The sequence below is a fragment of the Cupriavidus sp. SS-3 genome, assembly GCF_035818815.1.
Lineage (GTDB): Bacteria > Pseudomonadota > Gammaproteobacteria > Burkholderiales > Burkholderiaceae > Cupriavidus > Cupriavidus taiwanensis_C.
In genome coordinates, this window is record NZ_JAYLVT010000025.1 from 56,778 (window position 1) to 97,679 (window position 40,902).

General features: G+C 69.8%; 44 protein-coding genes (1 of these 44 cut by a window edge). 18 read left to right on the plus strand and 26 right to left on the minus strand.

Annotated elements, in window-relative coordinates:
• From ccmI to U9J39_RS27265, 19 genes are all read right to left on the minus strand, one after another.
• A protein-coding gene (gene ccmI / locus U9J39_RS27175) for a c-type cytochrome biogenesis protein CcmI (RefSeq protein ID WP_326348573.1) crosses the window boundary here: on the minus strand, positions 1 to 66 show its start. It extends 1,134 nt beyond the left edge of the window; only the first 66 of its 1,200 coding nucleotides appear in the window; the start codon lies at positions 64 to 66; its stop codon lies beyond the left edge, outside the window.
• The gene (locus U9J39_RS27180; RefSeq protein WP_326348574.1) at positions 63 to 530 is read right to left on the minus strand and encodes a cytochrome c-type biogenesis protein; all 468 of its coding nucleotides are present in this window, start codon (positions 528 to 530) and stop codon (positions 63 to 65) included. Before U9J39_RS27180 ends, ccmI begins: the two co-directional genes overlap by 4 nt.
• On the minus strand, positions 523 to 1,065 hold the full coding sequence (locus U9J39_RS27185) for a DsbE family thiol:disulfide interchange protein (protein ID WP_116313644.1): 543 nt from the start codon (positions 1,063 to 1,065) through the stop codon (positions 523 to 525). Before U9J39_RS27185 ends, U9J39_RS27180 begins: the two co-directional genes overlap by 8 nt.
• Positions 1,062 to 3,098, minus strand: a complete 2,037-nt coding sequence (locus U9J39_RS27190; RefSeq protein ID WP_326348575.1) for a heme lyase CcmF/NrfE family subunit — start codon at positions 3,096 to 3,098, stop codon at positions 1,062 to 1,064. The genes U9J39_RS27185 and U9J39_RS27190 overlap by 4 nt, the downstream gene beginning before the upstream one ends.
• Positions 3,095 to 3,565, minus strand: a complete 471-nt coding sequence (gene ccmE, locus U9J39_RS27195) for a cytochrome c maturation protein CcmE (RefSeq protein ID WP_326348576.1) — start codon at positions 3,563 to 3,565, stop codon at positions 3,095 to 3,097. Before ccmE ends, U9J39_RS27190 begins: the two co-directional genes overlap by 4 nt.
• Positions 3,562 to 3,711 carry a heme exporter protein CcmD gene (gene ccmD / locus U9J39_RS27200; protein ID WP_115712754.1) on the minus strand — a complete coding sequence of 50 codons (150 nt, stop codon included), beginning with the start codon at positions 3,709 to 3,711 and terminating at the stop codon, positions 3,562 to 3,564. The genes ccmE and ccmD overlap by 4 nt, the downstream gene beginning before the upstream one ends.
• Positions 3,708 to 4,478: a heme ABC transporter permease gene (locus U9J39_RS27205; RefSeq protein ID WP_111521127.1), complete on the minus strand. Its 771-nt coding sequence runs from the start codon at positions 4,476 to 4,478 to the stop codon at positions 3,708 to 3,710. The genes ccmD and U9J39_RS27205 overlap by 4 nt, the downstream gene beginning before the upstream one ends.
• Complete coding sequence (ccmB, locus tag U9J39_RS27210; RefSeq protein ID WP_116313647.1) at positions 4,475 to 5,152, minus strand: heme exporter protein CcmB; 678 nt, start codon at positions 5,150 to 5,152, stop codon at positions 4,475 to 4,477. Before ccmB ends, U9J39_RS27205 begins: the two co-directional genes overlap by 4 nt.
• Positions 5,149 to 5,796 (minus strand): cytochrome c biogenesis heme-transporting ATPase CcmA, encoded by a 648-nt coding sequence (gene ccmA, locus U9J39_RS27215; RefSeq protein ID WP_442784928.1) that lies wholly within the window; start codon positions 5,794 to 5,796, stop codon positions 5,149 to 5,151. The genes ccmB and ccmA overlap by 4 nt, the downstream gene beginning before the upstream one ends.
• 3 nt (positions 5,797 to 5,799) lie before the next feature.
• Positions 5,800 to 6,387: a cytochrome c3 family protein gene (locus U9J39_RS27220; protein ID WP_111521201.1), complete on the minus strand. Its 588-nt coding sequence runs from the start codon at positions 6,385 to 6,387 to the stop codon at positions 5,800 to 5,802.
• A 58-nt stretch (positions 6,388 to 6,445) separates the two neighbouring features.
• Positions 6,446 to 6,982 (minus strand): nitrate reductase cytochrome c-type subunit, encoded by a 537-nt coding sequence (locus U9J39_RS27225; protein WP_326348578.1) that lies wholly within the window; start codon positions 6,980 to 6,982, stop codon positions 6,446 to 6,448.
• A gap of 25 nt (positions 6,983 to 7,007) precedes the next feature.
• Positions 7,008 to 9,503 carry a periplasmic nitrate reductase subunit alpha gene (napA, locus tag U9J39_RS27230; protein WP_326348579.1) on the minus strand — a complete coding sequence of 832 codons (2,496 nt, stop codon included), beginning with the start codon at positions 9,501 to 9,503 and terminating at the stop codon, positions 7,008 to 7,010.
• On the minus strand, positions 9,500 to 9,838 hold the full coding sequence (locus tag U9J39_RS27235) for a chaperone NapD (protein ID WP_115712759.1): 339 nt from the start codon (positions 9,836 to 9,838) through the stop codon (positions 9,500 to 9,502). The genes napA and U9J39_RS27235 overlap by 4 nt, the downstream gene beginning before the upstream one ends.
• Positions 9,839 to 9,942: 104 nt before the next feature.
• Positions 9,943 to 10,107 (minus strand): periplasmic nitrate reductase, NapE protein, encoded by a 165-nt coding sequence (gene napE / locus U9J39_RS27240; RefSeq protein ID WP_115682903.1) that lies wholly within the window; start codon positions 10,105 to 10,107, stop codon positions 9,943 to 9,945.
• 193 nt (positions 10,108 to 10,300) lie between these two features.
• Positions 10,301 to 10,645 (minus strand): hypothetical protein, encoded by a 345-nt coding sequence (locus U9J39_RS27245; RefSeq protein WP_115712760.1) that lies wholly within the window; start codon positions 10,643 to 10,645, stop codon positions 10,301 to 10,303.
• 207 nt (positions 10,646 to 10,852) lie between these two features.
• Positions 10,853 to 12,079, minus strand: coding sequence for a phosphoglycerate dehydrogenase (gene serA / locus U9J39_RS27250; RefSeq protein ID WP_326348581.1), 1,227 nt, complete (start codon positions 12,077 to 12,079; stop codon positions 10,853 to 10,855).
• 112 nt (positions 12,080 to 12,191) lie between these two features.
• The gene (locus U9J39_RS27255; RefSeq protein ID WP_326348582.1) at positions 12,192 to 12,719 is read right to left on the minus strand and encodes a hypothetical protein; all 528 of its coding nucleotides are present in this window, start codon (positions 12,717 to 12,719) and stop codon (positions 12,192 to 12,194) included.
• Between the two features lie 99 nt (positions 12,720 to 12,818).
• Positions 12,819 to 13,013, minus strand: a complete 195-nt coding sequence (locus U9J39_RS27260; protein WP_326348583.1) for a hypothetical protein — start codon at positions 13,011 to 13,013, stop codon at positions 12,819 to 12,821.
• A 92-nt stretch (positions 13,014 to 13,105) separates the two neighbouring features.
• Positions 13,106 to 15,547 carry a TonB-dependent receptor gene (locus U9J39_RS27265; protein ID WP_326348584.1) on the minus strand — a complete coding sequence of 814 codons (2,442 nt, stop codon included), beginning with the start codon at positions 15,545 to 15,547 and terminating at the stop codon, positions 13,106 to 13,108.
• A 326-nt stretch (positions 15,548 to 15,873) separates the two neighbouring features.
• Between U9J39_RS27265 and U9J39_RS27270 the strand changes: the two genes are divergently transcribed.
• The 9 genes from U9J39_RS27270 to U9J39_RS27310 all read left to right on the plus strand — a co-directional run bounded on the left by U9J39_RS27270 (position 15,874) and on the right by U9J39_RS27310 (position 24,792).
• Positions 15,874 to 16,857, plus strand: a complete 984-nt coding sequence (locus U9J39_RS27270) for a tripartite tricarboxylate transporter substrate binding protein (RefSeq protein WP_115712767.1) — start codon at positions 15,874 to 15,876, stop codon at positions 16,855 to 16,857.
• Positions 16,854 to 17,633: an ABC transporter ATP-binding protein gene (locus U9J39_RS27275; protein WP_198036064.1), complete on the plus strand. Its 780-nt coding sequence runs from the start codon at positions 16,854 to 16,856 to the stop codon at positions 17,631 to 17,633. The genes U9J39_RS27270 and U9J39_RS27275 overlap by 4 nt, the downstream gene beginning before the upstream one ends.
• Positions 17,630 to 18,658 carry a PQQ-dependent catabolism-associated beta-propeller protein gene (locus U9J39_RS27280; RefSeq protein WP_116313651.1) on the plus strand — a complete coding sequence of 343 codons (1,029 nt, stop codon included), beginning with the start codon at positions 17,630 to 17,632 and terminating at the stop codon, positions 18,656 to 18,658. The genes U9J39_RS27275 and U9J39_RS27280 overlap by 4 nt, the downstream gene beginning before the upstream one ends.
• Complete coding sequence (locus tag U9J39_RS27285; protein WP_326348585.1) at positions 18,651 to 19,829, plus strand: branched-chain amino acid ABC transporter substrate-binding protein; 1,179 nt, start codon at positions 18,651 to 18,653, stop codon at positions 19,827 to 19,829. The genes U9J39_RS27280 and U9J39_RS27285 overlap by 8 nt, the downstream gene beginning before the upstream one ends.
• Before the next feature lie 4 nt (positions 19,830 to 19,833).
• Entirely contained in the window at positions 19,834 to 20,664 is an 831-nt protein-coding gene (locus U9J39_RS27290; protein WP_326348586.1) for an ABC transporter permease, read from the plus strand.
• Complete coding sequence (locus tag U9J39_RS27295; protein ID WP_326348587.1) at positions 20,661 to 21,473, plus strand: quinoprotein dehydrogenase-associated SoxYZ-like carrier; 813 nt, start codon at positions 20,661 to 20,663, stop codon at positions 21,471 to 21,473. Before U9J39_RS27290 ends, U9J39_RS27295 begins: the two co-directional genes overlap by 4 nt.
• On the plus strand, positions 21,470 to 22,414 hold the full coding sequence (locus U9J39_RS27300) for a quinoprotein relay system zinc metallohydrolase 1 (protein WP_326348588.1): 945 nt from the start codon (positions 21,470 to 21,472) through the stop codon (positions 22,412 to 22,414). The genes U9J39_RS27295 and U9J39_RS27300 overlap by 4 nt, the downstream gene beginning before the upstream one ends.
• A 195-nt stretch (positions 22,415 to 22,609) precedes the next feature.
• Positions 22,610 to 24,373, plus strand: a complete 1,764-nt coding sequence (locus U9J39_RS27305; RefSeq protein WP_115712779.1) for a PQQ-dependent methanol/ethanol family dehydrogenase — start codon at positions 22,610 to 22,612, stop codon at positions 24,371 to 24,373.
• Between the two features lie 95 nt (positions 24,374 to 24,468).
• Positions 24,469 to 24,792 carry a c-type cytochrome gene (locus U9J39_RS27310; protein WP_326348589.1) on the plus strand — a complete coding sequence of 108 codons (324 nt, stop codon included), beginning with the start codon at positions 24,469 to 24,471 and terminating at the stop codon, positions 24,790 to 24,792.
• A 450-nt stretch (positions 24,793 to 25,242) separates the two neighbouring features.
• On the opposite strand, the gene pqqE is transcribed toward U9J39_RS27310, so the two are convergent.
• The 5 genes from pqqE to pqqA form a co-directional block, all read right to left on the minus strand.
• The gene (gene pqqE, locus U9J39_RS27315) at positions 25,243 to 26,472 is read right to left on the minus strand and encodes a pyrroloquinoline quinone biosynthesis protein PqqE (RefSeq protein ID WP_373429588.1); all 1,230 of its coding nucleotides are present in this window, start codon (positions 26,470 to 26,472) and stop codon (positions 25,243 to 25,245) included.
• On the minus strand, positions 26,444 to 26,716 hold the full coding sequence (gene pqqD, locus U9J39_RS27320) for a pyrroloquinoline quinone biosynthesis peptide chaperone PqqD (protein WP_012355511.1): 273 nt from the start codon (positions 26,714 to 26,716) through the stop codon (positions 26,444 to 26,446). The genes pqqE and pqqD overlap by 29 nt, the downstream gene beginning before the upstream one ends.
• Entirely contained in the window at positions 26,713 to 27,405 is a 693-nt protein-coding gene (gene pqqC / locus U9J39_RS27325) for a pyrroloquinoline-quinone synthase PqqC (protein WP_326348591.1), read from the minus strand. The genes pqqD and pqqC overlap by 4 nt, the downstream gene beginning before the upstream one ends.
• On the minus strand, positions 27,402 to 28,319 hold the full coding sequence (gene pqqB, locus U9J39_RS27330; protein WP_326348592.1) for a pyrroloquinoline quinone biosynthesis protein PqqB: 918 nt from the start codon (positions 28,317 to 28,319) through the stop codon (positions 27,402 to 27,404). The genes pqqC and pqqB overlap by 4 nt, the downstream gene beginning before the upstream one ends.
• Before the next feature lie 95 nt (positions 28,320 to 28,414).
• Positions 28,415 to 28,489, minus strand: a complete 75-nt coding sequence (pqqA, locus tag U9J39_RS27335) for a pyrroloquinoline quinone precursor peptide PqqA (protein ID WP_012355514.1) — start codon at positions 28,487 to 28,489, stop codon at positions 28,415 to 28,417.
• 84 nt (positions 28,490 to 28,573) lie between these two features.
• On the opposite strand from pqqA, the gene U9J39_RS27340 reads away from it, so the two are divergent.
• Together U9J39_RS27340 and U9J39_RS27345 are read left to right on the plus strand one after the other, a co-directional pair.
• Positions 28,574 to 29,509, plus strand: coding sequence for an alpha/beta fold hydrolase (locus U9J39_RS27340; protein WP_326348593.1), 936 nt, complete (start codon positions 28,574 to 28,576; stop codon positions 29,507 to 29,509).
• Positions 29,509 to 30,468 (plus strand): MBL fold metallo-hydrolase, encoded by a 960-nt coding sequence (locus tag U9J39_RS27345; RefSeq protein WP_326348594.1) that lies wholly within the window; start codon positions 29,509 to 29,511, stop codon positions 30,466 to 30,468. Before U9J39_RS27340 ends, U9J39_RS27345 begins: the two co-directional genes overlap by 1 nt.
• Positions 30,469 to 30,495: 27 nt before the next feature.
• Here U9J39_RS27345 and U9J39_RS27350 read toward each other — a convergent pair whose 3' ends face one another.
• A complete protein-coding gene (locus tag U9J39_RS27350; RefSeq protein WP_326348595.1) occupies positions 30,496 to 32,502 on the minus strand; it encodes a sigma-54-dependent Fis family transcriptional regulator in 2,007 nt (668 codons plus the stop codon).
• A gap of 250 nt (positions 32,503 to 32,752) precedes the next feature.
• Here U9J39_RS27350 and pedF point away from each other — a divergent pair, with 250 nt between their 5' ends.
• From pedF to U9J39_RS27365, 3 genes are all read left to right on the plus strand, one after another.
• Entirely contained in the window at positions 32,753 to 33,232 is a 480-nt protein-coding gene (gene pedF / locus U9J39_RS27355; protein ID WP_115712784.1) for a cytochrome c-550 PedF, read from the plus strand.
• A 57-nt stretch (positions 33,233 to 33,289) separates the two neighbouring features.
• Positions 33,290 to 34,198, plus strand: coding sequence for a substrate-binding periplasmic protein (locus tag U9J39_RS27360; RefSeq protein WP_116313660.1), 909 nt, complete (start codon positions 33,290 to 33,292; stop codon positions 34,196 to 34,198).
• A gap of 230 nt (positions 34,199 to 34,428) precedes the next feature.
• Positions 34,429 to 35,442 (plus strand): YihY/virulence factor BrkB family protein, encoded by a 1,014-nt coding sequence (locus U9J39_RS27365; protein WP_326348597.1) that lies wholly within the window; start codon positions 34,429 to 34,431, stop codon positions 35,440 to 35,442.
• Here the strand turns inward: U9J39_RS27365 and U9J39_RS27370 are convergent.
• A complete protein-coding gene (locus tag U9J39_RS27370; protein WP_115682881.1) occupies positions 35,361 to 36,233 on the minus strand; it encodes a LysR substrate-binding domain-containing protein in 873 nt (290 codons plus the stop codon). The two genes, U9J39_RS27365 and U9J39_RS27370, sit on opposite strands and share 82 nt — an antisense overlap.
• Positions 36,234 to 36,477: 244 nt before the next feature.
• Between U9J39_RS27370 and psrA the strand changes: the two genes are divergently transcribed.
• From psrA to U9J39_RS27390, 4 genes are all read left to right on the plus strand, one after another.
• Positions 36,478 to 37,569, plus strand: coding sequence for an iron-containing alcohol dehydrogenase PsrA (psrA, locus tag U9J39_RS27375; protein ID WP_326348598.1), 1,092 nt, complete (start codon positions 36,478 to 36,480; stop codon positions 37,567 to 37,569).
• Positions 37,570 to 37,643: 74 nt separating this feature from the next.
• A complete protein-coding gene (locus U9J39_RS27380) occupies positions 37,644 to 38,984 on the plus strand; it encodes an MFS transporter (protein ID WP_326348599.1) in 1,341 nt (446 codons plus the stop codon).
• A gap of 93 nt (positions 38,985 to 39,077) precedes the next feature.
• Complete coding sequence (gene phnY, locus U9J39_RS27385) at positions 39,078 to 40,523, plus strand: phosphonoacetaldehyde dehydrogenase (RefSeq protein WP_326348600.1); 1,446 nt, start codon at positions 39,078 to 39,080, stop codon at positions 40,521 to 40,523.
• Between the two features lie 183 nt (positions 40,524 to 40,706).
• A partial coding sequence (locus tag U9J39_RS27390; RefSeq protein WP_326348602.1) for an acetyl-coenzyme A synthetase N-terminal domain-containing protein occupies positions 40,707 to 40,902 on the plus strand: 196 nt, incomplete at its 3' end.

Below are 40,902 nucleotides of genomic sequence, written 5' to 3' on the forward strand. Positions count from 1 at the left end.
CGGCCACAACAGCCCGGCCATGGCGGCGGCGATCAGCGCGGCGGCGAGCAGCCAGAAGGTCGTCATGGTTGTCGGGGGCTGGCAGGATCGGCGGCGTCGTTGAGCAGGCTTTCAAGGTGGCGCCGGGCGCTGTCGTCGAGTGCAGCGCCCGTGCCGCGGTGACTTGCGCGAGCCCGCACGACTGCCCATGCGACGCCGGCAACCAGCAGCAGCGGGCCAAACCACAACAGCCACGTCAGCGGCCGCAGCGGCGGCTTGTACAGCACGAAGTCGCCATAGCGCTGTACCAGGTAGTCCTTGACCGACTGCTCGCTGGCGCCGCCGCGCAGCTGTTCGCGGATCTGGCGGCGCAGGTCGACGGCCAGGTCGGCGTTGGAGTCGGCCAGCGTCTGGTTCTGGCACACCAGGCAGCGCAGTTCATTGGACAGCGCATGCACGCGCGCATCGAGCTCGGCCTCGGTCGGCGCGGCAGCCGCCAGCACTGGCAGCCAGCATAGCCACAGGGCAAGCGCAGCGCGAAGCCTATGCATGGCCACCTCCCTGGCGTTGCAGGCGCTCGATCAGCGGGATCAGCTTCTGCTCCAGCACCTCGCGCGTGACGGGGCCGACCTGGCGGTAGCGCACCACGCCGTGCTGGTCGATGACAAAGGTCTCGGGCACCCCATAGACGCCGTAGTCGATCCCCACGCGCCCGTCGGCGTCGACCAGCGATGCGGTGTAGGGGTCGCCGAGCCGCTGCAGCCAGTCGCGCGCGGCGCCGGCCTCGTCCTTGTAATTCAGGCCGTACAGCGGCACCGGCGCGCGCGCGGCGAAGTCGACCAGTACCGGATGCTCGGTGCGGCAGGCCGCGCACCACGAGGCCCACACATTCAGCAGCCACACCTTGCCGCGCATGTCGGCGGACGCCAGCGTGCGGCCTTCCGGTTCCAGCAGCGGCAGCGTGAAGGCGGGCGCGGCCTTGCCTACCAGCGGCGAGGGCAGTTCGCGCGGATCGTGGCGTAGGCCCGCGGCCAGCGCGACAGCGAGCGCGAGGAAGGCGGCGAGCGGCAGCAGGAAACGCGTCATGCCGGCGTCTCCTCGCGCGTGGAGGCCAGTGCGGGCGCGGCAGGGGCACTCGTTGGCGCGGGAGCGGCTTCGGCCGCGGCGCGGCGGCGCAGCCGGTAGCGCTTGTCGCATGCGGCCAGCAGGCCGCCCAGCGCCATCAGCACGCAGCCCGCCCAGATCCAGTCGACGAAGGGCTTGACGTGGATGCGCACGGCCCAGGCGCTGCCGTCGGCGCCGTTGGACACGTTCTCGCCCAGCGCCACGTACAGGTCGCGCGTCAGGCCGCTGTCGATCGCGGCCTCGGTGGTCGGCATGTCCTGGCTGCGGTAGATGCGGCGCTCGGGATGGAGCACCGCCACGCGCTTGCCGTCGCGCGAGGCGGTCAGCGTGCCGCGCAGCGCGTCGTAATTGGGACCGGCGGCCTGCCTCACGCCGGCGAAGCGGAAGTCGTAGCCGCCGACACTGACGGTATCGCCCGCGCGCATCGGCAGTTCGCGCAGGCTTTCCTGTCCGGTGACCAGCGTCACGCCCGCGATGAAGATGCCGACGCCGGCGTGCGCCAGCAGCATGCCCCAGTAGCTGGGCGCGAGCTGGCGCAGCGCGCTGAACCTGCGCCCCTGCTGATGGCGCAGCCTGCCCGCCAGGCTCGCCACCGCGCTCAGCACGCACCATGCCGCCAGCAGCAGCCCCAGCCCGGTCATGGCGGAGGTGTTGCGCAGCACCAGCAGCAGTCCCAGGCCGATGGCCACGCTGGCGATGCCGGCCCAGCGCAGCCGCCGCGCCATGTCGGGCAGGCTGCCATGGCGCCAGCGCGCCAGCGGCGCCGCGCCCATCAGCAGCACCGCGGGAGCCATCAGCGGCACGAACACCTGCTCGAAGTAGGCAGGCCCGACCGAGATCTTGCCCAGTCCCAGCACATCGACCAGCAGCGGGTAGAGCGTGCCGAGCAGCACCGTTGCCGCCGCCACCGCCAGCAGCACGTTGTTGGCCAGCAGCAGCGACTCGCGCGAGACCGCGGCAAACTCGACCCGCCGCGACACGCCCGACAAGCGCGGCGCGCGCCATGCGTACAGCGCCAGCGCAATGCCGGTGACCAGGCCCAGCAGGGCCAGGATGAAGATGCCGCGCCTGGGATCGACCGCGAACGCATGCACCGAGGTCAGCACGCCGGAGCGGACCAGGAAGGTGCCGAGCAGGCTCAGCGAGAACGTGAAGATCGCCAGCAGCACGGTCCACGCGCGGAACGCCCCGCGCTTCTCCGTGACCGCCAGCGAATGCATCAGCGCGGTCCCCGCCAGCCACGGCATGAACGAGGCGTTCTCGACCGGATCCCAGAACCACCAGCCGCCCCAGCCCAGTTCGTAATACGCCCAGGCGCTGCCCAGCATGATGCCCAGCGTCAGGAAGGCCCACGCCACCGTGGTCCACGGCCGCGACCAGCGCGCCCAGGCGGCGTCGACGCGCCCGGCCAGCAGTGCCGCCACGGCGAAGGCGAAGGTCACCGAGAAGCCGACATAGCCCATGTAGAGCAGCGGGGGGTGGAAGACCATGCCGGGGTCCTGCAGCAACGGATTGAGGTCGCGCCCCGCCATCGCCGGCGGCAGCAGCCGCACGAAGGGGTTGGAGGCAAACAGCAGGAACAGCACGAAACCAGCGCTGATCGCTCCCATCACGCCCAGCACGCGCGCCACCGTGGCCAGCGGCAGCTGGCGGCTGTAGCGCGCCACCGCCAGCGACCACAGCGCCAGCATCAGCGTCCACAGCAGCATCGAACCTTCATGCCCGCCCCATACCGCCGCAATGCGGTAGGCAAGCGGCAGCGCGCTGTTGGAATTGGCGGCGACATAGCGCACGCTGAAGTCGTTGGCGACGAAGCCCCATGCCAGCGCCGCGAACGACAATGCCACCAGCGCGCATTGCACGCGCGCAGCCGGCCGCGCCACCGCCATCCACGCCAGCCTGCCGCGCGCCACGCCCGCCAGCGGCACTGCCGCCTGCACCAGCGCTACCAGCAGCGCGACGATCAGCGCGAAGTGCCCCAGTTCGGCGATCATTGGCGCGCTCCCTGCGCGGGGGCCCCGGCCATGCGGCGGTTCACCTGTTCAGCCTGCTTGAGCGCGTCGGCGGCTTCGGGCGGCATGTAGTTCTCGTCGTGCTTGGCCAGCACCTCGCTGGCAATGAATGTGCCGTCGGGTTCCAGCTTGCCGCGCGCGACCACGCCCTTGCCCTCGCGGAACAGGTCGGGCAGCAGGCCGCGGTAGAGCACCGGCACCTGCCGCGCGGTGTCGGTGACGACGAAGCGCACGGTCATGCCGTCGCCCTCGCGCCGGATCGAGCCGGGCTCGACCAGTCCGCCAAGCCGGAAGCTGCGCGCCACCGGCGCTTCCTGCGCCGCCACCTGGCTCGGGCTGAAGAAGAACACCAGGTTGGAGCGGAAGGCATTAAGTACCAGCGCCAGCGCGATGCCGCCGCAGGCCAGGGCCGCGGCGAGCATGCCGAAGCGGCGCTGGCGCGGCGTCATCGGCGCGTGCCGGCCTGTTTCGCACCGGCGCGGCAGCGGCGCGCCAGCAGCGCCAGTTCCAGCGCCAGCAGCAGCGCGCTCATGCCGAACGCGCCGGCGATGAAGATGCCATGGCCTCCATAGGGGAGCAGCGACGACAGGGTCATGATGTCTCTCCGGTGGGCGGCACCTCGCCGCGTTCGCGCAGGATGCAGCGCACGCGCACCAGCGCTACGGCGATGGTGTACATCCAGCATGCCAGCGTCATCAGCAGCATGCCGGCCAGCATCGTGGCCGCCATCGACGGCGCCGCCGTCAGGCTGACCGAAGCGCCCTGGTGCAGCGTGTTCCACCACTGCACCGAGAAGTAGATCACCGGGATATTGGCCACGCCCACCAGCGCCAGCACCGCGCAGGCACGCTCGGCGCGGCGCGGCTCGTCGATGGCGGATTCCAGCGCGATAAAGCCGAGGTACAGGAACAGCAGGATCAGCTCGGAGGTCAGCCGCGCATCCCAGACCCACCAAGTGCCCCACGTCGGCTGGCCCCACAGCGCACCGGTCCAGAGCGCCAGCGCCGTGAACAGCGCGCCGGTGGGCGCCAGCGCCGAGGCCATCATCGACGACAGCCGCGTGCGCAGCACCAGCGCCAGCGCGCAGTAGCAGGCCATGACCAGGTAGATGAACATCGACATCCATGCCGCCGGCACGTGGATGAAGATGATGCGGTAGACCTCGCCCTGCTGCGCATCGGTGGGCGCCACGGCAAAGCCGACATACAGGCCGGCGAGGGCAAGCACCGCCGCCGCGGCGAAGAACCACGGTGCCATGCGCCCGGCCAGCGGATAGAACCGCACCGGCGCCGCGTATGCCATCCAGGCAAAGCGCGCCCGCGGCGCTCCGGCGGTATGCAGCGAGGGCAGCGGCTGGCTCATGCCGGCGTCTCCATGGCGATGCGTAGCCCCGCGGCGGCGGCCAGCGGGCACAGGAACAGCGACAACGCCAGGCACGCGCCCAGCAACGAGAACTGCGGCACCACGTCGAGCCCGGCGTCGGCCGCCGCCGCGGCGCTGGCGCCGAACACCAGCACCGGCACGCACAGCGGCAGCACCAGGATGCACAGCAGCACCGCGCCGCCGCGCACGCCCAGCGTCAGCGCCGCGCCCACGGCGCCGATCAGGGAGAGCGTCGGCGTGCCGACCAGCAGCGAGGCCGACAGCAGCAGCGAGGCACCCCACGGCAGCCCGTACTGCTGCGCCAGCAACGGTGTCAGCAGCAACAGCGGCAGCCCGCTGGTCAGCCAGTGCGCCGCGATCTTGGCCAGCACCAGCAGCGCCAGCGGATGCGGTGACAGCAGCAACTGGTCGAGGCTGCCATCCGCGTGCTCCTGCGCGAACAGCCGCGACAGCGACAGCATCGACGCCAGCAGCGCCGTGACCCACAGGATCCCGGGCGCCAGCGCGCGCAACTGCTGCGGCTCGGGACCGATCGCCAGCGGGAACAGGCTCACGGCGATGACAAAGAACACCACGCTGCCGAGCAGGCTGCCACGCCGGCGCCAGGACAGCGACACGTCGTGCGCGACGATGGCGGCCAGGGTGCGGGTCATGCCGCCGCCTCCAGCCGCAGCACCGCGCCGCCGTTGCGCAGCAACTGGTGGGTGGCGATCACCGCCATGCCGCCCGCTGCCAGGTGCGCGTCGAGCTGTGCGTCGAAGCGCGCGCAGGCGTCGGCATCCAGCGCCGCCACCGGTTCGTCGAGCAGCCACAGCGCGCGCCGCGCCAGCGACAGGCGTGCCAGCGCCACGCGCCGCCGCTGCCCTTGCGACAGCGCGCGCACCGGCGTGTGCGCGAGACGCTCCAGTGCCTGCGCGGCCAGTGCATTCGCGACCGCGCCGGCCGCGTCGCTGCCGGCCATGCGCGCGGCAAAGCGCAGGTTTTCAGTCGGGCTCAAATCCGGGTCGATGCCATTGGCATGGCCGACATAGGCCAGCGCCTGCAGGTAGGCAGGATCGCCGGCGCGCAGTGGCCGGCCGTGCCAGTGCAGCGTGCCTTCGTCCGGCACGGCGAGGCCGCACAGCACGCGCAGCAGGCTGGTCTTGCCGCTACCGTTGGCCCCCAGTACCTGCAGCAGGCAGCCCGGCGACAGCGCCAGGTCGATGCCGCGCAGCACCGGGCGGGCGGCGCGCGACAGGCCGAGCCCTTCAACGCTCAGCGCGGGCGCATGATCTGGCCGGGCGGCGGGTAGCAGCACGCGTCATTTCTCCTCGGCCTTGGATACGTCCGGAAGATGATGGGCGATGCCCTTGTGGCAGTCGATGCAGGTCTTCTCCTTGTTGGCCAGGTAGGTCGAATGCATGGCCTGCGCGCGCGGGCTCTGCCGGGTGAAGTCCATCGACTGGTAATCGTGGCAGTTGCGGCATTCCAGCGAATCGTTGGCCTTGAAGCGGGCCCACTCGTGCTGCGCCAGCGTCAGCCGGTGCGCCTGGAATTTCTCGCGCGTGTCGACGGTGCCGAAGATCTTGGCCCAGACTTCCTTGGACGCCTGCATCTTGCGCGCCATCTTGTCGGTCCAGTTGTGCGGCACGTGGCAGTCCGAGCATTTGGCGCGCACGCCGCTGCGGTTGGTGAAGTGGATGGTGCCCTGCAGCTCCTGGTAGACGTTGTCGCGCATCTCGTGGCAGCCGGTGCAGAATTGCTCGGTGTTGGTCAGTTCCAGCGCGGTGTTGAACGCGCCCCAGAACACCACGCCGGCGATAAAGCCGCCCAGTGTCAGGAAGCCCAGGCTGAAGTAGGCGCTGGGCCGGTTGATGGTCCGCCAGTAGCGCTTGAGCAGGTCGAGCATGGCGCGCATCCGCAATGAGGTTGAGGTCGGGGCCGGGCGCTGCTATCTGGTCGCGCCCTTATTTGGCCGCTCCCTTGGTGTCGGCCGCTCCTTTGGCGCCGGGCTTGCGCTTGAGCATCTGCTCGACATCGATGAAGGTATTGCCCACCAGCGGCTTGGCGTCCGCCTGCGGCACGTGGCACTGCGTGCAGAAATAGCGGCGCGGCGACACCTCGGCCAGCACGTTGTTGTCGCGGTCCATGTAGTGCGTGATGCTGACCGGGATCGCCTGGGTCTCTTCGGTGCGGGTGCGCGCGTGGCAGAACATGCAGCGGTTGAAGTCCTTGTCGACCTGGTAGCCGTCGATCTTGTGCGGGATCGTCGGCGGCTGCATGGTGTAGTTGCGGTTGCGGCGGATGTCCTTGTTCTCGGTCGGGTATATGATCGGGGCCTTGGTCTCGTTGCCGATGGGCGTGCTGCCGCGCATGGCATCGACCAGGCCTTGCTGCTGCTGCTGCTGCTGCTGAGCACGCGCCGGCAGCGGCAATGCCGCCAGCACCGGCAGCAGCAGCGTGAGCACGGCCAGCAGTGGCGCCCAGGATCGACTCGGTTTCATGGCGTCTCCTGTTGTATCGGCCGCGCTAGACCTTGACGATCTTGACCGCGCACTTCTTGAAGTCGGTCTGCAGCGAGATCGGGCAGGTGGCGTCGAGCGTGACCTTGTTGATCAGCTGGCTGGCGTCGAACCACGGCACGAACACCAGCCCGCGCGGCGGCGCATCGCGCCCGCGGGTCTCAAGGCGCGAGCGCATGCTCCCGCGCCGCGACAACACTTCCACTTCCACGCCGCGGCGCAGTCCCATGGCCCTGGCATCTTCCGGATGCATGAACACCACGGCGTTGGGGAAGGCGCGGTACAGCTCGGGCACGCGGCGCGTCATCGAGCCGGAATGCCAGTGCTCCAGCACGCGGCCCGTGACCAGCCAGTACGGGTACTCCTTGTCGGGCGATTCGGCCGGCGGCTCGTAGGGCAGGGCGAAGATCACCGCCTTGCCGTCGGGGTTGCCGTAGAACTGGTAGCCGGTGCCGGCCTTCACGTAGGGATCGCTGCCTTCGCGGTAGCGCCAGCGGGTTTCCTTGCCGTTGACCACCGGCCAGCGCAGGCCGCGCGCCTCATGGTAGGCGTCGAACGGCGCCAGGTCGTGGCCATGGCCGCGGCCGAAGGTGGCGTATTCCTCGAACAGCCCCTTCTGCACGTAGAAGCCGAAGGCCTTGGCCTCGGCGTTGTGGTACTCGGTGCTGACTTCCTTGAGCGGGAACTTGTCGACCTGCCCGTTGCGGTAGAGCACGTCGAACAGGGTCTTGCCGCGGTATTCCGGCTTCTTCGCGATCAGGTCGGCGGGCCAGACGTCCTCGACCTTGAAGCGCTTGGAAAACTCCATCAGCTGCCACAGGTCGGAGCGCGCCTCGCCCGGCGCATCGACCAGCTGGTGCCAGAACTGCGTGCGGCGCTCGGCATTGCCGTAGGCGCCTTCCTTCTCGACCCACATCGCGCTCGGCAGGATCAGGTCGGCCGCCAGCGCGGTGACGGTGGGGTAGGCGTCAGACACCACGATGAAGTTGGCGGGATTGCGGTAGCCCGGCAAGCCCTCTTCCATCAGGTTGGCCGCCGCCTGCATGTTGTTGTTGACCTGCACCCAGTACGCATTGAGCTTGCCGTCCTTGAGCATGCGGTTCTGCAGCACGGCGTGGTAGCCCGGCTTGTCGGGAATGGTGCCCGCCGGCAGCTTCCAGATGCGCTCGGCTTCTTCGCGGTGCTTGGGATTGGTCACCACCATGTCCGCCGGCAGCCGGTGCGAGAAGGTGCCGACCTCGCGCGCGGTGCCGCAGGCGGACGGCTGCCCGGTCAGCGAAAACGGGCTGTTGCCCGGCGTGGCGATCTTGCCGGTCAGCAGGTGCAGGTTGTAGATCATGTTGTTGGCCCAGCTGCCGCGCGTATGCTGGTTGAAGCCCATGGTCCACAGCGACATCACCTTGATGTTGGGATCGGCATAGAGCTCGGCCAGCTGGTCGAGCTTGTCCTTGGGCACGCCCGACAGCTTGCTGACGGTATCGGCATCGTACTTGGCCACAAAGCGCGCGAAGTCGTCGAACGTGATCGGGCGCGAGGCGCCGGGATCGGCCGCGTTCTTGGCCGCCTTCTGCAGCGGATGCTCGGGACGCAGCCCATAGCCGATGTTGGTCACGCCTTCCTTGAACACCGTGTGCTTGTTGACGAAGTCCTTGTTGACCTTGTTGTTCTTGATGATGTAGTGGGCGATGTAGTTCATCATCGCCAGGTCGGTCTGCGGCTTGAAGATGACCGGGATGTCGGCCAGGTCGAACGAGCGGTGGGTGAAGGTCGACAGCACCGCCACGCGGGTCTTGGGATGGCTCAGGCGCCGGTCGGTGATGCGGGTCCACAGGATGGGATGCATCTCGGCCATGTTCGAGCCCCACAGCACGAAGGCATCGGCGGCCTCGAAATCGTCATAGCAGCCCATCGGCTCGTCCATGCCGAAGGTGCGCATGAAGCCCTGTACCGCGGACGCCATGCAGTGGCGTGCATTGGGATCGATATTGTTGGAGCGGAAGCCGGCCTTGTACAGCTTGGACGCGGCATAGCCTTCCCACACGGTCCACTGGCCCGAGCCGAACATGCCCACCGCGGTCGGGCCTTTCTCTTTCAGCACGCGCTTGAACTGGCGCTCCATCTCGTCGAAGGCGCGCTCCCACGTGACCGGCGCGAATTCGCCGTTCTTGTCGTACTGGCCGTTCTTCATGCGCAGCAGCGGCCTGGTCAACCGGTCCTGGCCGTACATGATCTTCGACAGGAAGTAGCCCTTGACGCAGTTCAGCCCCTTGTTGACCTCGGCCTGCGGGTCGCCGTTGGTGGCAACCACCTTGTTGTCCTTGACCGCCACCGTGACGCCGCAGCCGGTGCCGCAGAAGCGGCACGGCGCCTTGGACCATTTCAGCTTTGTCACCTCGCTGTCCGTGACAAAGTTGGCGGCTCCGGCGGGCAGCGTGACGCCGGCTACCGATGCCGTTGCGGCGACGGCGGTCTGCTTGATGAAATCGCGGCGGGAGAGGGTCATATGCCAGCCTCCTCGTTCATTGCGGGATTCACGGCCTCGTGCATGGCCTCGGCATCTTCGTTGTGCTGGTAGACCAGCGCGGCCGACAGCACGCCGTCGAGCTGGTGCAGAAAGGTCAGATGCGCGGCGATGGCGCGCGAGGTGGGCGCTTCGATGGTGACTACCAGCTTGCCACTGTCGCTGGCGGCATGGATCTCGGCGCCGGCGATGGCGTCGATCGCCGCGCGCACCTGCGGCAGCCTGGCGGGAAGTGCATGGACCACGATGCCGGCTATATGCCACTCTGCGCCCGTCGGCAGTGGCTGGATGGGGATGGCACGTCTTGCAGCGGGCATGCGCAAGCTCCGGTTCGATGCCGTTTCAGTCTGTGCTGCAGCTTGTTTTTATCAATTCAATGCCCCGGTGGCGCCGCTTGGCAACACCGGCCTGCGTGGGCCGCCTAGTGGGACGGCGGTCCGCTGATCAACTGGGTCATCCAGACAATGAACCCATAGCCCGCGACGATGATGACGGACAGCACCGGCACCATGACCGCGGTCAGGAAAAGGAAGCTGCGCAGTTCTTCTTGCTTGCGTTGGGGATCGTGGGTTTCACCGGTATCCATCGTCGTTGACGTCCTCGGCAAAAGGGATCAGGCGCGGCCCGATGCGTTACACCATTAAAGGAAGCGCAGGGCAAGGTGTCAAGACTGCACTTGCCCGCGCCAGCGCGAGATGCGGCATAGGCCGCGGCGCCGGCTGTGCGGTGACCCGATTGCGGTAGCGCGGGCCGGGCGCAATGCCGGCCGGATATGTCATCTAGTGATAGGTCACCACAACCAGGTAGGCGGGCGCCGCCCCGCGCCGGGCGGCGCGGGCGGGTTCCACGTTCAGCCTGGCGATGCCGATGCGCGCGGGTCCTGCCTGTCGCGGCGGAGTCACGGCGAATGGTGCCGAGAGCATCTGCCCGGACGGCTGCTGGCAACTGGCCTGCACCATGCCGGCGGAGGGGCGCAGTGCACAGGAGGGATTCGTGATCGCCCCCAGGAACGTAATGGTGCCGGTCTGCGCTGCGGCGCTGCCAATCCCGGCGCTCCCCAGCAGCGCGACCCCGGCCAGCCGGCCGACCAGGGCGGCGGCCTTCCTGCTCCGTTCAAGCGACATAGCTGAACCTCACGATTGTTGGTGCGGCGCCGACGCGGGCCGCCATTGACATCGCTAGCGTGCAGGCCCACTAATGCGCTTGTGGGCTGCATTCAGCATAGTCCCTGGTTCAGAGCAGTTTTGGAGTTTCAGACAGTTTGGTGGAGATTGAAGAGAGCGCAGCCGCGACCATGGCGGGGCGCCCATGATCCGCGATCCTGGCCAATGCTAAGCCGCCCCGCGCAGGATCAGCCGCGAGCGCGCGAAGCCGGCATGCGTCTGCAACGCCTGCATCAACTGCCCGGACGGCGCGCGGTCCAGGTCGGTCACCACATAGCCGGTGTGGCCACGCGTCTGCAGGTGCTGGCCGGTAATGTTCACGCCTTCCTGCGCCAGCAGCGTGTTCAGCGCGGCCAGCGCGCCGGGCGCGTTGCCGTGCACGTTGAGCAGGCGTGCCGGTGCATGCAGCGGACCGGGGTCGACCTCGGGGAAGTTGACCGCGCCGATGGTGCCGCCGGTGGCGAGGAAGTGCGCGAGCTTGGCCGCGACCTCGGTGCCGATGTTCTCCTGCGCTTCCTCGGTGCTGCCGCCGACGTGCGGGGTCAGCAGTACGTTGGGCAGGTTCTGCAGTTCGCTGGTGAAGGGGTCCTGGTTGGTCTTGGGCTCTTCGGGGAACACGTCGATGGCCGCGCCGCCCAGCCGCTTCTCGCGCAGCGCCGCGGCCAGCGCGGCGATGTCGACCACGCTGCCGCGCGAGGCATTGATCAGGATCGCGCCGGGCTTGAATGCGGCGAGGATGTTGGCATCGATCATGTTGCGCGTGCGCGGCGTGGCCGGCACGTGCAGAGTCACCACCTCTGCCTGCGACACCGCTTCTTCCAGCGACCCCGCGGCGCGGGCCGAACCGTGCGAGAGCCGCGCGAGCACATCGTAGTAGACCACGCGCATGCCCATCGATTCGGCCAGCACGCCTACCTGCGAGCCGATATTGCCGTAGCCGACGATGGCGATGGTCTTGCCGCGCGTCTCGAACGCGCCGGCTGCGCCCTTGGCCCATTTGCCGGCATGCGCGAGCGTGTTCTTCTCGGGGATCCGGCGCAGCAGCATCACCGCTTCGGCAACGACCAGCTCGGCCACCGAACGGGTGTTGGAAAAGGGCGCGTTGAAGACCGGGATGCCGGCGGCGGTGGCCGCGTCGAGGTCGACCTGCGAGGTGCCGATGCAGAAGCAGCCGATCGAAAGCAGCCCGGGCGCGCTGCGGATATCGTCCGCGCGCAGGTGGGTGGCGGAGCGGATGCCGATCACCTCATGGTCGGCCAGCACCTGGCGCAGTTCGGCACCGGCCAGCGCGCCGGTGCGGCGCTCGACCTGCAGGCCGGCTTCGGCCAGCCGGGCGTTGGCGCTCTGGTGGATGTTCTCGAGCAGGATGGCTGTGGTCACGTTGGTTTTCCGCATGGAGGGTTGGCGGGCATTGCCGCATCGTCTCCATTCTGCGCGCAAAACGGTGGCGGGGCCGGGGAGCCCCTGCTGCCGGCATTGGCACCGGACGCGGCTTCAGCGTCAGCCGTCAGCGCGCGCGGCGCGCGTCGCCGCCAAGCGGATCGACGATGATCATGGTCTGGCGCAGCACGCCGGCGTTGTCGAAATAGCAGCTGAAGTGCGCCGTCTGCAGGCCGTCCTTGTACATGCGCCAGGACCAGGCTTCGCGCTGCATCAGCGGGTAATACTGCACCGGCTCGCGCGGCAGGCCGAAGTGCTGCTGCACGTCCTGCTTGGTCCAGACCCCGACCTGGGCGCGATAGATTTCGGCCTCGGTCAGCATCTGGCGGTAGCGGGTCAGCTTGCCCGCGGCGTCGAAATCGGCGGCATAGACCTCATGGCCGAAAGGCTGCCGCGACCACAGCCAGCGGCTGGTGCCGTCGGCCAGGCGGTGGGTCTCGGTGGGAGGCCCGAAAGTCTGTCGCACCGCACTTTCGGGGCTGCCGATCATCTGCTGGCCAGTCTGCTCGGGCTGCAGCGTGGCACAGGCGCCGAGCAGGGCGGCGGCTATGCAAAAGAAGACGAGGTGACGGCGGGGCAGGGACCGGGTTGGCATGGCGCGCTCCTGCGAAAAGGATGTCCGCAGCCGCCATTGTCCGGCTGCCGGCCCGCCTGGCGCAAGCGGCCGGCGAGGCGGGCGCCGGCCCGTGCCGGTTTAGCAGCGGCCCTTCTTGGCCTGGCCCGGCGGGCAGAACGACTCGTTGCCGTACGCGTCGATGCGGCAGTTGCCCTTTTTGGCCTGGCCCGGCGGGCAGCCCTGCGGGCCTGCGCCGTAGGTGTCATAGGGGGCGACCACGCAGCCGCCGAGCAGCGCGCTGCACGCAACCAGAAGGGCCAGGACGGATTTCATTGCATTCTCCTTGTTGTGGGGGATTCCATTTGCGACAGGAGAATAGATTGTGCCGGCGCCGTTGTCTGTAAGGAATCGTGAAGATCGCGGCGCTACATCCGGAACACCACACCCAGCCAGAAACTGCGCGGCGCCCCCGGCGCCACAAACAGCGCGCTGGCGGCGTCGCCCGGCGCCACGTGCGGCCGCACCAGGCTGCCGCCGGGAAAGACGTCGTTGGCGATCTGGCCATAGGTCTCGTAGCGCCGGTCCAGCAGGTTGGCCACGCGCGCGTAGATCTCGAAGCGCTTGCTGACCTGATACGCCGCGCGCAGGTTGATGGTGGCGTAGCCGGGCGTGCTCCAGTCGGCCGCCTGCGGGGCTGCGCCCGCCTGCGGGTCGCTGCGCAGGCCGTCCTCGTTGCCGCTGGAAGCCGAGCCCGATACCGCCACCAGGTCGGCGCCCAGCACCAGGCCGGCCAGCGCCTGCCAGTCCGCACCCAGCTTGAGCGTATGGCGCGGCAGCCCGGCCATGCGCATGCCCGGGCGGATGTCGATGGTGCGTTCGCCGGCGGCCAGCGCGCCGGCGGACTGGTAGGTGGCCTGCAGGTAGCTGTAGGCCAGCCGCAGCGTGACCGGGCCGAGGCGGTGGCGCGCGCTCAGGTCGAGCCCCTGATTGCGGGTGCGGTCGAAGTTGGCGAAGTAGCCGAGCTGCGTGTTCGGCGCGCGCACGAACAGGATGTCGTCGTGGTTGTCGATGCGGTAGAGCGACGCCGTGAGCTCGGTGTGCGGGCGCGGGTGCCAGCGCACGCCGGCCTCGAACGAATGCGACACCACCTGCTTCAGGTAGGGATCGGCCTGCAGGCCGGCCGGCAGCCGGCACGGCCGTTCCGGATCGGCGCAGCCGAGTTCGAGCACGGTCGGCACGCGGTTGTTCTGCGCATAGCCGCCGAACACCGTGACGCCGCCGCCCAGCTTCTGCGCCAGCCCCAGCGCCGGGTTCAGGCGGCGATAGGTGAAGCTTTCGCGCGGCTGCTCGCTGCCGTCGCTGTTGCGCAGCGTATTGCTGACGGTGACATGGTTCCAGCGCGCCGACGCGGTCAGGAAGGTGGTGGGCGTCAGCGACCAGGTATCGGACAGGTACAGGCCCAGCGTGCGCGCGTTGCCGCTGACGCCGGAGAACAGGGCGTTGGCCGCGGCAGGGTCGGCGACCACGCCGCGGTCGTCGGTGAAGCTGCCGGGCTGGGCGTATTGCGAATAGGTGAGGCGGCTGCGGTCGAGCGTCAGGCCGGCATTGGTCACGTGGTGCTCGCTCTCCCGCGCCAGGCTCAGCGCCATGCCGACGGTCTGCTGCCGCATATGGCTGGTGTTGAGCACCGCCGGGTGCAGCGCCGCGCCTTCGGCGCGGGTCATGCCGCAGTCGTCGCCGAGCGGGCTGCCGTCGGCGTCGAAGCCGTCCTCGCAGTCTTCGGCGTAGGCCTCGTAGTCCGGGTTCACGTCGCCGTTGGCGGTGTCGCGGCGGCTGTTGCGCACATAGGCCAGCGCCGCGGCGCTGGTCTTGTCGTCGAACCAGTGGCGGCCGTTGAGCGCGGCCTGCGTGACCTGGTTGCGGGTCTGGTCGGGATAGGTGTAGACCGCGCGCCGGTTGGACTGGTACAGCTCGGGCAGCGTGCCGCCGTCAGCCGCGCGATAGCTGGGCACCAGGCCGTTGCCGGTCAGCGTGCTGCGCCCGTGCAGCACGGACACGTCCCAGCTGCTGCTGGCGCCGGCGTAGCCCGCCTTGGCAAAGACATTGCCGAGCCGGCCCTCGGAATGGTCGCGCCAGCCATGCTCGTGGAACAGCGTGCCGGCGGCGAACGCATGCCAGCCGCCGTCGCTGCGTATGCCGCCGGACAGGTCGGCGCGCTTGCGGGCATGGCTGCCGTAGGACAGGTCGGCGGTGAAGCCGGGCGAGTCCAGCCCGGATCGCGTGGTCATGGCGAGCGCGCCGCCGAGCGTGTTGAGACCGTAGGCGGGGTTGGCGCTGGACACCAGCGACGCGCTCGCCAGCGCCGCCTCCGGGATCATGTCCCAGCTGACCACGTCGCCAAAGGGCTCGTTGACGCGGATGCCGTCAAGGTAAACCGACAGTCCCTGCGGCACGCCTGGGATCGATGACGCGCGGAAACCGCGGTAGGTGATGTCGGTCTGGAACGGGCTGCCCTGGATGTCATTGACGTTGACGCCGGCGAGGTGGCGGTTCATGTAGTCGGCCAGGTTGCCGGCGCGCGCGCCGCCGAGCTCGCTGCCGCGCACGGTCTGCACGGTGTAGGGCACCAGGTCGCTGGCCACGCCGATGCCGGGCAGCGGCGCGGCGGCCACCACCAGCACTTCGGGCAGCAGCGTACTGTCCTGGTTTGGCGCAACAGTGTCCTGTTGCGCCACAGCGGCACGCTGGCACAGCAGCGTGATCAGCGCGGACAGCACCGCGGCGCGGCGGCACGGGCGGGCTGCGACGGCGCGCGGAAGTCGGGATGGCCGCTGGCCTGGCGGTGCAGGGCGCGGGATGGCTGGCATGGTCGGTCTCCTCGGGATAGCGGCGCATGCCTGCATCGGGCCGCGCCTGTGGGCAGGGCTTCAGCAGTTTTCGTACCGGGCGGCAGCATGGGCCTGCGCCCTGTCACAAAACAGGACAAGGGGGCGTTGCCATCAGCGGGACAGTGTTCCATCACGGCACAGTGCCGCGCGGCGCATCGCAGCACGCGTCGCTGCGAGCCGGCGGCCGGCAGCGGTGCAGCGCCGGCCAGGCAAGGTCCGCGGGGATGCGGCATGCCGTGTTGCATCGCACATGGTATCGGCCTTGCTCTGTCACACCGCATCCCAACCCGGTCCGGTGCTTCGCCATGTTCCGTTGCCTTGCCTGCCTGCTGTCGATGTGCCTCGGCCTGTTGCCGGCGGGCTTCGCGCGGGCCGAGGGCGCACACGCCTATCCGTCGCGTCCGGTCACGCTGGTGGTGCCGTGGCCAGCCGGCGGCGCCACCGATATCTCGATGCGCATCCTGGCCGAACTGGCCGGGCGTGAGCTGGGGCAGCCGATCGTGGTGGAGAACCGGCCCGGCGCCGGCGGCACGCTGGTGGGCGGCCTGCTTGCCGCCGCGCGGCCGGACGGCTACACCATCGGCCAGCTGCCGCTGACGGTGTACCGCTTCCCGCATCAGCAGAAGACCGCGTGGCAGCCGCTGCGCGACATCCAGCCGGTGCTGATGATCTCGGGCTATACCTTCGGCGTCGTGGTGCCCGCCGACAGCCCGTGGCGCTCGCTGCGCGAGCTGATTGCCTGGGGCCGCGCGCATCCGGGCCGGCTGACCGTGGGCTCGACCGGCATCGGCACCACCGCGCACCTGGCGATGGAGGACGTGCTGGGCCGCAGCGGCGTGCGCTACCTGCACGTGCCGTACCACGGCACCGCCGACCAGATGCTGGCGGTGGCCAACGGCTCGCTGATGGCGGGGGTCAATTCCACCGGCTTCGCGCCGTTCGTCGAAGCCGGCAAGCTGCGCCTGCTGGCGGTGTTCAGCGCGCAGCGCTCGGCGCGCTGGCCCGAGGTGCCGACCGTGGCCGAGCTGGGCTTCGCCGATGCGGTCCACAACTCGCCCTATGGCATCGGCGTGCCGCGCGGCACCGATGCGGCCATCGTCAGGCGCCTGCACGACGCGTTCCGCGCCGCCATGCAGCACCCGCGCCATCTCGCCGAGCTGGCCCGCTACGACCAGGAGCTGACCTACCTGGGCACCGCGCAATACGAAGCCTTCCTGCGCCAGGCCTGGGACACCGAACGCAGCTTTGCCCAGCGTGCGGGCACGGCCCGGGCGAAGGAGCAGTTATGAACGCACTGCCAATCCAGGAAGCGCCGGCGCTTGCTTGCGACGCGGTGCGCAAGGCGTTCGGCGGGCGCGTCGCGCTCGACGGGGTCTCGCTGTGCGTGCGGCGCGGCGAGTTCGTGGCGCTGCTGGGGCCCAACGGCGCGGGCAAGACCACGCTGTTCCAGATCCTCGGCGGCCTGTTCGTCGCCGATGCCGGGCAGGTCATGGTGATGGGCTGCGACATGCGGCGCGACCCGGTGCGCGCGCTGGCGCAGCTGGGCATCGTATTCCAGCAGCCCGCCATCGACCTGGACCTGCCGGTGCTGGCCAACCTGCGCTTCCATGCCGACCTGCATGGCCTGCCGCGGCGCGAGGCGGCGCAGCGGATCGCGCGCCTGCTGCAGGCCTTCGGCCTGGCGCCGCGCGCGCAAGCGCCGGTGCGCGAGCTGTCGGGCGGCAGCCGGCGCAAGGTCGAACTGGCGCGCGCCTTGCTGCATGAGCCGGCCATGCTGCTGCTCGACGAGCCGACGGTGGGACTCGACCCGGCCTCGCGCGTGCAGCTGCTGGCCGAGACCCGGCGGCTGGCGCGGCACGCAGGCGCCGGCGTGCTGTGGGCGACCCACCTGGTGCAGGAGGTGGAGCAGGCCGACCGCGTGATCGTGCTGGACCGTGGCGCGGTGCGCTTCGACGGCACCCCGGCCGCGCTGCTGGGCGTCACCGCGGCCGCGACGCTGGAAGCCGCTTTCCTCGCCATGACGCCGTCGATCAGCCGCGCGGCGCAAACGGAGCTGACCGCATGAAGCCGATGCCATCCCCCGCCTGGCTTGCCGGCGCCTGGCTGCTGGCCACGGCGCTGCTGGTTGCCGCCGGCCTGGCCGAGGGCGCGCAGGGCGCCCAGGGCGGCCCCGCGCGCGCCGCCACCGGCCAGGTCTTTGTCTCCAGCGAAAAGGACGACGCGCTGACCGCCTACGCTGCCGCCAGCGGCCAGCAGCTGGCGTCGTGGCGCCAGTGCCGGCGGCCGCGCCACCTGCAGCTGTCGCCGGATCGCGCGCGGCTGTACGTGGCCTGCAGCGACGACCACCGCGTCGACGTGGTCGACGTGGCCACCCGCAAGACCGTGGCAACCCTGCCGGTGGGCGACGACCCGGAGCTGTTCGATCTCAGCCAGGACGGCCGCACGCTCTACGTGTCGAATGAAGAGGACGCGCTGCTGTCGGCCTACGACACCGGCTCCGGCAAGCGCGTGTTCGCGGTCGCGGTGGGGGAGGAACCGGAGGGCGTCAGGGTCAGCGCGGACGGACGGCAGGTGTACGTGGCTTCCGAGGTGGCTAACCTGGTCCACGTGGTCGACGTCGCCACGCGCAAGGTGGTGCGCAATATCCGCGTCGGCAACCGGCCGCGCCGGCTGCTGCTGGTGCGCGGCGGCAAGGAGCTGTGGGTCTCCAACGAGCTGTCGGCCAGCGTCAGCGTGATCCGCACCGATACGCTGGAGGTGGTGCAGACCATTGCCTTCGCGCCGCGCGGCATGCGCGCCGAAGACGTGACCCCGGTCGGGATGGCGGCGCGCAGCGACGGCAGCCACGCCTATATCGGGCTGGGCCGCGCCAACCATGTCGCGGTGGTGGAGGTGGCGTCGCGCCGCGTGCAGGACTACGTGCTGGTGGGACGGCGCGCATGGGGGCTGGCGCTGAGCCGCGACAACGCCCGGCTCTACGTTGCCAACGGGCTGTCCGACGATGTCAGCGTGGTCGACACCGCCAGCCGCAAGGCGGTGGCCACGCTCAAGGCGGGCCGCGTGCCGCATTCGGTGGCGATCGATGACTGAGCGGGCCCTGGCCGTGCTGGCCTTTACGCTTGCGGCGGCGCTGGCGTCGCCGCTGCATGGCGCGGAGGTGCGCGTGGCGGTGGTGTCGCTGGCCGACGATGCCCGCCACGCGCCGCGGCGGCTGGCGCAGCGCTATCCCGACCAGCCGCAGGGCAGCGCGCTCGACGCCGCCCAGGTGGCCGCGGCGGAAGCGCGCTTTGCGCTGGAGGCCGCGGGCCAGTCGCTCCGGCTCGAGGCGCAGCAGGCCCGCACCGAAGCCGAGGTGGCCACGCTGGTCGCGGCGCTGGCGCGACAGGGCACGCGCTACATCGTGCTCGACCTGCCGGCGGCCGCGGTCCGGGCCGCGGTGGGCGCGGTCAGGCCGGGCGAGGCGCTGCTGTTCAATGTCTCGGCCGACGACGATGCGCTGCGCGGCGCCGGCTGCGCGCCGGTGCTGCTGCATACGCTGCCGAGCCTGCGCATGCGCGCCGACGCGCTGATGCAATACCTGGCCGCGCGCAAGTGGCGCCGCGCGCTGCTGCTGAGCGGGCCGTCCCCGGCCGACGCCGCGCAGCGCGACGCGCTGACGGGCGCGGCGCGGCGCTTCGGCATTGCCTGGAGCGCGCAGCGCGCATTCCGGCTGTCCAACGATCCGCGCGAGCGCGACCAGGCCAATGTCAGGCTGCTGACCGGTGGCGCGGACTACGACGTGGTGGTGGTGGCCGACGCCGACGGCGAATTCGCGCGCGGCCTGCCCTATGCCACGCAGCTGCCGCGCCCGGTGGTTGGCGCCAGCGGGCTGGGTGCGCAGGCCTGGCACTGGACCTGGGAGCGCAACGGCGGGCCGCAGCTCAACCGGCGCTTCGCCCGCGCCGCGGGCCGGCCGATGACCGGCTACGACTGGGCCGCGTGGGTCGCGGTCAAGGCCATTGCCGAAAGCGTGGTGCGGCAGCCCGGGGGCTTTGCCGCGCAGGCGCAGGCGCTGGCCGCGGGGCAGGTGGTGGTGGACGGCTTCAAGGGCCCGCCGCTGTCGTTCCGGCGCTGGGACCGCCAGCTGCGCCAGCCGCTGATGCTGGCGCACCCGGACGGCTTGGTCGGCACGGCGCCGGTCGAAGGCGTGCTGCATCCGAAGAACAACCTCGACACCCTGGGCGCCGACGAAGCCGACACCGCGTGCCGCGCCCCGACCTGACCCCATGACCATGCCCGCCACCCTGCCACCGTCGATGCGCCATCGCTGGCGCGCACTGCGCGCGGTCTGCGGCCGCGAACTGCACAAATACCTGCGCCAGCCCGGGCGGCTGCTGTCGTCGCTGGTGCGGCCGCTGCTGTGGCTGCTGGTGTTCGCCGCAGGCTTCCAGAATGCGCTGGGGGTCGCGATCGCGCCGCCGTACGACAGCTACATCGAATACCAGGTCTATGTCGCACCCGGGCTGCTGGGCATGATCGCGCTGTTCAACGGCATGCAGTCGTCGCTGGCGATGGTGTACGACCGCGAGATGGGCGTGATGCGGCTGCTGCTGACCGCGCCGCTGCCGCGCGGCTGGCTGCTGGGCTGCAAGCTGGCGGCGGGAACGCTGCTGTCGTTGCTGCAGATGGCGGCGTTCCTGCTGGTGGCGGCGGCGTTCGGCATCCGCTTCGCGCCGCTGCACCTGCTGGCCGGCCTGGGCGCGATGACGCTGGCGGCGCTGATGCTGGGCGCGCTCGGCCTGCTGCTGTCGGTCCATGTGCGCCAGCTGGAGAATTTTGCCGGCACCATGAACTTCGTCATCTTCCCGATGTTCTTCATCAGCTCGGCGCTGTATCCGCTGTGGCGCCTGCAGGAGTCGGGCGCCGAGGCGGTGTACCAGCTGGCGCGGCTGAACCCGTTCACGCATGCGGTCGAGGCGATCCGCTTTGCGCTGTACGGGCAGCTGGCGCCGCACAGCCTGGCCATCGTCGCGGCCAGCGCGGTGGTGTTTTTCGCGCTGGCGCTGCGCGGCTACGACCCGCAGCGCGGCATGGCGCGTCGCGGGCAACCGGCATGACCGGCCACCGGCAGGGCCTGGCGTTGCTGGCGCTGGCATGGCTGGCGCTGTCTGTCCCGACGGTGTCGGCTGCACCGGGCGCCGGTGCCGGCATCGTGCACAGCGATCCGATGCAGTCGCCGCAATGGGCCTGGATCCACAAGGAGCTGCTGCAGCAGGGCCCGGTAGTGTTCGACAGCCGCGTGCGCGTGACCGGGCCCGCCTTCGCGGAAGACCCCATGCGCGTGCCGATTGCCTTCGACGCGTCGGCGCTGGGCGAGGTCGAGCGCATCGTGGTGGCGGTGGACCGCAACCCGATCCGCCCGGTGCTGGCGTTCGAGCCGCTGCGGGTGCGGCCGTCGCTGTCGTTCCGCTTCAAGCTGGAGCAGGCCTCGCCGGTGCGGGTGGCGGCGCGCACGCGCGACGGCACCTGGCATGTCGGCAGCGCGTGGGTCGACGCCGGCGGCGGTGGCTGCACCGTGCCCGGGGCGACCCGCCGCGACGGCAGCTGGAGCCGCACCCTCAACCGGGTCGAGGCGCGCGTGTACCCTGGCCTGGGTCACGGCCAGGACCAGGCCGGCGCGCGCGTGCGCCTGCGCGTGATGCACCCGATGGACACCGGCCTGGTCGCCGGCATCCCGGCGTTCTATCTCGAGACGCTGGTGCTGGCCGACGCGACGCGGCAGCCGCTGTTGCGGCTGACCCTGCACGAGCCCGTGGCGGAGAACCCGATCTTCTCGTTCGACCTGCGCGAGGCGGTGGTGCCCGGCATGACCGTGTCCGGCCACGACAACAACGGCAACCGCATTGCGGCGCGGGTGTCGCCATGAAGCGCGTATTGCCGGCGCTGCTGCTGTGGCTGGCCACTGCTGCGGTCCTCGCGGCGCCCGCGCAGCCACCTGACTACCGCCTGGCGCCGCGCGAGATCGCCGCCGGCGTGTGGCTGCTGGAAGGCGCCAATGCCGACTTCGCCCCGGCCAATGGCTGCAACATCATCAATACCGCCTTCATCGACACCGGCGACGGCGTGGTGGTGATCAACACCGGCCCCTCGCGCGAGTACGGCGAGCAGCAGCGCCGCGCCATCGCCGCGCTGACCGGCGCGCCGGTACGGCTGGTGCTGAACCTGAACCTGCATCCCGACTACTTCTTCGGCAACCAGGCCTATGCCGACGTGGGCGGCAGCGCGCTGCCCGCCACCATCGACGGCGCGCGCCGCGAGGGCGCGGCCTATGCCGACAACCTCTACCGCCTGTGCGGCGACTGGATGCGCGGCACCGAGCCCGCGCCGCCGCTGCACGCGCTGGAGGCCGGCACACGGACGATCGGGCGCCGCACGCTGGAACTGATCCGCCTGGAAGGCCATACCGACGCAGACCTGGTGCTGCTGGACCGCGCCGCCGGCATCGTCTTTGCCGGCGGGCTGGTGTTCCGCGAGCGCATTCCGACCACGCCGCACGCGCATATCGGGCGCTGGCTCGACAGCCTGGCGCGGCTGCAGGCGCTGATGGAGCAGAGCGGGGCGCGCCTGCTGGTTCCGAGCCACGGGCCCGCGCTGGGCGGCACGGAAGCCATCGCGCAGACGCGTGCCTACCTGCAATGGCTCGACGCGCGCCTGCGCGAGGCCGCGGCGCAGGGACGCGACCTGGCCGAGGTCATGGCCATGCCGGTGCCCGAGCCCTATGCGCGCTGGGGCGCGCTGCCGGCCGAGTACCTGCGCAACGTGATCCATCTCTACCCGGCGCACGAAGAAGCCGCGCTGGGCCAGTGACGGGGCCGACGGTGCCTGTTCAATTCTGGCGCAGCTGCAACGCAGTGTTGCACGCTGGCGCGGGCCGCAGCCTTGCGGCGGGCTTGCAGGGCGCGTGATCGGGCCCCGCCCCACTGGCATGGGATTTGCCATTTGCGTGCTGGTGTGTGGCGCAGTGGCGCACCAGCGAAATCGAAAACAAGAGAGGAGATGGCAATGAGGACCTTACGAGTAGGGCTGGCAATTGCGACAACCGCGGCGGCAATCGCGGCCGCCGCGGCGAGCGTTGCCGCGCAGGCGGCGGTAAGCGACGCCATGATCGAGAACGATGCGAAGTCCCCCGGCGACGTGCTGTCGTGGGGCATGGGCCCGCAGGGGCAGCGCTATTCGACGCTGGCGCGCATCAATACCAAGAACGTGGGCCGGCTGGTGCCGGCGTGGTCGTTCTCGTTCGGCGGCGAGAAGCAGCGCGGGCAGGAGTCGCAGCCGCTGATCCACGACGGCAAGATGTTTGTCACCGCGTCGTATTCGCGCATCTATGCGCTCGACGTGAAGACCGGGCGCAAGCTGTGGAAGTACGAGCACCGCCTGCCCGAAGGCATCATGCCGTGCTGCGACGTGGTCAACCGGGGCGCGGCGCTGTACGACAACCTGGTGATCTTCGGCACGCTCGACGCGCAACTGGTGGCGCTGGACCAGAACAGCGGCAAGGTGGTTTGGAAAGAGAAGCTCGAGGACTACGCCGCGGGCTATTCGTACACGGCCGCGCCGCTGGTGGCCAAGGGCCTGGTGCTGACCGGCATCTCGGGCGGCGAATTCGGCGTGGTCGGCCGCGTCGAGGCGCGCGACGCGAAGACCGGGCAGCTGGTGTGGTCGCGGCCGGTGGTGGAAGGCCACATGGGCTACAAGTACGACAAGGACGGCAACAAGACCGAGATCGGCATGACCGGCACCCAGAACGCCAGCTGGCCCGGCGAGACCTGGAAGACCGGCGGCGCGGCCACGTGGCTGGGCGGCACCTATGACCCGGCCACCGGCCTGGCCTACTTCGGCACCGGCAACCCGGGCCCGTGGAACAGCCATATCCGCAAGGGTGACAACCTCTACTCCGCCTCCACCGTGGCGCTCGATCCCGCCACCGGCAAGATCGTCTGGCACTACCAGAACACGCCCAACGACGGCTGGGACTTCGACGGCGTGAACGAGTTCATCACCTTCGACCTGGACGGCAAGCGCATGGGCGGCAAGGCCGACCGCAACGGCTTCTTCTACGTCAACGATGCCACCAGCGGCAAGCTGGTCAATGCCTTCCCGTTCGTGAACAAGATCACCTGGGCCACCGGCATCGACCTGAAGAGCGGCCGCCCCAACTACGTCGCCGAGGGGCGCCCCGGCGACCCGGCCGCCGCCAACGGCGAGAAGAAGGGCAAGTCGGTGTTCGCGGCGCCCGGCTTCCTGGGCGGCAAGAACCAGCAGCCGATGGCCTACAGCCCGCAGACCGGCCTGTTCTACGTGCCCGCCAACGAGTGGGGCATGGACATCTGGAACGAGCCCATCAGCTACAAGAAGGGCGCCGCGTTCCTGGGCGCGGGCTTCACCATCCAGCCGCTCAACGAGGACTACATCGGCTCGCTGCGCGCGATCAACCCCAAGACCGGCAAGATCGTCTGGGAGGTCAAGAACGGCGCGCCGCTGTGGGGCGGCGCCATGACCACCGCCGGCGGGCTGGTGTTCTGGGGCACGCCGGAAGGCTACCTGAAGGCCGCCGACGCGAAGACCGGCAAGGAGCTGTGGCAGTTCCAGACCGGCAGCGGCGTGGTCGCGCCGCCGGTCACGTGGGAAGAGAACGGCGAGCAGTTCGTCGCCGTGGTCTCCGGCTGGGGCGGCGCGGTGCCGCTGTGGGGCGGCGAGGTGGCCAAGCGCGTGAACTTCCTGGAGCAGGGCGGCTCGGTGTGGGTGTTCAAGCTGCACAAGAGCTGAGGGAATCAACGGTGATTCAGCCCCGCGTACATGGCATCGCAGCGGCGATGCATGGCGTGCGCGGGGCCCGGTCGCCACGGTATCGGGATACAGGTATGAAGAAAGAATGGATGGCGCTGGCTGCGGTTGGCGCGATGTTGCCGGGCGCGGCGCTGGCCGCCACGGCGGCGGAGATGCAGGCGCTGGCGGACAAGAGCGGCTGCTTTTCCTGCCATGGCATGCAGTCGAAGCTGGTGGGGCCGGGGTTTGCCGAGGTGGCGGCGCGGTACAAGGGCGACAGCCAGGCGGCCGCGTCGCTGGCGAAGAAGATCCGGGAGGGCGGCAAGGGGGCGTGGGGCAGGATCCCCATGCCGCCGCATGGAAGTCTGGGAGAGGATGATGCGAAGAAGCTGGCGGAGTGGGTGCTTGGGGTCGGCTGAGGGGGGGCGGGGCGTGGGCGGCGGACGCTGCGTCGGACGCGGGGCCGTTGCGGGCGTCGGCGGCCGGCGCAAGACCCGCTTGCGGCGGCGCCGGCGCGGGCGTTGATTCAGCGCTTGCCCCCATCCGTCGGTTCTTGGTTTGTCGTGCTTGGCGGGCGTGGCTGTTTCGCCGGCGCAGCCGGCGACCTACTTCTTGGCCGAGCGCCAAGAAGTAGGCAAGAAACGCGTCGCCTGTGCGGCTGGCAATCAATTCCGCGGCGTTGGTGATTCGGGCGGTGGTGATTTCCGTTTGGCGTGGGTGCCCGTTCGAACCTGCTAACGCTATGTGAGTCAGGGACGGTGCCTACGATCCCCCACTTTTGAACGATCCCAACAGGGTGTAGGCAACCTGCTGCGGGCGCTATTGGTGGGACGCCTTCGGCTGCGCTGCGCGCGCTCCCAATCTTAGGTCTACTGCTCGGGCACGGAGTGCGTCGCTGCGCTCGCACGCGTTGTCGCGGGCGATACCTCAGGCCTTTCGTGCCCGCTTGTCCGCGATGAACCCAATCTCAACGAGTTGGCATCGCTGCGAAACACCATCGGATACTCGCGCGCTTGCGCCACCGCCAGCCGCCCCTCCAACGCGATCTCGCGCAGGCGCCCATGCCCGGGCGCCTTGGCGCAGGCGGGGTCGGTCGCGGCGGCATCGCCGGTGACCAGGAAGGCCTGGCAGCGGCAGCCGCCCAGGTCTGCCTCGCTGTGCTCGCAGGACCGGCACGGCTGCGGCATCCATTGCGTGCCGCGAAAGCGGCGGAAGGCGTCGCTGTGGTGCCAGATGTCGTGAAGGGTTTCCGTCCTGACGTCGGGCAGTGCCAGGTCCGGCAGCATGCGGGCCGCGTGACACGGCAGCGCGGTGCCGTCGGGCGCCACGCCCAGGAAGGTGGTGCCCCAGCCGTTCATGCATTTCTTCGGCCGTTCCTCGAAATAGTCCGGCACCACGAACAGGATCTGGCATTGCCGGCCGATGCGCGCGCGGTACTGCCGCACCACGGCCTCGGCTTCGCGCAGTTGTTCCCGGGTCGGCATCAGCGCCTGCCGGTTCTCCCAGGCCCAGCCGTAGTACTGCGTATTGGCCAGCTCCAGGTACTCGGCGCCCAGCTGCAAGGCCAGCTCGATGATGGTGCCGACATGCGGCAGGTTATGCCGGTGCAGCACGCAGTTCATCACCATCGGATAGCCGTGCGCCTTGATCAGCCTGGCCACGCGCTGCTTAAGCTCGAACGTGCGCGTGCTCGACAGGAAATCATTGAGCTCGCGGGTGGAGTCCTGGAACGACAGCTGGATATGGTCCAGGCCCGCCTCGCGCAGCGCCGCCAGCCGGGCATCGGTCAGGCCCACGCCGGAGGTGATCAGGTTGGTGTAGAAGCCCAGGCCGCGCGCATGGCGCACCAGCGTCTCCAGGTCCTTGCGCAGCAGCGGCTCGCCGCCGGACAGGCCCAGCTGCACCGCGCCCAGCGCGCGCGCCTGGCTGAACACGTCGCACCACTGCGCGGTATCCAGTTCCTGCGCATGGCGGGCATAGTCGACCGGATTGGAGCAGAACGCGCAGTGCAGCGGGCAGCGGTAGGTCAGCTCCGCCAGCAGCCACAGCGGCGGGCCGGGCGGCGCGGGCTCAGACCAGCCAGCCGCGTTCGGTGGCATGTTTGACAAAGGCATGGACCTCCGGCGCGATGCCCTGCACGCCAAAGGCGGCCTGCAGGTCGTCGATCAGCATGTCGAGCGTATGGTTGCCGTCGCAGCGTTGCAGGATCGCGGCGGCGCTGTCGTTGAGCGTGACCATCCCTTCCGGATACAGCAGCACCCAGCTTTGCTGCGAGTCCTCCCACTGCAGGCGGAAGGTGCGGTGCAGGGTCGGGGTGGCGAGGTCTTGCGTGCCGGCGGTCATGGCTGGGCCTGCTGGATGGCATCGAGCATCGACCACAGCACGTCGAGCTTGAATTGCAGGATATCGAGGGCGCGCTGCTGTTGCGCCGCGCTGCGGAAGTAGTCCAGCGTCACGCGCAGGCCGTGGTCGACGTCGCGCTGCGCCAGCGGGATGCGCGAGCGGAAGTAATCCAGGCCGCCGGCCTCGATCCACGGATAGTGCGTGGGCCAGCCGGCCAGCCGCTCCTGGTGGATCTTCGGCGCGAACATCTCGGTCAGCGACGAGCACACCGCTTCCTGCCACGGCGCGCGGCGCGCGAAATTGACATAGGCGTCGACGGCGAAGCGCACGCCGGGCAGCACCTGCTGGTGCTCCAGCAGCGCGCCGCGCTCCAGGCCGACGGCCTGGCCCAGCCGCAGCCAGGCCTCGATGCCGCCGGGCTGGGTGTCGGTGCCGTCGTGGTCGAGGATGCGCACCACCCACTCGCGGCGCGTGGTGCGGTCGGGGCAGTTGGACAGGATCGCGGCGTCCTTCAGCGGGATGCTGGCCTGGTAGTAGAAGCGGTTGGCTACCCACGCGCGGATCTGCGCGGGCGTGCATTGGCCCGCCGCCATGCGCTGGTTGAACGGGTGGTGGATGTGGTAGCCGCTTTCGCGCGCGCGCAGGCGCGCCTCGAACTCGGCCGGGCTCCATGCAACGGTGGCTGTCATAGCGCGATTTCCATGCCGTCGTAGGCCAGTTCGATGCCGTGCCGGGCCAGCTCGGCACGCTCGGGCGAGTCTTCCGCCAGCACCGGATTGGTGTTGTTGATGTGGATGAGGATCTTGCGTTTGGCGGGCAGGCGGTCCAGCACCTCGATCATCCCGCCCGGCCCGGACAGGGCCAGGTGGCCCATGTCGGCGGCGCTGCGCGTGGAGAAGCCCAGCGCCTGCATTTCGTCGTCGCGCCAGAAGGTGCCGTCGACCAGCACCACGTCGGCGCGGCGCAGCTGCGCGAACACGTGGTCGTCGACCTGGCCCAGCCCGGGCGCATAGAAGGCGCTGCGGCCGCTGCGGCGGTCTTCGATGCGCAGGCCGATGTTGTCGCCGGGCTGCGGCGCATGGCGCCTGGGCGAGTAGGGCGGGGCCTTGCTTTGCAGCGGGACCGCGGTCAGCGCCACGCCGTCCAGCGGCGGCACCGAGAACGCCGTGCCGTCGCAGGGCAGCGCGTGGCACTGCAGCCCGCAGTAGTGCGACAGGATGCGCGTCAGCGGGAACGCCCCGGCCAGGTCTTCGAGCACGCTGGCGGTGGCGTAGAGCGGCAGCGCCCGCCGGTGCTCGCGCAGCATCAGCAGGCCGGTGACGTGGTCGATCTGCGCGTCCATCAGCAGCACCGCGGCAATCGCGGTGTCGCGCCCGGCGCGGCCGGGTTGCAGCGCGGGGGTCTGGCGCAGCTGCTGCAGGATGTCGGGCGAGGCATTGACCAGGATCGCATCCGGGCCATCGCCGCACAGCGCGATCGACGATTGCGTGCGCGGGGTGGCGCGCACGGTGCCGCGGCGCACGCCGTCGCAGTTGCGGCAATTGCAGTTCCATTGCGGGAAGCCGCCGCCGGCGGCCGATCCCAGTACCCGGATGGTTGTCATGGCGCGAGCGCTCGAGGGTGGATCACAGCTGCCCCGCGCACAGGCGCCATGCCGGCAACCACCGGCGGCGCCCGCCCGCGGAACGTCGCGGCCGGTCAGCGGTTGGCGATATACATGGTGATTTCAAAGCCGAGCCGCAGCTCGGTGTAGGCGGGCGTGGTCCAGGTCATGTCGGTCTCCTTGGTTGGCATGGTTAGTGATTAGCGTCGCGGCATGGCAGCGTGTCTGCCGCAATGCCCGGAAAGGCAACAACCATGCCCGACGCAACCCTGGACCACATCGTCTTCCACCTGCGCACGCCCGACGCGCAGCGCCTGCACGTGCGGCTGGGAGGCCCGCCGCACGGCGAGCCCTGGCTGGTCCTGCACGGCGGGCCGGGCAGCGGCTGTACCCCGTCGATGGCGGCGTGGTTCGACCCGCAACGGCACCGCGTGGTGATGCCTGACCAGCGCGGCGCCGGCCGCTCGACCCCGGCCGGCGGGGTGCGGCGCAACAACGTCGGCGCGCTGCTGGCGGACCTGGAGCAGCTGCGCGCGGCCCTTGGCATCGCGCGCTGGGGCGTGGTGGGCGGATCGTGGGGCGCGGCGCTGGCGCTTGCCTATGCCGCGCGCTATCCGCATGCGGTCGCCGCGCTGGTGTTGCGCGGCGCCTTCCTGACCGGGCGCGACGACGTGCTGGGCTTGTTTGCGCCGCGCGCCGGCGCCGGGCTGCTGCGCCGCGCCGCGCCGTCGGGCGAGCGGCTGCCCGAGGCGCGCGCGCGGCTGCTGACAGTGTCTCGACTGTTGCAAAGTGGGACGGCTGTTCAAAAACGGGACACCGCGACCGCTTGGCGCCGGCTCGAGCTGGACCGGCTCGGCCTGCACGGCGTAGCACAGGGACGCCGGCAGTCCGCGCGCGAGCGGCTGGCCACGGTACGCAAATACCGCATCCAGGCGCACTACCTGCGCCACCGCGCCGGGCTGGGCAAGCCCGCCTTGCTGCGCGCGGCGCGGGACATCGCCGCGCACGGCCTGCCGGTGACGCTGCTGCATGGCCGTGCCGACGCGGTGTGCCGGCCCGCCAATGCCCTGCGGCTGCGGCAAGCCATGCCGGACGCGCGGCTGGCATGGGTCGACGCCGGGCACCTGGCCGACGGCGCCATGCGCGCTGCGCTCGCGGACGCAATCCGTGCCAGCGCCTGGCAGCGCTGATGGCCACGCGTCGTGCCTTTCTCGGGACCTCGCTGGCGCTGGCGCTCGACGCGTGGCAGCCGGCCGCGGCGGCCGGCACGCGGGTCGTGCTGGACCCGCTGCAGCCCGGCGTCTACGTCGCCCGGGCCGCCAATGCCGAAGCCATGCGCGCCAACGCCGGCGCGGTGGTGCCCAGCCTGGTCCATGTCACGCGCGCGGGGGTGCTGGTGGTCGATCCCGGGCCGCAGTCGGCGTGGGGCAGGGCGCTGCTCGGCGCGATCCGCGCGCTGACGCGGCAGCCGGTGCGCTGGGTGGTCAACAGCCACGCCCATCCCGAGAACGTGCTGGCCAATGCCGCCTTTGCCGGGCTGCGGCCGCGGCCGCAGTTCCTGGCTTCGGCGGCCACCGCCGCGTTGATGCGGCAACGATGCTCGGACTGCCTGGCCCGGCTGGGCGCGCAGCTCGGGCACGCGGCCATGCGCGGCACCGCGATCGTGTTGCCGGAGCCGGTGCTGCAGCACGGCGCCTGGCTGCAGACCGGCGATACCGCGTGGCAGGTGCAGGTGCATGCGCCGGCCCACAGCGCGTCCGATACCGTGCTGTACGCGCCGCAGCTGCGGCTGCTGTGCGCCGGCGGCCTGGGGTACCGCGAACGTGTGCCGGAGATGCAGGAGGCGTCGCTGCAAGGCTGGCGCCAGGCGCTGCGCCAGCTGATCGCGCTGCCGGCGGACACCGTCGTCGCCACCGCAACCGGCACGCCCGCGCAGACGCTGGCGCCGACGCTGGCCTATCTCGATGCGCTGGCGCAGGGCATTGGCGCCGCGCTGGCCGCGGGCCGCGATGCATCGCAAGCGGCCGACGCCGTGGTGGCGGCGCCGTTCCGCCACTGGCGCCATTTCCCGACCCGCCATCCGCTGAACCTGCAGCGCGCCTGGCGTCAGCTGGAAGACGCGTGGATGCAGGGCGAGCCGCCGGCCTGAACCGGCGGCCTGGCGCGCGGGCGCGAGTCAGCCGCCCTGCTGCGGCAGCCCGCGCGCCTCCTCCATCTTGCGGTAGACCGTGTTGCGCGAGATCCCCAGCGCCTTGGCCGCCGCCGAGATATTGCCGTTGTGGGCCTTGACCGTGGCCACGATCGCCATCGCCTCGACCTCGGCCAGCCGCGTGGGCTGCGTGCCGTGCGCCATCGCCACGGCCGGCGCGGCCGCGGGCACGGGCACGGGTGGCTGCGCCTCGCGCAGGTCGTCGAGGAAGTCGTCGGGCAGGTGCTCCTCGGTGATCTCGGCTTCGCCCTCGGCCATCAGCCGCGCGGTGCGCAGCAGGTTGCACAGCTGGCGGATATTGCCCGGCCAGTGGTAGCGGCGGAACAGCGCCATCACCGCGTCGCTGATGCGGGGCGCGCTATCGTCCGCACCGGCCGCACCGGCGCCGTGCTCCTGGCGCAGCAGCTTGCCGGCGACCACGTCGAGGTCGCTGCGCTCGCGCAGCGCCGGCAGCCGCACCACCAGCCCGTTGAGGCGGTAGTACAGGTCTTCGCGGAACTGGCCGCTGGCAACCAGGTCGCGCAGGTTGCGGTTGGTGGCGCACACCAGCGAGACGTCGATGTGGATCACCTTGCTGCTGCCCAAAGGCGATACCGCGCGCTCCTGCAGCGCGCGCAGCAGGCGGCCCTGCAGGTGCAGCGGCATGTCGCCGATCTCGTCGAGAAACAGCGTGCCGCCGTTGGCCAGCAGCATCTTGCCGATGCCGCCCTTCTTGCGCGCGCCGGTGAAGGCGCCTTCCTCGTAGCCGAACAGCTCCGACTCGATCAGGTTTTCAGGGATCGAGGCGCAGTTGACGGCGATGAAGGGGCCGGTGCGGCGCCCGCTGTCGGCGTGGATGGCGCGCGCCAGCAGCTCCTTGCCGGTGCCGGTTTCGCCCAGCACCATCACCGGGATGTCCTTGCCGATGACCTTGCGCAGCTTGCCGATCACGGTGCGGATCTGCGCGTCGCCGGTGTCCAGCTCATCCAGCCCCGGCGAGGGCGCGGGGCCCGCCGCCAGGCTGCGCGGCATGCCGCTGGCGCCGCTCGCGCCCGCGTGACGCGCTTCCGTGCCGGGCAGCGCCGCGGCCGGGGTTTTCCATTCCACGCGCGCGCTGACCTTGACGCCGCTGGGCAGGTGCAGCTGGACGATGCCCGCATGGGCCGCGCGCGCCGCGTCGAACAGCTGCGACATCGACAGCCCGAACAGCGACGAGAAGGTATGCGCCTGCAGCGCGCCGTTGGACAGGCCCAGCTGGAACTGCCCGCTGCGGTTGGCCGACAGGAAGCGCCCGCCGGGGGTGAACGAGACGATGCCCTCCACCAGCGTGCCGAGGAACTCGGCGCGCGAATGGAAGCGGATGCACACCATGTCGCGGAAGGCGTTGCCGAACAGCTGGTTCTCGATCATCTGCGCCGACATCCGCACCAGCGCCATGGTGTGCTTGTGGAAGCCGCGCTGGTCGCCGGTCACGTCCAGCGCCCCCACGGTCTTTCCGTAAGGGTCCAGGATCGGCATGCACGAGCAGGTCAGGAACTGGTTGGCCTCCAGGTAATGGTCGGCGCCGTGGACCAGCGTGGCGCGGTTCTCGGCCAGCGCCGTGCCGATGGCGTTGGTGCCGCGGCGCGCCTCCGACCACTCCGAGCCCGGGCGCAGCGAGATCTTGTCGGCGCGGGCAAGGAAGTCGTCGTCGCCCATGGCGTGCAGGATCAGGCCATCGGCGTCGGTCAGCACGATCATGCTCTGGGTGTCGACGATCTGGTCGTGCAGCGTCTCCATCACCGGCAGGGCATAGGTGAACAGCGACTGGCTGCGTTCGATGCGGGTCTTCAGCTCGCTTTGCAGCACCGGGCAGAAATCGGGCGACTCATAGGGGCGCAGGCCATAAGACTCCGAGCGCTGGTGGGCCTGGGCGATCAGCTCGGCGCGCTCGTGCTGCCCGGCATCAACGGGGGCGTCCGCCTGCGGACGGGCCGGATCCGGCTGGATGGTCATGTCTCGGTCTCCTTGTGGAAAATCCGCCCGCGATCTTTGCGCGGGTCGCTGCCGGCCGCGCCAGGCGCGCGCTCGACAGTGTTGCGTGGTGAAGCAAAACACTTGCCAGGGTGTGGCATTCCGGGACACCGCTGCGCTGCCCCGGGGATCTTGCCCGGAAAACGCGGCATTTTCGCCTTGCCTCGGTGTTGGTATGGCTCTTGCGGAAACAGGGCAAACAAAGCCAGCCCCATCACTGTAGGAGACATCCATGAAAACGCAGCGCCGCCTGCTTGCCTTGCTCTCGCTTTGCGCGTCCCTGACCGCTATTTCCGCCAGCCCGGTGCTGGCCCACGGCGATGTCACGCCCCAGGCCGTCGACACCAAAGCGTTACCACAGCTGGGCGACGAATGGCGTCCGGACAATCCCTACCGCAGCGGAGATGCGCACAAAGAGGCGCTGCGCATCGGCTCGTCGGCGTACAACCAGAACTGCGCGCGCTGCCACGGGCTGGAAGCCGTGTCGGGCGGCATTGCCCCCGACCTGCGCAAGCTGGACGGCGACTGCGTCGCGCTGGCCGACGCCAAAAAGAAGCAGGCCTGCCAGAGCGAGATCTCGCAGTTCTACACCACCACCGTGCGCAAGGGCCGCACCCGCGACGGCCGCGTCTACATGCCGCCGTTCGACGGCGTGCTGAGCCAGGAGGCGGTCTGGGCCATCAAGACCTACCTGGAATCGCGCCACGAGTAAGCGCCGCGCCAACGCCATCGATGCCGCCGATCCCCTTCGTCCAACTGGAGCAATGCCATGCCTGACAGCCCTGTCCGCGGCCCACGGCTTACCGTTTCCGTCCTGACCGCGCCGTCGGCGCGGATGCTGCGCTGGCTCGGCTGCATCCTGCTGGCTGCCGCCGCCTTGCTCGGCGTGTCGCCGGCGCATGCCGACCTGGCCCGGATCCGCCAGGCCGGCACGCTGAAGGTGGCAGTGTACAAGGGCCTGCCGCCGTTCTCGGCGCTGGCCGGCAGCCAGTACGCCGGCATCGACGTGGCGCTGGCGCAGGCGCTGGGCAAGGCGCTGGGCCTGTCGGTGGCGCTGTTGCCGTTCGATGCCGACGAGAACATGGCCGACGACCTGCGCGCGATGGTCTGGCGCGGCCATTACCTGGGCTACGGCCCGGCCGACGTGATGCTGCACGTGCCGGTCGACCGCGCCTTCATGCGCGCCAACGACAAGGCGCTGATCGTCGCACCTTACTACCGCGAGACCTTCGTGCTGGTGCACGACCGCGAGCGGGTGCCGGACGTGCGCGGCCTGGAAGACCTGGCCGGCCAGCCCACTGGCGCGGCCGCGGGCTCGGCCGGGGCCAACGCGCTGTTGTCCGCCGGCGGCGGCGCGCTGCGTGACCGGGTCAGGATTTATCCCGAGGCAGGGCTGGCGCTGCACGCGCTGTTCTCGGGCGAGATCGCCGCGGCGCTGGTGACGCGCGCGCAGTATGAAAGCGCGCTCAAGGCGGGCGGGCACGCCGGCGCCCGCTATGCCGCCACCGACATCAGCGCGCCGCTGCTGCCGCCGCGCGGCTGGGCCGTCGGCATGGCGGTCAAGGCGGGCGAACGCGAGCTGGCCGAAGCGCTGCAGTCGGCGCTGGACAAGATCCGCGCCAACGGCGAGCTGGCGCGCATCTTCGGAGGCTACGGCGTGTCGATGCAGGCGCCGTGAAGCGGAGGTTGTAAAGAATGCACGCGATCCGGCACTGCGGGGTCGCCACGCTGGCGCGGGCCTGAGGCACCCGCGGCGGTCCGGCGGGGCGCCGGTGGGGCGCCGGTGGGGCTCTGGCGGCGCCGCGGCGCCACGCCTGCCATCGCCGCAGCACATGGCCGCACCAGATGGCCGCGGGCAGGAACGGGAATTGCGGAGGGCAGGGCAGTATCGTGACTGGGGATCGAGCGATGCCTTCCATTTCGTCGGTTCTGCTGTCCTCGCCCCGCGCGCTCTACGGGCTGCTGCGGGATACCGTCAACGCCTGGGTGGAAGACTACGCCCCCAGCATGGGCGCGGCGCTGGCCTATTACACGGTGTTCTCGATCGCGCCGCTGCTGCTGATCGTGATCTCGGTGGCGGGCGTGGTGTTCGGCCACGAGGCCGCGCGCGGCGAAGTGGTGGCGCAGTTGCAGGGGCTGCTTGGCCCGGAGGGCGCCAAGACCGTCGAAGCCATGCTGCTGGCGGTCAGCAAGCCCGCGGCCAGCGCGCTGACCGCGGTGGTCGGCGTGGTGGTGCTGCTGATCGGCGCGACCACGGTGTTCGCCGAGCTGCAGTCCGCGCTCGACCGGATCTGGGAGGTGCCCGAGCGGCGCAAGAGCTCCGGCCTGTTTGCGCTGCTGCGCGCGCGGCTGCTGTCGTTCGGCATGATCCTGGGCATCGGCTTCCTGCTGGTGGTGTCGCTGCTGCTGAGCGCGGGGATCTCCGCGCTCAACCGTTTGTGGGGGCCGTTGTTTGGCGCGGAGGAATTGATCGCCCATGTGCTCGACACCGTGGTCAGCCTGGTGCTGATCACGGTGGTGTTCGCCATGATCTACAAGATCATGCCGCGCGCCAAGGTGCGCTGGCCCGACGTGTGGCTGGGCGCGGCGGTGACGGCGCTGCTGTTCACGCTGGGCAAGTTCCTGATCGGCCTGTATATCGGCAAGAGCGGCGTCGCCAACGGCTACGGCGCCGCCGGCTCGCTGGTGGTGCTGCTGCTGTGGGTGTATTACTCCGCGCAGATCTTCCTGCTGGGGGCCGAGTTCACCTGGCAGTACGCACGCCGCTACGGTTCGCGCCGCCATGAGGCCGCGGCCGAGCGCGAGCGCGAACTCGAACGCGAGCGCGCCAGGGCCCAGTCTCAGCCGCCGCCCAGCGCCACCGCGAACAGCGCCGAGATCAACGGGCGTTCCTTGCGCACCGCCAGGCAGCACAGGGAATAGTCGATCGACAGCAGCGGCTCGTCCACCGGCACCACCTGCAGCCCCGGCAACGGGATGCATTCGATCTCGGTGACGAAGCTCAGTCCCATGCCGCTCGCCACCGCATGCAGGATGGCCTCGCGGCTGTTGATCTCCATCGCGCAGTGCAGCGCCACGCCATGCTGCGCGCAGGCGCGTTCGACACGGTCGCGCGTCTTCGAGCCCGGCTCGCGCTGGATCACGGGTTCGCCGGCGAGGTCCCGCAGCGTGACCGTGGTGCGCCCGGCCAGCGCATGGCCCGCCGGCATCACCGCGACAATGCGTTCCTTGCGATAGGGCACCACATGCAGCCCCGCCACCGGGTCAGGCTCGGCAAGGATGCCGGCGTCGATGTCGAAGTCCTGCAGGCCGCGCAGGACCGACGCCTCCGAGCCGATGGTGACGGTCAGCTCCAGCGCCGCATGCGCGCTGCGGAAGCTGCGCGCCAGCCCCAGCGCGATCGGCGGTGACACCGCGCCCACCCGCACCAGCCCGGTCTTGAGCTTGTGCGCGCTGTGCAGGAACTGCATGGCTTCCTCTTCCTGCCCGAACAGCCCCTGCGTGATCGCATAGAGCCGCTCGCCGGTATCGGTCAGGCGCACGCTGCGCCCGCTGCGCAGGAACAGCTCCACGCCGAAGCGCGTCTCCAGTGCCTTGACCTGGTCGGTCACGGTGGGTTGCCCGATATGCAGGTATTGCGCCGCGGCGGTGAAGCCGCCAGTGCGCGCCACCGCGTGGAAGCAGCGGATCGACTTGTAGTACTGGTGGAACATGGATCGGATGGGGGCTGGCCGCCGCTTCGGCGGCGTGTCCGGCGAGTCTCCCACAGCCGCGCGCCGATGCGTACAGGGTTTCCCCGAGGCCGGCGCGGCGCCGCGGCGATCCATCGGTTTTGGCGCAGTCGGGCGTCAAAGATGCGATTGGACCGGGGCTTTGGCGTCTCCCACACTTCTGGCAACCAGGCGCGCGGTGCCGACCGCGGCCAACGCAACCCAGAGCCAGAACCGAGGAGACCCCATGACCCATGCCTACCACAACCCCGTGTCGATCCATTGCGGGGCCGGCGCGCTCGACCAGTTGCCGGCCTTGCTCCACGGCCGGCGCGCCGTGGTCGTGACCTTCCCTGAAGCGCGCGCGCTGGGACTGGTGGCGCGGCTGGAAGCATTGCTGGGCGCAGACCTGGCCGGGCTGATCGAAGACGTGCAGCCCAATCCGGACGTGGCGCATCTGTCCGGCCTGTACAACCGCTTCTGGGAACACGCCGACCGCTGCGACGCCATCGTCGCGGTCGGCGGCGGCAGCGCCATCGATACCGCCAAGGCGCTGATGGCCGGCACCCGCTCGGGCCGCTTCGACTCGCTGGTCAGCCTGCTGGCGAGCGGCAAGTCGTTCACGCCGGCGCAGGTCAAGCCGCTGATCGCGGTGCCGACCACCGCCGGCACCGGCAGCGAAGTCACGCCGTGGGCCACCATCTGGGACGCGGCGAACCAGAAGAAATACTCACTGCACCTGCCGCAGACCTGGCCCGAAGCCGCCATCGTCGATGCGCAGCTGATGCTGTCGGTGCCGCGCGGCACCACCATTGCCACCGGCCTCGATGCGCTGTCGCATGCGCTCGAATCGATCTGGAACGTCAACGCCAATCCGGTCTCCGACACCTTCGCGGTGTCGGCGGTCGAGGACATCTTCGAGACCCTGCCGCAGCTGGTCCAGAACCTCGATGACCTGTCGCTGCGCGAGCGCATGGCGCTGGCCGCACTCAAGGCCGGCCTGGCGTTTTCCAACACCAAGACCGCGCTGGCGCACTCGATCTCTTACGAAATGACGCTGCGCCACGGCCTGCCGCACGGCATTGCCTGCTCGTTCACGCTGCCGCTGGTGCTGGAAAAGGCGTGGGCGCGCCGCCCCGACCGCGACCGCACGCTGCAGCGGCTGTTCGGGCCGTCGCTGGACGGCGGGCAGCAGCGCCTGCGTGGCTTCTTGCAAGGGCTGGGCGTGAAGACCGAGTTTGCCGATTACGGCGTCAGCGACGACGAGGCCGGCGCCATGATCGCGCGTGCGCTGGACGGCGCCCGCGGCAAGAACTTCATCGGCGCCGTGCCTGCGTAGCGGTTCCCCACGGCCGGTGTTTACCCGGCCACACGAGCCCGACAGACGGGCCGACAATATAAAAGGAGACAACCATGGAAACAGCCGACCGCATCCAGGTGGGGGCGTACGTCGCCCCGGCCGAGCAATCGTTCCGGCGCGCGCAGTGGCGGATGCTGCTGGCCGCCATGTTCTGCTACTTCTTCTTCTACACCGGCCGGCAGACCTTCGGCTTTGCCATCCCCGGCATCCAGGAAGAGTTCGGCCTGTCCAAGGCGGCGCTGGGCTGGGCCTCGACCTGCCTGCTGTGGTGCTACGCCATCGGCCAGGCCATCAACGGCAACCTCGGCGACAAGTTCGGCGGGCGCCGCGTGATGACCGCCGGCGCAATCCTGTCGTGCGCGGCCAACTGGGTGGTCAGCTTCGCCGTCGGCTTCAAGAGCCTGGCGATTCCGTGGGGCATCAACGGCTATTTCCAGGCACTCGGCTGGGCGCCCGGCAGCCGCTTGCTGTCGAACTGGTGGGGCGCCGAGGAACGCGGCAAGGTCTATGGCTTCTACGTGTTCGCGGCCGGCTGCGCCTCGGTGCTGTCGTTCGTGACCTCGATCGTGGTGGTGAACATCCTGCACCTGGACTGGCGCTGGATCTTCCGCCTGCCGGTGCTGCTGATGCTGGTGGGCGGCATCACCTTCTACCTGATCGTGCGCGAGCGGCCGGAAGACCTCGGCTACAAGTCGCCCGATACCGGCGTGGCCAAGGGCGAGGATGACGACCCGCGCGCAACGGCACGCACAACGGCCCACACAGCGGCCCACACAGCGCCTGAAACCGATGCCGAGGAAAGCTCGTGGTCGCGCTACAAGGCGGTGCTGCGCAATCCGCGCCTGATCATCGCGGGCCTGTCGATCGGCTTCCAGAACGCGGCGCGCTACGGCCTGATCGTCTGGGTCCCGGTGCACTTCCTGGGCAAGAACTGGAAGACCGCGGAAACGCTGATCGACCCGGCCTGGATCTCGGTGGCGCTGCCGGTGGGCATGGCGTTCGGCGCGCTGTCCAACGGCTGGATCTCGGACCGGCTGTTCGGCTCCAGCCGCAGCAAGGCCATCATGCTCTACATGGTGCTGGGCGCAATCGCATCGATGGTGATGTACCAGCTGCCGACGGGCATGGGCGCCATCGTCGCGCTGTTCCTGGCAGGGTTCTTCGTCTATGGCCCGGCCTCGTCGTTCTGGGCGCTGTGTCCGGACCTGGTCGGCGCAAAGCGCGCGGGCACGGCCACCGGCATCCTCAACTTCTTCTCCTACCTGCTCGCCGGACTAGGCGAGCCGCTGATCGGCCGCATCCTGGACCAGTCCGGCAATACCTCGCTGGTGTTCCCGATCGTGGCAGCCAGCTGCATCATCAGCGCCGTGATCGCGGCGTTCATCCGCCGCTAACGCTAGCCGGGCGGGGCCGGCACCGCGCCGGCCCGCCTGCGACGCCCGCATTGTCTTTCAACACACTGCTCGGAAACCCGCGAGGGTAAAACCATGACCGCATTGCATGCCATTCCCGATATCCGCCACGAGGCCCTTCGCATCGCCGGCGAAAAGATCTACCGCGAAGACGTGATCGAGGTGACCTACCCCTACACCGGCGAAGTCATCGCCACGGTGCCCAAGGCCACGCTCGACGACGTGCGCCGCGCCTACCGCATCGCGCGCGACTACCAGCCCACACTGACGCGCTACGAGCGCTACAAGATCCTGATGCGCGCGGGCGAGATCATCGCCTCGCGGCTGGACGAGATCTCGCGCACCATCACGCTGGAATCCGGCCTGTGCCGCAAGGACTCGCTGTACGAAGTCGGCCGCGCCTCGGACGTGCTGCTGTTCGCCGCCAACCAGGCGCTGGTCGACGACGGCCAGGTGTTCTCGTGCGACCTGACCCACCACGGCAAGAGCCGCAAGGTCTATACCCTGCGCGAGCCGCTGCTGGGCGTGATCACCGCGATCACGCCGTTCAACCACCCGCTCAACCAGGTGATCCACAAGGTCGCGCCGGCAGTGGCCACCAACAACCGCATGGTGCTCAAGCCCAGCGAGAAGACCCCGCTGGCGGCTTTCATGCTGGCCGATATCCTGTATGAGGCAGGGCTGCCACCGCAGATGCTGTCGGTCATCACCGGCGACCCGCGCGAGATCGCCGACGAGATGCTGACGCACCCCGACGTCGACCTGGTCACCTTCACCGGCGGCGTGCCGATCGGCAAGTACATCGCCGCCAAGGCCACCTACAAGCGCCAGGTGCTGGAGTTGGGCGGCAACGATCCCATCATCGTGATGGAAGACGCCGACCTGGAAGAAGCCGCCACGCTGGCGGCGAGCGGTTCGTACAAGAATTCCGGGCAGCGCTGCACGGCGATCAAGCGGATGCTGGTGCACGAGTCGGTAGCGGAGCGTTTTGTCGACCTGCTGGTGGCAAAGACCGAGGTGCTCAACTATGGCGATCCGATGGACCCCAAGGTCGATATGGGCACGGTGATCGACGAGGCGGCGGCGATCCAGTTCGAGCAGGTGGTGAACGAAGCCATCGCCTCTGGCGCAACGCTGCGCTACGGCAATATCCGCCGCGGCGCACTGTATTCGCCCACCGTGCTCGACCACGTGGATCCGGAGATGACGGTGGTGAAGCATGAAACCTTTGGCCCGGTGTCGCCGGTGATCCGTTTCAGGGATATTGATGAGGCGATCCGGATTTCGAATGGCACGGCGTATGGGTTGTCGTCATCGGTTTGCACCAACCGGCTCGACTACATCACGCGCTTCGTGCGCGAACTGAAGGTCGGCAGCGTCAATGTGCGCGAAGTGCCGGGGTACCGGCTGGAGCTGACGCCGTTCGGCGGCATCAAGGATTCCGGCCTGGGCTACAAGGAGGGCGTGCTGGAGGCGATGAAGAGCTTCTGCAACACCAAGACCTACTCGCTGCCCTGGTAAGCAGCGCGCGCCGGCGGGGCAGTTCGTCCCTGCGCCGCCGGCACGTGGCAAGCGCCTCTACTGTGTCTCCCGGGTAGTCGGGGCCCCGGCGTACTCCAGCACTGTCGTCCCCGGATTCTGGCCGCCCCATGGCGGCTTTTTTTCCATCGGCGCCGCATCCATTGCGCCATGACCGCACCATCCATGACTTCCCTCCAATCCATCCTGCACGAAGCCAGGCTGTTTTCGCCTGCCCCGCAAGCCAGCGCCAAAGCCGCCATTCCCAGCATGGAGGCCTACCAGACGCTGTGCGACGAAGCCGGGCGCGACTACGAGGGCTTCTGGGCCCGCCACGCGCGCGAGTTGCTGCACTGGAACAAGCCCTTCACCAAGGTGCTGG

Coding starts and splice junctions, on each gene's coding strand:
- U9J39_RS27180 (WP_326348574.1), bottom strand. CDS start 530: ATGCATAGGCTTCGCGCTGCGCTTGCCCTGTGGCTATGCTGGCTGCCA.
- U9J39_RS27185 (WP_116313644.1), bottom strand. CDS start 1,065: ATGACGCGTTTCCTGCTGCCGCTCGCCGCCTTCCTCGCGCTCGCTGTC.
- U9J39_RS27190 (WP_326348575.1), bottom strand. CDS start 3,098: ATGATCGCCGAACTGGGGCACTTCGCGCTGATCGTCGCGCTGCTGGTA.
- ccmE (WP_326348576.1), bottom strand. CDS start 3,565: ATGACGCCGCGCCAGCGCCGCTTCGGCATGCTCGCCGCGGCCCTGGCC.
- ccmD (WP_115712754.1), bottom strand. CDS start 3,711: ATGACCCTGTCGTCGCTGCTCCCCTATGGAGGCCATGGCATCTTCATC.
- U9J39_RS27205 (WP_111521127.1), bottom strand. CDS start 4,478: ATGAGCCAGCCGCTGCCCTCGCTGCATACCGCCGGAGCGCCGCGGGCG.
- ccmB (WP_116313647.1), bottom strand. CDS start 5,152: ATGACCCGCACCCTGGCCGCCATCGTCGCGCACGACGTGTCGCTGTCC.
- U9J39_RS27220 (WP_111521201.1), bottom strand. CDS start 6,387: ATGCTCGACCTGCTCAAGCGCTACTGGCGGACCATCAACCGGCCCAGC.
- U9J39_RS27225 (WP_326348578.1), bottom strand. CDS start 6,982: ATGAAACCGAGTCGATCCTGGGCGCCACTGCTGGCCGTGCTCACGCTG.
- napA (WP_326348579.1), bottom strand. CDS start 9,503: ATGACCCTCTCCCGCCGCGATTTCATCAAGCAGACCGCCGTCGCCGCA.
- U9J39_RS27235 (WP_115712759.1), bottom strand. CDS start 9,838: ATGCCCGCTGCAAGACGTGCCATCCCCATCCAGCCACTGCCGACGGGC.
- napE (WP_115682903.1), bottom strand. CDS start 10,107: ATGGATACCGGTGAAACCCACGATCCCCAACGCAAGCAAGAAGAACTG.
- U9J39_RS27245 (WP_115712760.1), bottom strand. CDS start 10,645: ATGTCGCTTGAACGGAGCAGGAAGGCCGCCGCCCTGGTCGGCCGGCTG.
- serA (WP_326348581.1), bottom strand. CDS start 12,079: ATGCGGAAAACCAACGTGACCACAGCCATCCTGCTCGAGAACATCCAC.
- U9J39_RS27255 (WP_326348582.1), bottom strand. CDS start 12,719: ATGCCAACCCGGTCCCTGCCCCGCCGTCACCTCGTCTTCTTTTGCATA.
- U9J39_RS27260 (WP_326348583.1), bottom strand. CDS start 13,013: ATGAAATCCGTCCTGGCCCTTCTGGTTGCGTGCAGCGCGCTGCTCGGC.
- U9J39_RS27265 (WP_326348584.1), bottom strand. CDS start 15,547: ATGCCAGCCATCCCGCGCCCTGCACCGCCAGGCCAGCGGCCATCCCGA.
- U9J39_RS27270 (WP_115712767.1), top strand. CDS start 15,874: ATGTTCCGTTGCCTTGCCTGCCTGCTGTCGATGTGCCTCGGCCTGTTG.
- U9J39_RS27275 (WP_198036064.1), top strand. CDS start 16,854: ATGAACGCACTGCCAATCCAGGAAGCGCCGGCGCTTGCTTGCGACGCG.
- U9J39_RS27280 (WP_116313651.1), top strand. CDS start 17,630: ATGAAGCCGATGCCATCCCCCGCCTGGCTTGCCGGCGCCTGGCTGCTG.
- U9J39_RS27285 (WP_326348585.1), top strand. CDS start 18,651: ATGACTGAGCGGGCCCTGGCCGTGCTGGCCTTTACGCTTGCGGCGGCG.
- U9J39_RS27290 (WP_326348586.1), top strand. CDS start 19,834: ATGACCATGCCCGCCACCCTGCCACCGTCGATGCGCCATCGCTGGCGC.
- U9J39_RS27295 (WP_326348587.1), top strand. CDS start 20,661: ATGACCGGCCACCGGCAGGGCCTGGCGTTGCTGGCGCTGGCATGGCTG.
- U9J39_RS27300 (WP_326348588.1), top strand. CDS start 21,470: ATGAAGCGCGTATTGCCGGCGCTGCTGCTGTGGCTGGCCACTGCTGCG.
- U9J39_RS27305 (WP_115712779.1), top strand. CDS start 22,610: ATGAGGACCTTACGAGTAGGGCTGGCAATTGCGACAACCGCGGCGGCA.
- U9J39_RS27310 (WP_326348589.1), top strand. CDS start 24,469: ATGAAGAAAGAATGGATGGCGCTGGCTGCGGTTGGCGCGATGTTGCCG.
- pqqE (WP_373429588.1), bottom strand. CDS start 26,472: ATGCCACCGAACGCGGCTGGCTGGTCTGAGCCCGCGCCGCCCGGCCCG.
- pqqD (WP_012355511.1), bottom strand. CDS start 26,716: ATGACCGCCGGCACGCAAGACCTCGCCACCCCGACCCTGCACCGCACC.
- pqqC (WP_326348591.1), bottom strand. CDS start 27,405: ATGACAGCCACCGTTGCATGGAGCCCGGCCGAGTTCGAGGCGCGCCTG.
- pqqB (WP_326348592.1), bottom strand. CDS start 28,319: ATGACAACCATCCGGGTACTGGGATCGGCCGCCGGCGGCGGCTTCCCG.
- U9J39_RS27340 (WP_326348593.1), top strand. CDS start 28,574: ATGCCCGACGCAACCCTGGACCACATCGTCTTCCACCTGCGCACGCCC.
- U9J39_RS27345 (WP_326348594.1), top strand. CDS start 29,509: ATGGCCACGCGTCGTGCCTTTCTCGGGACCTCGCTGGCGCTGGCGCTC.
- U9J39_RS27350 (WP_326348595.1), bottom strand. CDS start 32,502: ATGACCATCCAGCCGGATCCGGCCCGTCCGCAGGCGGACGCCCCCGTT.
- pedF (WP_115712784.1), top strand. CDS start 32,753: ATGAAAACGCAGCGCCGCCTGCTTGCCTTGCTCTCGCTTTGCGCGTCC.
- U9J39_RS27360 (WP_116313660.1), top strand. CDS start 33,290: ATGCCTGACAGCCCTGTCCGCGGCCCACGGCTTACCGTTTCCGTCCTG.
- U9J39_RS27365 (WP_326348597.1), top strand. CDS start 34,429: ATGCCTTCCATTTCGTCGGTTCTGCTGTCCTCGCCCCGCGCGCTCTAC.
- U9J39_RS27370 (WP_115682881.1), bottom strand. CDS start 36,233: ATGTTCCACCAGTACTACAAGTCGATCCGCTGCTTCCACGCGGTGGCG.
- psrA (WP_326348598.1), top strand. CDS start 36,478: ATGACCCATGCCTACCACAACCCCGTGTCGATCCATTGCGGGGCCGGC.
- U9J39_RS27380 (WP_326348599.1), top strand. CDS start 37,644: ATGGAAACAGCCGACCGCATCCAGGTGGGGGCGTACGTCGCCCCGGCC.
- phnY (WP_326348600.1), top strand. CDS start 39,078: ATGACCGCATTGCATGCCATTCCCGATATCCGCCACGAGGCCCTTCGC.